The sequence below is a fragment of the Enterobacter sp. BNK-14 genome, assembly GCF_047456095.1.
GTDB classification, from domain to species: domain Bacteria; phylum Pseudomonadota; class Gammaproteobacteria; order Enterobacterales; family Enterobacteriaceae; genus Enterobacter; species Enterobacter kobei.
In genome coordinates this window covers 747,746-805,416 of sequence record NZ_CP179897.1, presented here as the reverse complement: position 1 = coordinate 805,416, position 57,671 = coordinate 747,746, and the positions used below count along the sequence as shown (strand labels likewise).

Annotated in this window: 51 protein-coding genes and 6 pseudogenes (2 of these 57 running past the window's edge); 45 read left to right on the top strand and 12 right to left on the bottom strand. The window is 55.3% G+C overall.

Annotation, left to right across the window (positions count from 1 at the left end; translation table 11 throughout):
- From ACMGGM_RS03890 to ACMGGM_RS03775, 24 genes and pseudogenes are all read left to right on the top strand, one after another.
- On the top strand, positions 1-600 hold the 3' portion of the coding sequence (locus ACMGGM_RS03890; RefSeq protein ID WP_045134163.1) for a type VI secretion system accessory protein TagJ. It extends 213 nt beyond the left edge of the window; only the last 600 of its 813 coding nucleotides appear in the window; its start codon lies beyond the left edge, outside the window; its stop codon occupies positions 598-600.
- Positions 593-1,156, top strand: a complete 564-nt coding sequence (tssE, locus tag ACMGGM_RS03885; protein ID WP_014884223.1) for a type VI secretion system baseplate subunit TssE — start codon at positions 593-595, stop codon at positions 1,154-1,156. Before ACMGGM_RS03890 ends, tssE begins: the two co-directional genes overlap by 8 nt.
- Positions 1,157-1,158: 2 nt before the next feature.
- Positions 1,159-3,030 carry a type VI secretion system baseplate subunit TssF gene (gene tssF, locus ACMGGM_RS03880; RefSeq protein ID WP_032636246.1) on the top strand — a complete coding sequence of 624 codons (1,872 nt, stop codon included), beginning with the start codon at positions 1,159-1,161 and terminating at the stop codon, positions 3,028-3,030.
- Positions 3,027-4,070 (top strand): type VI secretion system baseplate subunit TssG, encoded by a 1,044-nt coding sequence (tssG, locus tag ACMGGM_RS03875; protein WP_023330605.1) that lies wholly within the window; start codon positions 3,027-3,029, stop codon positions 4,068-4,070. Before tssF ends, tssG begins: the two co-directional genes overlap by 4 nt.
- 38 nt (positions 4,071-4,108) lie before the next feature.
- A complete protein-coding gene (gene tssH, locus ACMGGM_RS03870) occupies positions 4,109-6,724 on the top strand; it encodes a type VI secretion system ATPase TssH (RefSeq protein ID WP_045134162.1) in 2,616 nt (871 codons plus the stop codon).
- 24 nt (positions 6,725-6,748) lie between these two features.
- Positions 6,749-8,158 carry a serine/threonine protein kinase gene (locus ACMGGM_RS03865; RefSeq protein ID WP_045134161.1) on the top strand — a complete coding sequence of 470 codons (1,410 nt, stop codon included), beginning with the start codon at positions 6,749-6,751 and terminating at the stop codon, positions 8,156-8,158.
- A gap of 32 nt (positions 8,159-8,190) precedes the next feature.
- The gene (locus ACMGGM_RS03860) at positions 8,191-9,609 is read left to right on the top strand and encodes a phospholipase A(1) (protein WP_045134160.1); all 1,419 of its coding nucleotides are present in this window, start codon (positions 8,191-8,193) and stop codon (positions 9,607-9,609) included.
- Between the two features lie 35 nt (positions 9,610-9,644).
- The gene (locus ACMGGM_RS03855) at positions 9,645-10,370 is read left to right on the top strand and encodes an ankyrin repeat domain-containing protein (RefSeq protein ID WP_206695581.1); all 726 of its coding nucleotides are present in this window, start codon (positions 9,645-9,647) and stop codon (positions 10,368-10,370) included.
- A 31-nt stretch (positions 10,371-10,401) separates the two neighbouring features.
- A complete protein-coding gene (locus tag ACMGGM_RS03850) occupies positions 10,402-10,845 on the top strand; it encodes a hypothetical protein (protein WP_045134158.1) in 444 nt (147 codons plus the stop codon).
- Positions 10,846-10,889: 44 nt separating this feature from the next.
- Positions 10,890-11,237: an immunity protein Tsi6 family protein gene (locus tag ACMGGM_RS03845; protein WP_045134157.1), complete on the top strand. Its 348-nt coding sequence runs from the start codon at positions 10,890-10,892 to the stop codon at positions 11,235-11,237.
- 97 nt (positions 11,238-11,334) lie between these two features.
- Positions 11,335-13,257, top strand: coding sequence for a type VI secretion system Vgr family protein (locus tag ACMGGM_RS03840; protein WP_045134156.1), 1,923 nt, complete (start codon positions 11,335-11,337; stop codon positions 13,255-13,257).
- Positions 13,258-13,287: 30 nt separating this feature from the next.
- Positions 13,288-13,635 carry a hypothetical protein gene (locus ACMGGM_RS03835; RefSeq protein WP_080335822.1) on the top strand — a complete coding sequence of 116 codons (348 nt, stop codon included), beginning with the start codon at positions 13,288-13,290 and terminating at the stop codon, positions 13,633-13,635.
- 76 nt (positions 13,636-13,711) lie between these two features.
- Complete coding sequence (locus ACMGGM_RS03830) at positions 13,712-14,266, top strand: hypothetical protein (protein ID WP_074165033.1); 555 nt, start codon at positions 13,712-13,714, stop codon at positions 14,264-14,266.
- A gap of 3 nt (positions 14,267-14,269) precedes the next feature.
- Positions 14,270-15,334, top strand: a complete 1,065-nt coding sequence (locus ACMGGM_RS03825) for a hypothetical protein (RefSeq protein ID WP_045134153.1) — start codon at positions 14,270-14,272, stop codon at positions 15,332-15,334.
- 88 nt (positions 15,335-15,422) lie between these two features.
- Entirely contained in the window at positions 15,423-15,863 is a 441-nt protein-coding gene (locus tag ACMGGM_RS03820) for a DcrB-related protein (RefSeq protein WP_063943245.1), read from the top strand.
- 3 nt (positions 15,864-15,866) lie between these two features.
- On the top strand, positions 15,867-20,276 hold the full coding sequence (locus tag ACMGGM_RS03815) for an RHS repeat-associated core domain-containing protein (RefSeq protein WP_237766985.1): 4,410 nt from the start codon (positions 15,867-15,869) through the stop codon (positions 20,274-20,276).
- Positions 20,273-20,704, top strand: coding sequence for an immunity 26/phosphotriesterase HocA family protein (locus ACMGGM_RS03810; protein ID WP_047344645.1), 432 nt, complete (start codon positions 20,273-20,275; stop codon positions 20,702-20,704). Before ACMGGM_RS03815 ends, ACMGGM_RS03810 begins: the two co-directional genes overlap by 4 nt.
- 250 nt (positions 20,705-20,954) lie before the next feature.
- A pseudogene (locus ACMGGM_RS03805) lies at positions 20,955-21,103 on the top strand (RHS repeat-associated core domain-containing protein); the annotation flags it as partial.
- Between the two features lie 60 nt (positions 21,104-21,163).
- Complete coding sequence (locus tag ACMGGM_RS03800) at positions 21,164-21,589, top strand: hypothetical protein (RefSeq protein ID WP_047344644.1); 426 nt, start codon at positions 21,164-21,166, stop codon at positions 21,587-21,589.
- Positions 21,589-21,834: a hypothetical protein gene (locus ACMGGM_RS03795; protein ID WP_023337401.1), complete on the top strand. Its 246-nt coding sequence runs from the start codon at positions 21,589-21,591 to the stop codon at positions 21,832-21,834. The genes ACMGGM_RS03800 and ACMGGM_RS03795 overlap by 1 nt, the downstream gene beginning before the upstream one ends.
- Before the next feature lie 224 nt (positions 21,835-22,058).
- Complete coding sequence (locus ACMGGM_RS03790; protein ID WP_014884209.1) at positions 22,059-22,541, top strand: hypothetical protein; 483 nt, start codon at positions 22,059-22,061, stop codon at positions 22,539-22,541.
- Between the two features lie 586 nt (positions 22,542-23,127).
- On the top strand, positions 23,128-23,508 hold the full coding sequence (locus ACMGGM_RS03785; protein WP_014884207.1) for a hypothetical protein: 381 nt from the start codon (positions 23,128-23,130) through the stop codon (positions 23,506-23,508).
- 16 nt (positions 23,509-23,524) lie between these two features.
- Complete coding sequence (locus ACMGGM_RS03780) at positions 23,525-23,890, top strand: hypothetical protein (RefSeq protein ID WP_014884206.1); 366 nt, start codon at positions 23,525-23,527, stop codon at positions 23,888-23,890.
- 99 nt (positions 23,891-23,989) lie between these two features.
- Positions 23,990-24,268: a YciI family protein gene (locus tag ACMGGM_RS03775; protein WP_063943243.1), complete on the top strand. Its 279-nt coding sequence runs from the start codon at positions 23,990-23,992 to the stop codon at positions 24,266-24,268.
- Between the two features lie 65 nt (positions 24,269-24,333).
- On the opposite strand, the pseudogene ACMGGM_RS03770 reads toward ACMGGM_RS03775, so the two are convergent.
- Positions 24,334-24,435, bottom strand: a pseudogene (locus ACMGGM_RS03770) (DUF933 domain-containing protein); the annotation flags it as partial.
- Positions 24,436-24,437: 2 nt separating this feature from the next.
- Here ACMGGM_RS03770 and ACMGGM_RS03765 point away from each other — a divergent pair.
- The 5 genes and pseudogenes from ACMGGM_RS03765 to ACMGGM_RS03745 form a co-directional block, all read left to right on the top strand.
- Positions 24,438-25,913, top strand: a pseudogene (locus ACMGGM_RS03765) (RHS repeat domain-containing protein); the annotation flags it as partial.
- On the top strand, positions 25,910-26,392 hold the full coding sequence (locus tag ACMGGM_RS03760; protein WP_023330597.1) for a hypothetical protein: 483 nt from the start codon (positions 25,910-25,912) through the stop codon (positions 26,390-26,392). The pseudogene ACMGGM_RS03765 and the gene ACMGGM_RS03760, both read left to right, overlap by 4 nt.
- Positions 26,393-26,945: 553 nt before the next feature.
- Positions 26,946-27,425, top strand: a pseudogene (locus ACMGGM_RS03755) (RHS repeat-associated core domain-containing protein); the annotation flags it as partial.
- Between the two features lie 176 nt (positions 27,426-27,601).
- A complete protein-coding gene (locus ACMGGM_RS03750) occupies positions 27,602-27,838 on the top strand; it encodes an HNH/ENDO VII family nuclease (protein ID WP_072044382.1) in 237 nt (78 codons plus the stop codon).
- A 13-nt stretch (positions 27,839-27,851) separates the two neighbouring features.
- Positions 27,852-28,298, top strand: coding sequence for an SMI1/KNR4 family protein (locus ACMGGM_RS03745; RefSeq protein ID WP_023330592.1), 447 nt, complete (start codon positions 27,852-27,854; stop codon positions 28,296-28,298).
- A gap of 302 nt (positions 28,299-28,600) precedes the next feature.
- Here the strand turns inward: ACMGGM_RS03745 and ychF are convergent, their stop codons facing one another.
- Together ychF and pth are read right to left on the bottom strand one after the other, a co-directional pair.
- A complete protein-coding gene (gene ychF, locus ACMGGM_RS03740) occupies positions 28,601-29,695 on the bottom strand; it encodes a redox-regulated ATPase YchF (protein ID WP_010432886.1) in 1,095 nt (364 codons plus the stop codon).
- 126 nt (positions 29,696-29,821) lie between these two features.
- Complete coding sequence (gene pth, locus ACMGGM_RS03735) at positions 29,822-30,406, bottom strand: aminoacyl-tRNA hydrolase (protein ID WP_014884200.1); 585 nt, start codon at positions 30,404-30,406, stop codon at positions 29,822-29,824.
- A 274-nt stretch (positions 30,407-30,680) separates the two neighbouring features.
- Between pth and ychH the strand changes: the two genes are divergently transcribed.
- Complete coding sequence (gene ychH / locus ACMGGM_RS03730; RefSeq protein WP_008499505.1) at positions 30,681-30,956, top strand: stress-induced protein YchH; 276 nt, start codon at positions 30,681-30,683, stop codon at positions 30,954-30,956.
- Positions 30,957-31,075: 119 nt separating this feature from the next.
- Entirely contained in the window at positions 31,076-32,134 is a 1,059-nt protein-coding gene (locus ACMGGM_RS03725; protein WP_063433955.1) for a MerR family transcriptional regulator, read from the top strand.
- Here ACMGGM_RS03725 and dauA read toward each other — a convergent pair.
- The 4 genes from dauA to lolB all read right to left on the bottom strand — a co-directional run bounded on the left by dauA (position 32,120) and on the right by lolB (position 36,474).
- Complete coding sequence (dauA, locus tag ACMGGM_RS03720) at positions 32,120-33,799, bottom strand: C4-dicarboxylic acid transporter DauA (protein ID WP_063433954.1); 1,680 nt, start codon at positions 33,797-33,799, stop codon at positions 32,120-32,122. The two genes, ACMGGM_RS03725 and dauA, sit on opposite strands and share 15 nt — an antisense overlap.
- 124 nt (positions 33,800-33,923) lie before the next feature.
- The gene (gene prs / locus ACMGGM_RS03715) at positions 33,924-34,871 is read right to left on the bottom strand and encodes a ribose-phosphate diphosphokinase (RefSeq protein ID WP_003856663.1); all 948 of its coding nucleotides are present in this window, start codon (positions 34,869-34,871) and stop codon (positions 33,924-33,926) included.
- A gap of 125 nt (positions 34,872-34,996) precedes the next feature.
- Positions 34,997-35,866 carry a 4-(cytidine 5'-diphospho)-2-C-methyl-D-erythritol kinase gene (ispE, locus tag ACMGGM_RS03710; RefSeq protein WP_045134150.1) on the bottom strand — a complete coding sequence of 290 codons (870 nt, stop codon included), beginning with the start codon at positions 35,864-35,866 and terminating at the stop codon, positions 34,997-34,999.
- Positions 35,863-36,474 (bottom strand): lipoprotein insertase outer membrane protein LolB, encoded by a 612-nt coding sequence (gene lolB, locus ACMGGM_RS03705; protein ID WP_014884196.1) that lies wholly within the window; start codon positions 36,472-36,474, stop codon positions 35,863-35,865. The genes ispE and lolB overlap by 4 nt, the downstream gene beginning before the upstream one ends.
- Before the next feature lie 201 nt (positions 36,475-36,675).
- On the opposite strand from lolB, the gene hemA reads away from it, so the two are divergent.
- The 6 genes and pseudogenes from hemA (at position 36,676) to kdsA (ending at position 41,720) form a co-directional block, all read left to right on the top strand.
- Complete coding sequence (gene hemA, locus ACMGGM_RS03700; protein WP_008499512.1) at positions 36,676-37,932, top strand: glutamyl-tRNA reductase; 1,257 nt, start codon at positions 36,676-36,678, stop codon at positions 37,930-37,932.
- A gap of 41 nt (positions 37,933-37,973) precedes the next feature.
- Positions 37,974-39,056 carry a peptide chain release factor 1 gene (prfA, locus tag ACMGGM_RS03695; RefSeq protein WP_014884195.1) on the top strand — a complete coding sequence of 361 codons (1,083 nt, stop codon included), beginning with the start codon at positions 37,974-37,976 and terminating at the stop codon, positions 39,054-39,056.
- On the top strand, positions 39,056-39,886 hold the full coding sequence (gene prmC, locus ACMGGM_RS03690) for a peptide chain release factor N(5)-glutamine methyltransferase (protein WP_014884194.1): 831 nt from the start codon (positions 39,056-39,058) through the stop codon (positions 39,884-39,886). The genes prfA and prmC overlap by 1 nt, the downstream gene beginning before the upstream one ends.
- 8 nt (positions 39,887-39,894) lie before the next feature.
- A pseudogene (locus tag ACMGGM_RS03685) lies at positions 39,895-39,984 on the top strand (siroheme synthase); the annotation flags it as partial.
- A 35-nt stretch (positions 39,985-40,019) separates the two neighbouring features.
- Positions 40,020-40,829, top strand: coding sequence for an invasion regulator SirB1 (gene sirB1 / locus ACMGGM_RS03680; RefSeq protein WP_008499515.1), 810 nt, complete (start codon positions 40,020-40,022; stop codon positions 40,827-40,829).
- A 36-nt stretch (positions 40,830-40,865) separates the two neighbouring features.
- Positions 40,866-41,720 carry a 3-deoxy-8-phosphooctulonate synthase gene (kdsA, locus tag ACMGGM_RS03675; RefSeq protein WP_014884193.1) on the top strand — a complete coding sequence of 285 codons (855 nt, stop codon included), beginning with the start codon at positions 40,866-40,868 and terminating at the stop codon, positions 41,718-41,720.
- A gap of 115 nt (positions 41,721-41,835) precedes the next feature.
- Here kdsA and chaA read toward each other — a convergent pair whose 3' ends face one another.
- Positions 41,836-42,936 carry a sodium-potassium/proton antiporter ChaA gene (chaA, locus tag ACMGGM_RS03670; RefSeq protein ID WP_063943239.1) on the bottom strand — a complete coding sequence of 367 codons (1,101 nt, stop codon included), beginning with the start codon at positions 42,934-42,936 and terminating at the stop codon, positions 41,836-41,838.
- Positions 42,937-43,205: 269 nt separating this feature from the next.
- Between chaA and chaB the strand changes: the two genes are divergently transcribed.
- Positions 43,206-43,436, top strand: a complete 231-nt coding sequence (gene chaB / locus ACMGGM_RS03665; RefSeq protein ID WP_014884191.1) for a putative cation transport regulator ChaB — start codon at positions 43,206-43,208, stop codon at positions 43,434-43,436.
- Positions 43,437-43,614: 178 nt separating this feature from the next.
- The gene (locus ACMGGM_RS03660) at positions 43,615-44,310 is read left to right on the top strand and encodes a gamma-glutamylcyclotransferase (RefSeq protein WP_063943237.1); all 696 of its coding nucleotides are present in this window, start codon (positions 43,615-43,617) and stop codon (positions 44,308-44,310) included.
- A 30-nt stretch (positions 44,311-44,340) separates the two neighbouring features.
- Here the strand turns inward: ACMGGM_RS03660 and ACMGGM_RS03655 are convergent, their stop codons facing one another.
- The 3 genes from ACMGGM_RS03655 to ACMGGM_RS03645 all read right to left on the bottom strand — a co-directional run bounded on the left by ACMGGM_RS03655 (position 44,341) and on the right by ACMGGM_RS03645 (position 47,036).
- Positions 44,341-44,580, bottom strand: coding sequence for a DUF1883 domain-containing protein (locus tag ACMGGM_RS03655; RefSeq protein ID WP_010432930.1), 240 nt, complete (start codon positions 44,578-44,580; stop codon positions 44,341-44,343).
- A gap of 211 nt (positions 44,581-44,791) precedes the next feature.
- Positions 44,792-46,576 (bottom strand): methyl-accepting chemotaxis protein, encoded by a 1,785-nt coding sequence (locus ACMGGM_RS03650; RefSeq protein ID WP_063943235.1) that lies wholly within the window; start codon positions 46,574-46,576, stop codon positions 44,792-44,794.
- A 106-nt stretch (positions 46,577-46,682) separates the two neighbouring features.
- On the bottom strand, positions 46,683-47,036 hold the full coding sequence (locus ACMGGM_RS03645) for a DsrE/DsrF/TusD sulfur relay family protein (RefSeq protein ID WP_014884187.1): 354 nt from the start codon (positions 47,034-47,036) through the stop codon (positions 46,683-46,685).
- 72 nt (positions 47,037-47,108) lie between these two features.
- On the opposite strand from ACMGGM_RS03645, the gene nasR reads away from it, so the two are divergent.
- The gene (nasR, locus tag ACMGGM_RS03640; RefSeq protein ID WP_014884186.1) at positions 47,109-48,293 is read left to right on the top strand and encodes a nitrate regulatory protein NasR; all 1,185 of its coding nucleotides are present in this window, start codon (positions 47,109-47,111) and stop codon (positions 48,291-48,293) included.
- A gap of 106 nt (positions 48,294-48,399) precedes the next feature.
- Here the strand turns inward: nasR and ACMGGM_RS03635 are convergent, their stop codons facing one another.
- Positions 48,400-48,522 carry a hypothetical protein gene (locus tag ACMGGM_RS03635; protein ID WP_255343926.1) on the bottom strand — a complete coding sequence of 41 codons (123 nt, stop codon included), beginning with the start codon at positions 48,520-48,522 and terminating at the stop codon, positions 48,400-48,402.
- Here ACMGGM_RS03635 and ACMGGM_RS03630 point away from each other — a divergent pair.
- The 5 genes and pseudogenes from ACMGGM_RS03630 to ACMGGM_RS03610 form a co-directional block, all read left to right on the top strand.
- A complete protein-coding gene (locus ACMGGM_RS03630; protein ID WP_023330586.1) occupies positions 48,521-49,768 on the top strand; it encodes a CmpA/NrtA family ABC transporter substrate-binding protein in 1,248 nt (415 codons plus the stop codon). The genes ACMGGM_RS03635 and ACMGGM_RS03630 overlap by 2 nt on opposite strands.
- Before the next feature lie 2 nt (positions 49,769-49,770).
- Complete coding sequence (gene ntrB, locus ACMGGM_RS03625) at positions 49,771-50,649, top strand: nitrate ABC transporter permease (protein WP_014884183.1); 879 nt, start codon at positions 49,771-49,773, stop codon at positions 50,647-50,649.
- A 9-nt stretch (positions 50,650-50,658) separates the two neighbouring features.
- Positions 50,659-51,447: an ABC transporter ATP-binding protein gene (locus ACMGGM_RS03620; RefSeq protein ID WP_063943233.1), complete on the top strand. Its 789-nt coding sequence runs from the start codon at positions 50,659-50,661 to the stop codon at positions 51,445-51,447.
- A 13-nt stretch (positions 51,448-51,460) separates the two neighbouring features.
- Positions 51,461-55,447, top strand: coding sequence for a nitrite reductase large subunit NirB (nirB, locus tag ACMGGM_RS03615; protein WP_074171529.1), 3,987 nt, complete (start codon positions 51,461-51,463; stop codon positions 55,445-55,447).
- Positions 55,444-57,671 (top strand): annotated as a pseudogene (locus ACMGGM_RS03610) (molybdopterin-dependent oxidoreductase) (it continues 249 nt past the right edge of the window). The gene nirB and the pseudogene ACMGGM_RS03610 overlap by 4 nt, the downstream one beginning before the upstream one ends.

The window sequence follows — 57,671 nt, the reverse complement described above, 5'->3', positions numbered from 1 at the left end:
GAGCAGGCCATTCAGGGTGAGCTGCAGCGTGCGCAGGTGATGGCGGGCCAGGCCCGTCCGGCCATGCCTGAAACTCAGTGGCCGTGGCTGACCACGCTTGCCGCCGCGCTTAACGAAGAGGGCGAGCGTGCCCAGGCGTTGCGTCTGGAAGCCCTTGAACAGGCGCAGGCAACGGCGGGACACATCATCCTTGAAAACGAGGAGACGCAGGCGTTTGACTGGCTGATGGACGGTGATGCCCGTCTTGGTCCGGTGTGCGAAACCCTTGTTAACGGACGCTATTTCTGGCTGCCGTTTAACGCTATTGCGGAGATCCGTTTCCAGGCGCCCGCCAGCGTGACCGATCTGGTCTGGCGTCATGCGCTGGTCCGTCTTACCGACGGTACCGAGCAGGTGTGCCAGATCCCGGCGCGCTATCCTTTTGCGGCTGATGCCCCGGATGTGGTCAAACTGGGGCGCACTACCGAGTGGCATCCGCTTGATGAGAGCGGCACGCTGTATGAAGGGCTGGGTCAAAAAGCCTGGCTGAGCGAGCAAAGCGAAAGCCCGCTGCTGTCGTTAAGCCTCGTGACGTTTGCGACGGACGGAGCCGATGAGTAATCCCGCTGGCGAAGGCGATCTGCTGCGCAGTGGCTGGCAGGCCCGCAGCAAGCAGGATAAGGTGGGGGCGCGCGACAAAATGCAGCCCTCGCTGCTGGATCGCCTTACGGATAACGACCCGGAAAAAAAGCGTGAGCCAGCCAACAGTAATCTGATCACCCACGCTGCGCTGCGTCGCAATGTCCTGCGGGATTTGCAGTGGCTGTTTAATACCATCAACCATGATGCCTCCGGCGATCTGAGCGCCTTGCCGCAGGTGAGCCGCTCGGTGATCAACTTCGGCGTCGCGCCGCTCGCAGGTAAGCGAATGTCAGATATCGAATGGCACGATATTCAGCGCAAGCTCACCGAGGCCATCATCAATTTTGAACCGCGCATTTTGCCGCAGGGATTGCAGGTGCGCTGCGTGTCGGATACCTCCTCGCTGGATCTGCACAACGTGCTCTCCATTGAGATAAAAGGGCGTTTATGGTGTGTGCCGTACCCGCTGGAGTTTCTGTTTCGCACCGATGTCGATCTGGAAAACGGCCATTTTGAACTGAAAGATGCGGGGTAATCATGGAAAGTAAACTGCTCGAATACTACAACCGTGAGCTGGCCTACCTGCGTGAAATGGGGGCCGAGTTTGCCGAGCGCTACCCAAAAGTCGCCGGACGACTGGGCATGCGCGGCATTGAAGTGGCGGACCCGTACACGGAACGCCTGATGGAAGGTTTCGCTTTTCTGACCTCCCGCGTGCAGATGAAAATGGATGCCGAGTTTCCGCGTTTCTCCCAGCGTCTGCTGGAGATGATCGCCCCGAATTACCTCGCGCCAACCCCATCAATGGCGATTGCGCAAATCGAGCCCGACAGCAGCCGGGGCGACCTGAGCAATGGCTTTATTGTGCCGCGCGGCACCATGATGGACAGCCTGGCGCTGAAAAAGACCGGCGTAACCTGCAGCTATACTACGGCGCACGAGGTTAATCTGCTGCCGCTGAAAATTGACAATGTGGAGCTGGGCGGCGTGCCTGCTGACCTGCCGCTGGCACAACTGGGGTTAAGCCAGCGGGGAATCAACAGCGCGTTGCGGATCCGCATTGCCTGCGACGGCCCGCAAAACCTCGGCCATCTGAATTTCGACCAGCTGACGTTTTTCCTCAGCGGCCCGGACATTGAAGCGCTGAAGCTGCTGGAGCTGGTGATGGAACATCACGCCGGGATCGTCTGCCAGACGGTCAGCCCGCAACCTCAGCGACAGCTGCTGGCGTCGGATGCCCTGTGTCAGGAGGGCTTTGCCGCGGATCAGGCACTGCTCCCGGACGATCTGCGCAACTTTGACGGTTATCGTCTGCTGCAGGAGTATTTCGCGTTTCCAGCCCGTTTCCGCTTTATCAGCCTGAGCGGCCTGAGCACGCTGATCCAGCGCTGTGAAGGCGAAAAAGCCTTCGATATCTTCATCCTGCTGGATAAATCTGATGAACAGCTGGAGCGCGTGGTGGATGCCAGCCATCTGGCGCTGCACTGCACGCCGGTCATCAACCTGTTCCCGAAGGTGGCGGCACGTCAAAAGCTGAATGAAGGCCAGCACGAATACCATCTGGTGGTCGATAACATCCGCCCGCTGGATTATGAAATTTACGCGGTGAATAAAATCTTCGGCAGCGCGGACGGTCAGCGTGACGACCAGACGTTTCGTCCTTTCTGGAGCACCTGGAGCGGGGACGCGGGCAACTACGGGGCCTATTTTTCCCTGCGCCGGGAACAGCGCGTGCTCTCTGAGCATGCCCAGCGCTACGGCACCCGTACCGGCTATATCGGTTCAGAGGTGTTTGTTTCGCTGGTGGATGAACAGCACGCCCCGTGGCAGGAAAACCTGCGCTACATCTCTGCCGAGGTGCTCTGCACCAGCCGCGACCTGCCGCTGATGCTACAGCAGGAGCTTGGGCAGTTCATCATGGCCGACTCCATGCCGGTGAAATCGTTGACCCTGCGTAAAGGCCCGACGCCACCGCGTCCGGCGCTGGCAGAAGGGTTCAGCACCTGGCGGCTTATCAGCCAGCTGCAGATGAACTACCTCAGCCTGATGGACAGCGAGAATGAAGAGGGGGCTGCCGCGCTTCGTCAGCTGTTAGGGCTGTATGCCAACCTGGCCGAAACGGCCGTGGCGCGTCAGGTGGAGGGGGTTCGCCACTGCGTGCTGGAGCCGGTTCACCGCCGCGTGCCTGAACCCGGTCCGGTCGTTTTCGCCCGCGGAATCGGCATTACCCTGACCGTAGACGAGCGGGCGTTTTCCGGTGCCAGCCCGTGGCTTTTCGGCAGCGTGCTGGAACGCCTGTTTGCCCGGCTGGTATCCATCAACAGTTTTACTGAGTTCACCCTGAAGAGTCAGCAGCGCGGCGAGATCGGCTACTGGGCACCGAGAATGGGTAAAAGGGCGCTGGTATGAGTGACGCTGCCACTGCACCGCTGCGCGTGCATCGCCTGACGAAGCTGCCGGAGACGTTCTGGCACGGGGTCCGTCAAACGCCCTGGCGCTACGATCTGTTTCAGCTGTTAAGGCGTATTGATGCTCAGGGCGGCGAGCGCTACCCGCTGGGACGCGCGCCGCTACCGAAATTTGAGCCGCTGCGCATCGGCCAGCAGCCGTCGATGAGCTTTGCGCCGTCGACGCTGGCCGAGGTCAGCCTGCGGGAAGAGAGCGGGCTGCATGAGGTGTCTATCCTCAGCTTCGGGCTGTTTGGTCCGAACGGCCCGCTGCCGGTTCACATGACCGAATATGCCCGCGAGCGTATTCATCATCATCAGGACACCAGCCTGAGCGCGTTTGTCGATCTGTTTCATCATCGTCTGACGCTGCTGTTTTACCGCGCCTGGGCGGATGCGCAGCCTGCCGTCTCCCTTGATCGCGCTGACAACAAACGCTTTGAGGGCTACCTGGCCTCGCTGATTGGCATGGGACAGCCGGGCCAGATGAATAAAGGCAGCCTGAGCGCCCATGCCCGCTTTACCCACGCCGGGCATCTGACCCGTCACAGTCGGGATCCGGAGGGGCTGGAGAAGATCCTGCGCAACTATTTTAACGCCCCGGTCAGGCTGGTAAGCAACGTGCCGCAGTGGATGCCGCTCTCCACGCGTGAGCAGGCACAGCTGGGGGAAGGTCGCCGTATGCCGCGCATGGGGGAGTCCGCCTTTCTTGGCGTCGCCGTCCGCGACGTACAGCATAAGTTTCGTATTGAAATCGGCCCGCTGAGCGCTGAAGAGTACAACCGGTTTTTACCTGGCGAAGCGTGGGTCACCGAACTGCGCGACTGGGTGCGCCAGTACATTGGGGTGGAGTTTGAATGGGAAACGCGGGTGATCCTGCATGAAGACGCGGTGCAGGGTACTTCGCTCGGCAGCAATGGGCAATTAGGCTACAACACCTGGCTGGGCCTTCAGCCGCAGCCTGTCCCGCGTGGCGATCTGGTCTATCGCGCAGAGCGGTAATCCTTCCGTATACCGAATCATTGTTAATGGAAACTAACATGTCAGAAATTAGCCGTGCCGTGCTCTTCGGCAAACTGGATACGCTGTTATTTACCTCGCTGGAAAGCGCGACTGCCTTCTGCAAGCTGCGCGGTAACCCCTATGTTGAGCTGGTGCACTGGCTGCATCAACTGATGCAACAGCAGGATGGCGATTTGCAGCAGGTCATCCGCCACTTTGCCCTCGACGAACAGCAACTGACGCGCGATATCGTGGCCGCGCTGGATGCGCTGCCGCGCGGCGCGAGTTCCGTTTCCGATCTCTCCGAACATATCGACAGCGCCGTAGAGCGCGCCTGGGTCTATGGCTCGCTGAAGTTTGGCGTCAGCCGCATACGTGGCGGCCATTTGTTGATCGGCCTGCTCAAAACCTGGAACCTGGCAAACGTGCTGAAAAGCATTTCGGCGCAGTTCACCCGTCTTAACGTCGAGGTGCTGATCGAGCAGTTCGATACGGTTTGCGCCAACAGCAAAGAGACGCAGCAGGCTGCGGCCACCGTCGAGGCGCCAGCGGGTGCGGTACCGGCAGCGCAGGGTACGCTGGCTCAGTACGGCCAGGATCTCACCGCCCGCGCCCGCGAAGGGAAGATTGACCCGGTAGTCGGGCGTGATGAAGAGATCCGCCAGATGGTCGATATCCTGATGCGTCGCCGCCAGAACAACCCGCTGCTGACCGGTGAGGCCGGGGTCGGGAAAACGGCGGTGGTGGAAGGGCTGGCGCTGCGTATCGCCGATGGCGACGTGCCGGAGCCGCTGCAAAATATTCAGCTGTGGCTGCTGGATATCGGCATGCTGCAGGCTGGCGCAGGCATGAAGGGCGAGTTTGAAGCCCGTCTGCAGGCGTTGATCAACGAGGTTCAGTCCAGCGCCACGCCGATTATTCTGTTTATTGATGAGATCCACACCCTGATTGGCGCTGGCGGCCAGCAGGGGACCGGCGATGCGGCGAACCTGTTGAAGCCCGCTCTGGCGCGCGGACAGCTGCGTACCATCGGCGCCACCACCTGGGCGGAATACAAAAAGTACATCGAGAAAGATCCGGCGCTGACCCGTCGTTTCCAGACGGTGCAGGTTCACGAGCCGGACGAAACGAAAGCCATTCTGATGCTGCGCAGTACCGTATCTCCGCTGGAGACTCACCACCAGGTGCTGCTGCTCGACGAAGCGGTCAGCGCGGCGGTGAAGCTGTCGCATCGCTATATCCCGGCGCGTCAGCTGCCGGATAAAGCCGTTGCGCTGCTCGACACCGCCTGTGCCCGCGTGGCGGTCAGCCAGAGCGCGCCACCGGCGCAACTGGAAGATTGCCTGCGCCATCTTGCCGCGCTGGACGTGGAGATTGAGATAGCCGAACGCGAAGCGCGCGTTGGTGCAGGCGTTTATGAGCGCGTAACGGCGTTAATCACAGAACGTGATGCGTATGAAACCAAACGTGAAGCCCTGACCCAGCGCTGGGAAGAGGAGCGCAGTCTGGTGCAGGAAATTATCCGCCTGCGCGCCGCGCTGTTTGCCTCGGGCGAGGAGGAGTCCGCCGGGCTGCACAGCCAGCTGGCGGAACAGCAGCAGGCGCTGAAAACGTTGCAGGGCGATGAGCCGCTGCTGTTTGCGGCGGTAGATGAAAACGTGGTTGCCGCAGTGGTTTCCGACTGGACCGGGATCCCGCTGGGGCGGATGGTGAAAAACGAGATCGACGCGGTGCTGAATCTCGCCGACACGCTTAACCAGCGTGTTATCGGCCAGCGTCACGGTCTGGATCTCATTGCCCGTCGCGTGAAAACCTCGCGGGCAAAACTCGACGATCCCAACAAACCGGTGGGCGTCTTTATGCTTTGCGGCCCGTCCGGCGTCGGTAAAACGGAAACCGCGCTGGCGCTTGCGGAATCGCTGTACGGCGGCGAGCAGAACGTTATCACCATCAACATGAGTGAGTTCCAGGAAGCGCACACCGTTTCCACCTTAAAAGGTGCGCCGCCGGGCTACGTCGGGTATGGTGAAGGCGGTGTGTTAACCGAGGCCGTGCGCCGCCGTCCGTATAGCGTAGTGCTGCTGGATGAAATTGAAAAAGCGCACCCGGACGTCCACGAAATCTTCTTCCAGGTCTTTGACAAAGGCTGGATGGAGGACGGTGAGGGACGCCACATCGATTTCCGCAACACCATTATTATTCTGACGTCCAACGTTGGCACTGACCTGATCAGCGCTATGTGTGCCGATCCGGAACTGATGCCGGAACCGGACGCCTTAAGCGGCGCGCTGCGCCAGCCTCTGCTGGAGGTGTTTCCGCCTGCGCTGCTGGGCCGCCTGCTGGTGGTGCCGTATTACCCGCTCAGCGACGCGATGCTGGGGCAGATTGTTCGCCTGCAGCTCAAGCGCATTCAGCGTCGTCTGGAAGAGAATCACAATATCATTTCTGAGTTTGACGACAGCGTGGTGGAACAGATTGTTCAGCGCTGTACCGAGGTGGAGTCTGGTGGCCGCATGGTAGATGCTATTTTGACCAACACCCTGCTGCCTCAGATGAGCCAGATCTTACTTACCGCCAGCCGCAGCGACGAGCAGTACCGACGTCTGCATGTCACCTGCGAGCAGGGCGAGTTTCACTGTCAGTTTGCCGCGTAATAATCATCAAGAGAACTGTAAAAGATGACGGATAATGATAACAATCGGACTGTCCCAAACGCGCTCCCGGTCGGGTACCGCTTCAACGAGTTTGAAATCAAAGAGGTGATCGGCGGCGGCGGTTTTGGCATCGTTTATCGCGCGTGGGATCACCAGCTCGAACGCACTATCGCTATCAAAGAATTTATGCCTTCCTCGCTCGCCGTGCGCGGCGACGACATGACCCTGGTGCTGCGCAGCGAGCGCTTTGGCAAAGCGTTTTCCGCAGGCCTGAACAGCTTCATTCAGGAAGCCCGTCTGCTGGCGCGCTTTAACCACCCGAACCTGCTGCATGTCCTGCGTTTCTGGGTGCAAAACGACACGGCCTACATGGGAACGCTGTTTTACAGCGGCACCACGCTTTCGCGCCTGCGCGAAGAAAAACCGGAGCTGATCAACGAGGCCTGGATCCGCCGCACGCTGCCGATGCTGTTTGGCGCCATCAAGACCATCCACGACGAAGGCTATCTGCACCGTGATATCTCGCTGGATAACATCCAGATCCAGGATAACGGCCTGCCGGTACTGCTTGATTTCGGCTCCGCGCGCCGCACCATCGGTAACCTTTCTGACGAAACGGAAACCATGCTGCGACCGGGTTTTGCACCGATCGAGCAGTACACCGACGACAACGAAAGCGAGCAGGGCCCGTGGACGGATATTTACGCCCTTGGCGCCGTGCTGCGCACCCTGATCGTGGGTTCTCCGCCGCCGGTGAGCGTGGTGCGTTCTATTCAGGATACCTGCAAGCCACTGGTGGAAATTATGCCGCAGGGCTATTCCATCCCGCTGCTGCAGGCCATCGACCGCGCGCTGGCGCTGCACATGGAAGACCGTCCTCAGTCTATCGACGAATTCGCCGCGCTGATCGAGATGCCGGTTGCGGGCATAAACGATGTGCTGACGGCGAAAAAACCGGGCACCATGCTGGTACCGGTGGAAGAGGAAAAGCCGGCTTCAGCACTCGACTGGCGTCGTTACAAAATCCCGGGCATGGTTGCCGCAGGCGTGCTGGTGGGTGTGGTCGCCGGAGCGATGTTGTTCAGCGGTGGCAAGGATGCGCCAGAGCAGGCACCCGCAGAGACGCGTCCAACGGAAACCGCCGCGAACGCGCCAGATGTTAAGCCAGAAACGGAGAAGGTGAGCGAGCAGGCGACCGCACAACAAACGCCACCGCCTGTCGAGAGCCCTGTTGCGCTGGTCTATATCCGTATTCAGGACGGCGAAACGCTGAAAGTGAACGGCGAGACAAAAGCGCTGCGTCCGGCGACCAACGGCTATGCATCGCTCAAGCTGCCCGCCGGTGAGGCGAAGATTGAACTGCAGGGCAACGGGAGAACGCGCAGCCAGACGCTGGATATTGCCAAGCCGGGCACCTGGCTGGTGAATCCGTAAGTCAGTCAGGAACAGGGAACAGGACGGAGCGAATGTATAACATTAAGTTTGTCTATCTTTTCAGCGAGAACGTCTCGCCGGCGCTTTTTGCGAAAATTATCCGCCCGTCCGTCGCCGGGCAGTGGATTATGTCGGTGCCCGACAATTCGCTGCGCTCGCTGTTCACGCGCTACGATTTGCTGCGAACCATCACCGGTGCGAATCCCTATCAGTCCGGGCGCGATACGCGCAAGCTGATCGCGCAGGATCTTGATATGGGCAGAATCGTTGCGATTGACGAAAGTTTTCGCAGCTGGTCATCGGTAACGGAAATTTTTTACATCAATGCCAAAGGGCGGCTTCAGGCCGCCTCGCTCACCGGGCTGGGCTGGTACCCGGTAAGCACTATCGTCGATCGTTACGAAACGATGGTTCGCACCTATGGTTCCCGCCCTGCGCCAACGGAGCTGCCAACTCAGGTGGTGAAATCCAAAGCGGCGCAGGTGCCTGACCAGCCAACGCCTGGTAAAGACGGTAAAACCTATGCGGCGCAGCTGCAGAATATGACCAAAGCCGAACGCTGGCAGGCTCGTAAGGACCTGATTGCGAAGGGCAGCAACAGTCTCTACCCGGATGCGCAGATCGCGGCTAAGCGGTTAGCGGCGAATAACATTGCCGTGGAGAAAGCGAAGCTTGCGGAAAATGTTTATAAGACCGTAAACCCGCTGGAAACGACGCCGGGCGTGCCGGAGGGGTGGACGGATATTAGTAATGATGCCGCCGCGCTCAAGAAGCTTGGGCTAAACCGCAAAGTACTATTCGACAATACCGCCTCGCCTGATTTTCTGGCCCGCGTATATCAACCCGATCCCGAGGTTTTTGGTCGCGATATGAATCCAACGCTCGTGTTCAGAGGATCGCGGCAGCCCGAGTTCTTCCCCATGAAAAACATGGCTGACTGGAAAAATAACGGTGCCCAGGGGCTCGGCATGGCGTCAGATTATTACAAAAGAGCGGTGGGGCTCGGCGAACAGCTCTCTAAATCCGGTCAACAAGTGGACATTGCGGGTCACTCTCTGGGGGGCGGATTAGCCTCTGCTACCGCGATGGCCAGCGGTATGCCGGGATGGACCTTCAACGCGGCCGGTCTGCATCCGGGTACCGTGGAGAAATACGGCGGCAGCCTGCTGGGCAGTACGGAAAATATTCAGGCCTACCGTGTTGAAGGTGAACTGCTGACAAAAATTCAGGAAGTTAACCTTTGGGAAGATTTCAAAACGGTAAAAGGACACATACCGGCACTGATAGCCAAAGAAGAACTTTCTGCCGTCATGCCGAACGCTGCTGGAATTGCACACGACCTCCCGGGTGGAACGGGAGGTGCTCTGGATCGCCATGGTATCGATCAGGCGATTAAGTGTATTGAGCAACAGAAGGATGAAGACATCGCAATCATCGGGAGCCGCGCGTGAAATCATTGATTACAGGCTGGATAGCGCTTTGTTTAATGTTTATGGTTCAGGGGTGCAAGCAAAATATGGATTTAAAACCAGACAACTACTTCAGCGGACAGCAGCTCACCTTAGCGCGTGCCATTGAAGCCGGTGAAGTGAATGAGGTGACTCAGTTAGCTTCGCAAACGGACCTTAATACACCCGGTAAAGAGGACATGACGCTGCTGTTTTGGGCGGTGATGAACTCAATTAACGATAAGAAAACACCCGAGCAGTTAAAAATTATTACCGCGCTGGTCAAAGCGGGGGCAGATCCGCTGCAGCCAAGGCCTAAGGGAGAGAGCAGTCCGGCCGAATATGTGCTGAAAGCGGACAGTGGAGTCTGGATAAAGGCGATGCTGGAGGGCGGATTATCGCCGGATGCCAGGGATAAAACGTTTGGAGAGCCAATTCTCTTCGAAACCCTCGAAGCAAAAAACACCGATACCCTGCAGGCGATGCTTGATGAAGGCGCGGATATCAATATTACCAATTCACTGGGTAATACGTTGCTGATCGCTGCGCTCGATTTTCACTCTTACGATCATGTCATGCTTCTGCTGGAGCGTGGTGCCAACGCAGAGATCAAGGCGGATAATGGCTGGACAATGGCTAATCAGCTGCAGCGGTATCTGAACCGGGCGAAAGAGGGCAGCGACGAATATCAAAAACTCACTGAAATTAAAGACGCGCTTATTCAGCATGGCGGTAAATGGCCTCCTGCGCCGGTGAATAAGTGATGACGTTAAACAGTGCGTTTCCTGAGCAATAATGAGTATTAAAAAGCGGCTTTTCATTTTCTGGGGAACAATGGATGCGCTGGCTGTTGCACTTTACTGCGCGCAGTCCGTGCGTCATGGCAGAGTGCCCTTTGTATCCGATATCTCCTCCTTCGGTTTGACAGGAAACGGGCTGTCTGGTGATGGGCATAGCGTTCTGCTGCTGTTCTTTATTTTCGATCTTCTGTTGCTGGTGTCGCTTTTTGCCTCGGCATGGTGCTTTCTGACAGGTAAGCCTGTCGCGAGCAAACTGGCGCTCTGCCAGGAAGTTTTCCGCCCGATCTCCTTCCGGTGTTCGGTAACCCTTTTTCCGCTGTTGTTGAATCTCGCGGGTGTCTCGAACGTCTGTCTAAATAGTATTTTATTTATATTCTCAGAGTTTCTTAAGATCTACTCCCTGTGGATATATCCATACGGAAAGGGGCGTAATACTTGACCTTCAAAGGATAACTTCCTTGAAATGGCAGTTAAAGGGGTGGCATGAATAAACAAAGCTGTACAGGGATGGACTATATTGAAAATGCCCTCGCCGCGATTCAGGAGCGACGGTCTATTCATCCTTCTTTTTCTGTATATAACGTTGCTGAAAATCAAGTGGCTTATGTCAGGGATCTCCTGGCAGGAAAGGAAAAAGATAAAAGTAAGCTTCATACTTTAAATTTAGGCGCTATGGCTGCAAAAGAGTTTGAAACGACTGATGAAGAGCTTGCCCGGCATCTGTCAAATGTAAACTACATCGCTTCGCAGATGGCTGATGGGTTAAAGGTGATCCTTCCACATGAACAAGATAATGAATATCTGAAAAGGCAAAAGCGGTATCGAAATTAAGCTGACGGTGATTTGCGCATCTCCTAAAACTTCTGGTCATAAATCTCCTCTTTGTTAACACTTTTTATTTAGCATAAACCATTACGGAATACAGATTATGCTCAACCGAATTACAGTCCAGCTCCCGGTCGAGGGGCTGCTCTTCTGGAAACTTTCCGGCCGCGAGGCGATGTCCGAGTCGTTCGCCCTGACGCTGACCCTGCTCGGCACGGATGCACGCATTGACCGCAGCAAATTGCTCGGCCAGCCGGTCACGGTGACCATTCCGACGCAGAACCTGCTCTCCTCCCGCTACATCAACGGCAAAGTCACGCGCGTGGCGGTCAGCGCCGTTGAGCTGACGGGCACTCGCTATGCGGTGTACCAGCTGACGGTGGAGCCGGACCTGTGGCCGATGAAGCGCGACCGTAACCTGCGTATTTTCCAGGGCCAGACGGTGCCGCAGATTGTGAAAACCCTGCTGGCTGAACATCAGGTCAACGTGGAGGATAAACTCACCGGCAGTTACCGGGTGTGGGACTACTGCGTGCAGTATCAGGAGTCGAGCCTGGACTTCATCAGCCGCCTGATGGAGCTGGAAGGGATTGCTTATCACTTCAGCCACGAGGCCGACAAGCACACCCTGGTGCTCACCGACGCCGCCACCCAGCATCAGCCGTTCAGCGGCTATGAGGTCATTCCTTACCACCAGACGCCGTCCGGCGGCAGTACGGACGAAGAGGGCATCAGCCAGTGGGCGCTTGAGGACAGCGTGACGCCGGGGATTTACAGCCTCGACGACTATGACTTCCGCAAGCCGAACGCGTGGCTGTTCCAGGCCCAGCAGAACCCGGCGTCGCCGAAGCCGGGCAGCATTGACGTCTACGACTGGCCGGGACGCTTTGTGGAGACCGGGCATGCGGAGTTTTACGCCCGCATTCGCCAGGAGCGCTGGCAGGTTGAGCACCAGCAGATTCAGGCCACCGCCACGGCGGCGGGGATTGCGCCGGGCCACACCTTCACCCTGACCAACGCGCCGTTCTTCAGCGATAACGGCGAGTATCTGGTGACGGCGGCGGGGTATCACTTTGAGGAGAACCGTTACGCCAGCGGCGAAGGTGAAACTGTTCACAGGACCGATTTCACGGTCATCCCGGCGTCGGTCTCTTATCGCCCGGCGCAGAGCACGGCGTGGCCGCGCACCTACGGCCCGCAGACGGCGAAGGTGGTGGGCCCGAACGGCGAGAGTATCTGGACCGACAAATACGGCCGGGTGAAGGTGAAGTTCCACTGGGACCGTCTGGCGAAGGGGGATGACACCAGCTCCTGCTGGGTGCGCGTGTCGAGCGCGTGGGCGGGCCAGGGGTACGGTGGGGTGCAAATCCCGCGCGTCGGCGACGAGGTGGTGGTGGATTTTATCAACGGCGACCCGGACCGGCCGATTATTACCGGTCGCGTGTACAACGACGCGAGCATGCCGCCGTGGGCGCTGCCGGCGGCGGCGACGCAGATGGGGTTTATGAGCCGCACGAAAGACGGCTCCGTGGACAACGCCAACGCCCTGCGCTTTGAGGACAAGGCGGGTGCAGAGCAGGTATGGATCCAGGCCGAGCGCAACATGGACACCAGCGTTAAAAACGATGAAACGCACAGCGTCGGCGGCGAGCGCAGCCATTACGTTAAGAAAAATGAACTGCATCGTGTGGAAGCGAACCAGACCCAGGCTGTCAAAGGTGGGACTGAGATCCTGACCGGCAAAGGCAAGCTGGATGCGGCGGTGGAGCAGTACGTCATTGCTTCCGGGACGAAGCTGCGGCTGGTCTCAGGGGAAAGCGCCATTGAGCTGAATGCTAACGGCAAGATTAACCTGATCGGTAAAGAGTTTAACTTCTTTGTGGAAGGGGATGGTTATATCACCACGGGCGGTAAGCTGCACCTGAATACCTCGGGAACCAAGCCGGGCACTACGGCACCGGGATCGGGGCATAAAGGGGATATTGATGCGGCTGTGCAGGCGAAGTTTACGCCAAAAGATGAGTAAGGCCGGTGCGGTGCTTATCGCATTGCGCCGTTGTCATTTAAGATCACTAAACAAAATGAATATATCAATTTCTACAATGCTGACGATTTCAAACTGGATGATGGAACGAGCATTACCGAAATTGGTTTACGTTTAAGCAAAGATAACGGCGACATGGCGCCTTTACTGAATTTTTCACCGTCAGGTCAATGCATAACGCTTGATACCGTTAAAATGCACTTTCCGCAACTGGTGCTCACTGACTATCCGCAAGGCCGCTCTGAGAATGAAGTGACCAGTTATACCGCGCCAAAAGACATTAATGGACAAAAGGTGAGCTTCAGTTTCACCGTGAAAAAACCTGACTGTCTGGATTCTGTCGTCATAAGCGCCGAATAAGAAACACAGCTCCCATGTCCTGGCGGTGTTTCCAGCGGTGAGAAGCGCAATAAATATTCATTGAATGACAATTAATATGAAAAAACACACTCCGACATTTCTTTTTTCAGCCTTGATGTTTACCTGTCTGAGCAGCAATGTGGTTTTGGCTCAGGTGATGCCTTCCGTTCTGACAAAACGGGATTTTTCTGTGCAGATTAAAGACCAGCCTGTCGCATTGGGCGACAGATGGACTCCTGATATTGCCCGTAAAATTGACGTGCCGCTTGAAGGCCATTTTGTCGGTGAAGTTCCTTTTGACGGAACAAACTATAAATTCTACCAGCATCAAAAGGCTGGGTTAGAAATATTCAGTTCCAACCTCTGGTGGGATAAAGCAGAAAGAAGCGTTGACGATTATATCGTGTCCCAGATTACGCTGACTGCCTCAGATATTTTAACGCCGCGTGGCATTCATGTGGGTTCAACAATCAGAGATCTGAACAATGCCTACGGCGATGGTCAGTTCGAAAATGATTCCGGGGAGAAGTGGATTTCCTATGAATTGGGTAAGAAATTGCTCTCTTTTAAGGTTATAGACAGTCAGGTTGTGAAAATAACCATGAATTACGAAAATGGTACTTCAGAGTGATTTATGACCAAAAAATATTTGGCAGTCGCATTGTTGACCGCTTTATTGACAGGCGTCGTTGAAACGTCATCGGCGCTTGAATTAACGCAATACAATAAGCTCGAAACGGTTAGCCGCATCGTTAACGACAGCGAAGTGACAGACAGTCTCAGGAAGACGCTGGGAAATCATTACCAGACCTTTATTGATAACTTTGATGTCTTTGGTGAACCGCATACCACCACAGGTGGCGGATTGTTTGTTGAAGGCTGGCTAAAGGATCTCTACCTGGAGAATGCGTCAGCGCTGGTCATCAATCCTGACGGCAAAATCTTTGCGGCCTGGGTGGTTCCGGAGTCGGACGTTATTCAATATCGGTCATCTGATAATAGCCAGGTGATTAATACCGATATTCAGCAATGGGCCTCCAGATTCAATACGCTGCAGTTTGCATCGAACAGCCAATCAGGACTCGCCTTTGACGGGGTATGGGCAGGCGAGTTCGGGAGCGACTCGACGTTAACCCTGCAGTTAGCTCGGTCAGGCAACCGTATCACCGGCTCTTATTGCTATATCTCCCGGAGAGGAAACCGCATTGATTGCCCCGAGGATGATGAGCGTAATCTTAGCGGTACGATTGCTGGCAATCGTGCCACTGTTGAGTTCAATTCATCGCTTGGCGGTGTAGGTGGGCAGGCTGCTCTCCAAATAAAGGGAAATGAAATGGAATGGCGTTTAGTAACGCCTCCTCAACATGGCAATGATTATGCTCCGCTGCGTTATACATTACATAAAGCCGATTCGGATCATCACGCTGAATCCAGAAAACTGGAAACCGAAAAATTCGCTATTTCTTTGATAAACAAGTGTGGCCATTTCGAGAGCGAATGTGCCCAGATGGTTTATCTCGGCGTGCGCAAAAGCGATAACAGCACGATCTCCTTAAGGGGAAAAACGTTGCGCGACTCCGCAGGTAAAATAATCGGCTCAACGTACAAGAATGGCGAAATCGTTTATACCGTGACGTATGCACCCGCGAAACTGGTTGTCAGCAAAGGCAGCCAGGTTTTAGTCGAACAGTCAGGTTAATGGCGTAAATAATAAAACAGCCAGCCCAAAGGGCCAGCATGGATTGGCCTTCTTGTTTCTCACAATATTAACCATCCCGAGTTCACTTATGAAATACACCCTCCAGGAAGGTTCGTTTTCCCTTTATCCTGCTGCCTGGCAGGATAACAGTATGAATATTATTCGCGATGACGAAAGCGGATTATCCGTGGTGGTCAGCCGCGGCGTCATCCCGGACGGCAGCGACTACGAACAAGAGTTTCACCGCCAGTGGGATGTGCTGCGTCCTCAGATGGGCGAAATTGCCCAGAGCGAATTCCGGAATGTAAAAGCCGGCCCTGACGGAAAAATTAACGGGCTGGAAGTTGAGACCACCTTCGACCGTAACGGGCAGCGCCTGTGGCAAAAACAGCTGGCCGTACAGACGCCGGGCAAACCGGTATTGATGATTTTTACCCTCTCGGCACTCAGAGCATTCACCGAAGAGGACGAGGTGCGCTGGAGCGCGCTTAAGCAAAGTCTGACGCTAAACGACAACCGGAATGTGTAAGGCATGAGCGATAACAACGCGGCCCGTAAGGGCGACGAGATTATTCACTCCAGCATTTTTGCTGACATCACCAGCATTGTGGCGGAAGGTGCCGCCTATGCGGTGATCGGCGCGGCGGTAGGCGCTGCTGCAACCGTAGCGGCACCACTGCTGGGGGCGGGGGCCGCGGCAGCAGGCGTGGCGGCAATTGGATCCAGCTGTCTGTTAAGCGGGATTATCGGCGGCGTGCTGGCGAACGTGGCAGGGATCACTGACGATATCAGCAATGCCGCGGAAGGGTTGGGCAATGCGCTTTTCCCTCCGTCGCCTGCGGGCAAAATTACCACCGGTTCGAATAACGTTCTGACGAATGCGATCCCCGCCGCGCGCGCGGCCGGAACGCTGACGCCTGCGGATACCCCTTCCCCTGAACCACAGTCGCCGGGCAGTTTTGCCGACTACGCGGGCATGCTCCTTTCCGCCGCCGGACAATTTGGCAGCGAAATGTGGCAGCCGAGCGTGGCCTCTGCCGCGGCGGGGACCTCGCCGCTGGAAGAAGACAAGGTGGCGTGCGAAAAACACTCCGGGCCGCAGTATCTGGCGGAAGGCTCCAAAAGCGTCTTTATCAACGGACAGCCTGCGGTGCGCGCGAAAGATCGCACCACCTGTGAAGGCACGGTTTCCGACGACGTCTCACCGAACGTGATCATTGGCGGCGACACGCTCACGGTTCGCGATATCAAAAGCGGTAAAACGCCGGGACTGGCGCTGGGGATGATTGCGCTCTCCCTGCTGCGCGGGCGTCCGGGCAAGATTCTGAAAAATATGCCCTGCGCGCTGGCGGCGGCTGGCGGCGGGATGCTGGCCGATATGGCCGTGAATGCCGTGTTCGGCTCCTCGCACCCGGTTCACGCCGCCACCGGCGTAAAGGTACTGAATGACGACGATGAGCTCGATTTCTCGCTGCCAGGGCGTTTCCCGCTTCGCTGGCAGCGCAGCTATAACAGCCTGACTACCCGCGAAGGGCTGTTCGGGCTGGGCTGGGCAACCACCTTTGACAGCTATCTGACGCTGGAAGAAAACAACGCCACCTGGTTCGACGAAACCGGGCGTGAGCTGAGCTTCGAGCTGCCGCCTGTCGACCGCGCGTTTTACAGCATCAGCGAAGGCATTATTATCCGCCGCAATGAGAGCGGCGACGTCGCGATCGCCGATGATGACGGTGCGGTATGGCGTCTGTATAAACCGACCCGGGCGAATCCATCTATCCTGCGTCTCGCCTCCCTCAGCGACGAATACGGCAACGCGCTGCTGACGGAGTGGGACGAGCACGGCAGGCTGGTCGGCCTTCACGACGAGCCGCGGGCAATCGACGTCACCCTGCGCTACGAAGATGAACGTTTCCCGCAGCGCGTTACCGCAGCCAGCCATTTCGACGGCAACCGTTCCTGGCCGCTGATGCAGTGGCGCTACGATGCGTGCGCCCAGCTGGCGAGCGCGACGGATGCCTCCGGCGTGGTGACGCGTGAATACCGCTATAACGACCGTGGCCTGATGGTCTGGCACCGCCTGCCTGGTGGGCTGGAAAGTGAATACCGCTGGCAAAAATTCGACCACTGGCGGGTGGTGGAAAACCGCACCAGCACCGGCGACGGGTGCCGCTTTAGCTATGATTTAGCCGCCGGGCTGACGACCGTCGAGCACTACGATGGTCAGACGCGTAAGCACTACTGGAACGCGCAAAATCTGATTGTCCGCTACGTTGACGAGCGTGGTGAAACCTGGCGCTACGAGTGGGATGACAACGAACTTCTGACCCGTCGCGTCGATCCCCTCGGCAATGCTGTCACCTTCGTCTACGACGAAATGGGCAACCGGGTGCAGGAGATCGACGCCGACGGCAATACCCGTACCACCACCTGGCTGGAGCACCGCGCGCTTCCGGCGGCCATTATCGAAGCCGACGGCAGCGCGACCCGTTTCTGGTACGACGAACATCACGGCCTGAAGCGCGTGGTCGACCCGATGGGGCAGACCACGCTCCTGCACCGGGATGAGTTTGGTCAGGTTATTGAGGAGGTCGATGCCGCCGGAAACAGCCGCTACCAGGAGTATAACGACGCCGGGCAGATGGTACGTGCGACGGACTGTTCCGGGCGCATTACCCGCTACCGTTATCATCCGCTCGGCTGGCTGGTGGCCGAGACTGGCGCCGACGGCGAAGAGACGCGCTATCGCTACGACGCGGCAGGACGTCCGGTGCAGCTCGATCGTCCGGAAGGCTGGACGGAGTCACTTGCATGGAACGAGCGCGGCCTGCCGGTGAAGCATGCGGGCGCTGACGGGAAAGAAAGCGAGTTCAGATACGATGACGCAGGGCGCTTAACCGCCACCCGCAATACTCAGGGGGAAGAGGTGCGCCGCCGCTGGGACAGCCGCGGGCGTCTGGTTGCCCTGGAAAACGAAAACGGTGAAGCGTATCAGTTCCGCTGGGGCGCGGACTCGCTTCTTCTGGAAGAGACAGGGCTTGATGGCGTGGCCTCGCAGTATCGCTACGACGCCTGCGGGCGCACGATAGCGCGCACCTTTGCCGCCGGTCATCCTGAGGCGATCACCCACGCCTTCGCCTGGAGTGCAAGCGGCCAGCTGGTCGCCCGCACCACGCCGGAAGGCCAGACCCGCTATCATTACACACCATCCGGGCTATTAAGCCGGATCGGGCTGCATCCGGCGCTTTCAGCCGACGCATGGACCACCGAGGCCGAGCAGGAGCTTGCCTTTGACTATGACGCGCTCGGTCGCGTGACGCGCGAGGCGGGCGAACACGGCGAGCTGGCGTGGGAGTATGACGCGCTGGGCAACCGCACCTCCGTCACGCTGCCCGATGGCCGCGAGCTGAAACAGTTCTACTACGGCAGCGGGCATCTGCTCGGCATTGCCCTCGATAAGCTGTCGGTCTCTGATTTTACCCGCGACGAACTCCACCGGGAGACCAGCCGTACTCAGGGGCTGCTGACCACCCGCAGCGAGTACGACCGTCTCGGTCGACTGCATCGCCGGGATGTCTTCACTGGCAATGCCCAACGCCCGTCGCCGCGCCGCTGGTCTCGCCGCTGGGATTACGATTACCGCAATAACCTGGTGCGGGAAGAGCGGGACGATAATCCGTTCAGCTGGTACCGCTGGCAGTATGACAGCGCTGGGCGCCTGCTGGTTCAGGACGGCTCCCTGCCCGGACAGGAGCAGTGGCGCTGGGATGCCGCTGGCAACCCGCTGGAAGGCTCTGCTGAGAAGGTCACGCATAACCGCCTGACGCAGCTGAACGGCATTCGCTGGCGTTATGACATTCACGGCCGCACCGTGGAGAAGGATAACGGCCAGACCCGGTGGCACTACCGCTACGACGGCGAGCAGCGCCTGACGGAGGTCATCAGCCAGCCGCGGGATCGCAACAAACCGCAGACGCAGGTCAACTTCCGCTACGATCCGCTCGGACGACGGATCAGCAAAACGCGTCGCCAGATGCTGGGCGGGCAGCCAACCGGCAAGCCGGTCACTACCCGTTTTGTCTGGGAGGGGTTCCGCCTGCTGCAGGAAGTGCACGGGGATGTGCCGCTGACCTACGTCTACAGCGATCAGGACAGCTACGATCCGCTGGCGCGTATCGACGGCGTGGATGCCCCGGAAATCTTCTGGTTCCACTGTCAGCCCAACGGCACGCCGGAGCGGATGACGGATATCGAAGGGCAGGTGCGCTGGGAAGGAGTGAACAGCGCCTGGGGCAAGCTGCTGCGGGAAAGCGAAACGCAGGTATCAGGATATTCTCAGAACCTGCGTATGCAGGGGCAATACCTGGATCGTGAGACAGGGCTGCACTACAATCTGTTCCGGTATTACGACCCGGACTGCGGAAGGTTTACGCAGCAGGACCCAATAGGGTTAAATGGCGGGTTAAATCTTTACAGCTATGCTCCTAATCCTATAGTTTGGACAGATCCTTTAGGTCTTACACCTTGTAAGGGGTTACCATCCACTCGAAGGGCTGGAGGTACGGGCAAACATTATGATCCAGTAAATGGTCAAGGGTTGTATGTGCTACACGATGGAAAGAACATTATCTATGTAGGACGTGGGGATGCTCCAGCACGTTTGAATAGCCATGCGAATACACCGGGTAAATCACATTTGGAACAGTTGACCATATTTGATAATAATTTGACCAAAGCGGAAGCTAAGTTTTTGGAACAAAGGATTATGGATCTTAATGGTGGAGCTAAGTCAACAAATTCTTTCACAAATCTCCTCAATAAAATTAGATCCTATAGCCCTAATAACCCAAACGCTAGCAAATATGATATTGCAGGTCATAGTAGGGATTGGGGTGGGGAAGTATTGAAAGATGCGTTATCAATTCTGAAAGGGAATGGCTTATGAAAGTAAAATATAAAGAGGGTGACATCTTTGTCATTCCGATGAGTAATGGGAAGTATGCGCTTTGCCAGGTTGTTTTTGCTCCAAAGCAAAAGTTTAAGCAAGCAATAGGTTTCTGCATTTTATCAATACAGGAAACAGAGGAGTTTGAAGAGAACAGTTCACTAACACCTCTATCTTTTGAAAAATTTGGCAAAGAGATGAAGGTTATTTTCACTGGCAACCAAAATATTAGCAAAGGCATTTGGAAAATTATAGGGCATGCTAATCTCACAGAAGAAAAAAAACAATTAAAAATATTTAATTATGCTGGTGGTTTATATGATGGGGAAGAGGAAATCAGGCGTTTGTCTGTTGCTGAATATCCTAATTACACAACTATGGGGGTTTCAGGCTTTGAGCTTGTCGACAATGTTCTGATAAATATTTGATCATCAGGGGAAGAGTGCTTCCCCTGCTAGTTTACATACAACAGCAGCTCATTAACACCTTTAATAAATTCACAAGTTTTTATGATCGTCTTGCCAAATAGTATTACAACAATGCATGCTGGAGAAGAATAGCCACAAGTTTGTCGCAGCAGAGCTGGATATCAATACTCATACCTTCGCCCGGAGCGGGAGATGACAGTCGGTCGTCTGCACTACGGTGGGAGGGCTGACCCGCTACCACTACATCCCGTCAGGGCTGCACTACAATCTGTTCCGGTATTATGACCCGGACTGCGGAAAGTTTACGCAGCAGGACCCGATAGGGCTGGCGGGGGGATAAACCTTTACCAGTATGCGCCGAATGCGCTGGGGTGGGTGGATCCGTGGGGGTTGAGCCGTGAGTGTAGCGGTAAAACAAAACCTGATTTCTATGTCGGTCCAGCGGGACCAAGCGCTACAATGCCTTCAACTGCTTATCGTTATGTTCGATACTTGAATGACGATGGCAGTTTAGATAAATGGGCTCCTGGTCTTCTCGAAACAAAAAAAGCGCCCGTAACGTATTTTGGATTCGAAAAATTTGAAACGGGTAAAGCGGCTCGTGATGCGTTTCAGATAAAAGGTCCCGATAAAGTTGATCCGACGTTACCAGCGGATGTCTCTTGGAGTGATGCAAGGATTAGAGGAACGTTTGATACATTGCAACTTTACGAAAATGGTACTCCACAAGTGAGGCATCCAAGAATGTTTGGAGATGAAATTGGTGCACCATTACAACAATTTACGCATGCTTATCCGCAATACGGAAAGGGGGGCGTAGAACAAATGCATGCAGAAAAACGGACAATTATTTTCGATAAAATTGATATTCTTCCGGAGGAATAATGAATTACGATTCATATAATGAAGTGCTCGATTACCTCAAGGTTTTTTTCAACGAAAGAGTGGATTCATTAATTTATTTAGAAAAACTAATGACTCTGATTGAAGGTTCTCGCTCTGAAAAAACCGTGACTATAAGAGCCATTTATGAAACGTACATGCAGTATGTAAAAGAAAATAGGGATAACATTAAAGTTATCTCTGGAGAAAAAGAAATGTGGATTGATTTATTACACCATTGGCAATAAGGATTTATTGTCATGTAGATTAGATTGAAATGGTTATAACGGTGTGGCGTAATGCAATAATTGATGCAGGTGTATTTTAGTTGCGTAGTGGAAAATGCAGTGTGAGCCTTGCATATAACACGTGTAATCTGTACGCGGAAATGCTTCTTTATATGGATGCCATCATGTTGTAGTTGATTTAGTTACAATCTCGTGTTAGGCATTCAAAAGTAGAACAGGGCAACATGATTGAATTAAAATTTAAACCGATTACAGGTGAACTAAATTTTGATGGTTTGCCTTTGGAAATTGATACTAAAGAAGGCTTTTGTAAATGTGATTTATACTACGAATTAGTTAAGTACAAAGCTATAAAGAAAACCATGCCTAATCACTACCTTGTTGACTCAGTAGCGTTTTTCGACAAAGAATTTCAAGTTACTATACGCACAGTGTGCTATGGTTTTCCTTTTATGCTTCATCTTGTTGATAAAAACAGTCAATACTATAACGCATTAAATGATTGGAACGCTCGAACTAATATTCGCATGCTAAATGAATCAGTGAAAAGTTTGTCTGATTGGCTGAAAGAATCACTAAACCTGGACACGCCTGATACCACGGAAACAGACATCATTAGGTGGAACTTTGAGTGGGGGCGGGTTTCAGTCTCATATGAGACAAAGTCATTTAATCATGGGATATATATAGTTTGGAATATAACGTAGTCACTTCCAGGCAAGGTTGTTTAGATATGTTAGAAATGGAACTTGATGTTCATACTGGATTTGTAGCAATTAACAACTACCCAATCGAATTAAAAGATGTTGATACTTTTAAAAATTCCGCATTTTACAAGTTCTTCTCGCCATTGACAAAATAGGTTCTTTTTATTTCGCTATCGATAATGTTAAATGGAAAGGTCAAATTTTCATTTTGGAACTAAGGCCTTCAGCATTTTCTTTTACCCCATCATTATTCCTTACTAGTAAGGATGGAAGTTTTTATAAAACGCTAAATGATTGGGGTAAAAGGGCAAGTCAGAGTAATTTATCGGATGAGCAGCAGCGTTTGACATCATGGGTTGAGAGTGAAATAACCTCAAAGCCTAAGCTTAAAATTACCAATCCCCCATATGGATTTCAATGGGCGCATGAATGGGGAAGTATTGTTGTACAGTCTAATGAAAAAAGCTTCGATTGTGGTTTTTATATCAAATGGAATGTTTGACATAAATAATGTTATTAATTAATAAAATCCCGCATTTTCTTCTTGCCTTACTTTTTCTATTAATAACTTAAAGGCTCAATAAAAATGAAATTAACTAATCGACTGAAGAAGAAGATATTAGTGCTGGATGGTATTGATAATGACTTTATAGATTACGGCGCAAAAATAGCATGCCCTGAATGCGAGGGCGTAATAGTCTACTCTGTCGTAAACTCATATGAGTTTGACACGCTCTCTGAAGAGGTAAAATGCTTTTTGGTTAAGAAAATGAGAGGTGTAAAGCTTGTTAGTGAAAATAAGAAATATAGCTATGATGAAAGCCAATTAGATGTTTCGAAAAACTCATGTTCAAAGTGTTTAAAAGAGTTTTCCACTGTATTAACGTATAAAGAAGTGCAGCCAGCCCGATACCGGGTATATCTTGTGGGGCTTTTTGACGGTGATTTGAAACAGTTCAAACTTTAAAAGTAGAGATTTACTAATGATTGAAAATCTCATTTGTATTAAAGAAAATGACCGGCTTCAATGGATATGTGGCGAAAGTAACATACTGATTAGTATGCCATTTATAGACTATGCAATGGTCGACTCGACACGCCAGTTAGTCTTTGCGTTAAGCGACTCAAAGCCACTACCAACCGTTTTGACCATCTTCAATGCGCAGGGTGAAAAACTATTTTGGTCAGCACCTCCTGAAGGCGCAGCTTTCTATTACTTAACTTTCAACCTGTCAAAGCAAGTGGTTGTGGTCTGTAGCTATGCGGAAAAGCAAAACGGCTGGCATGATTGGTTTTATTCCTGGGATATGAAGCGTAACGCGCTGTCTATATCGGGCCCTGCGTATTAACATCAAAAGCACCAAAAAATGATAACAATAACCGGTGGCAAAAGAGGGCTGCATAAGCAGTTCCAACAAGCGGTTTAAAACAGAGCTAAGAGGCAAAGGATGAGCACGGTTTACATTGTCATTTTAACCTATATCAAACCACTCGAAGAGATTGACGCAGCGATACATGCTCATGTTGAGTGGCTAAAAAAGGGGTATTCAGAGGGGATTTTCCTGGCATCCGGTAGACGGATCCCAAGAAACGGTGGGGTCATTCTCGCTAAGTGTGAAAGTCTTGCCTCTCTTGAAGAGCGCTTGCGCGAGGATCCTTTTCAGGCGTTAAAGCTAGCGACTGTTGAAATCATTCCCTTTGAACCCAGCATGAAACAGAACTATTAGAAAATGTGTTTTAACCTCGCCAAAAAATCCACGCTAAAGCGTGGATTTTCTTCATTCAAAACAAATCAGACGTTAAACAGGAAGTTCATCACATCGCCATCTTTAACGATGTAATCTTTCTCTTTCTCACGCATCTTGCCTGATTCTTTCTTGCCTTGCTCACCTTGTTCTCAATAAGCTGTCGGTCTCCGACTTTGCCCGCGACGAACTCCACCGTGAAACCAGGCGCACCCAGGGGCTGCTGACCACCCGCAGCGAGTACGACCGCCTTGGACGACTGCATCGCCGGGACGTCTTTACCGGCAATGCTCACCGCCCGTCGCCGCGCCGCTGGTCCCGCCGCTGGGATTATGACGACCGCAATAATCTGGTGCGGGAAGAGCGGGACGATAATCCGTTCAGCTGGTACCGCTGGCAGTATGACAGCGCCGGGCGCCTGCTGGTTCAGGACGGCTCGCTGCCCGGACAGGAGCAGTGGCGCTGGGATGCCGCCGGTAACCCGCTGGAAGACTCTGCTGAGAAGGTCACGCATAACCGCCTGACGCATCTGAACGGCATTCGCTGGCGTTATGACATTCACGGCCGCACCGTGGAGAAGGATAACGGCCAGACCCGCTGGCACTACCGATACGACGGCGAGCACCGCCTGACGGAGGTCATCAGCCAGCCGCGGGATCGCAACAAACCGCAGACGCAGGTCAACTTTCGCTACGATCCGCTCGGACGACGGATCAGCAAAACGCGTCGCCAGATGCTGGGCGGGCAGCCAACCGGCAAGCCGGTCACTACCCGTTTTGTCTGGGAGGGGTTCCGCCTGCTGCAGGAAGTGCACGGGGATGTGCCGCTGACCTACGTCTACAGCGATCAGGACAGCTACGATCCGCTGGCGCGTATCGACGGCGTGGATGCCCCGGAAATCTTCTGGTTCCACTGTCAGCCCAACGGCACGCCGGAGCGGATGACGGATATCGAAGGGCAGGTGCGCTGGGAAGGAGTGAACAGCGCATGGGGCAAGCTGCTGCGGGAAAGCGAAACGCAGATATCAGGATATTCTCAGAACCTGCGTATGCAGGGGCAATACCTGGACCGTGAGACAGGGCTGCACTACAATCTGTTCCGGTATTATGACCCGGACTGCGGACGGTTTACGCAGCAGGACCCGATAGGGCTGGCGGGGGGGATAAACCTTTACCAGTATGCGCCGAATGCTCTGGGGGGGGTGGATCCGTGGGGGTTGAGTCGTAAATGTAAGGATCCTTCTAAAGAAGCGACTCAGTGGCAAGGACCTCTTAATAAAGATTATAAAGGTATTGATAGTTACTCGAACAGAACGCTTAAAAAAGGAACGATCCTCTATGCATTGCATCCAAATGGTGATCAGTTACCTGCATATACCGTAACTCATCCTACAGTTAGGCAATATAAAGGTGATTCATTAGGATATCATGAGGCGTTACAAGTGAAACTTAACCCAGATTTCCCTGTACGAACCAAAGTTAGGGCATATTATGTATCTGAGGATATATTTGTTGCTAGTGGTCGTGCAACGGCGAATCCTCAGTTCGGAAAGGGGGGGGGGATGCAGTTTTACATACCTGAAGAAGCAAGAGGTAAATTAATTCCTGGTAAGGTTATAGATATATGAAAAAGATGACATTTAATGTAAAAAATGGGAATGTTAAAATTGATGATTATCCTATTGAACTTAGTTCTTTTGAAATATTTACTTCATCTGAGTTTTACAAAACCCATCCGCAATTTACTAAGATAGGTAAATTTTATTTTTCGAAAAATGATATTGAATGGGAAGGGCAGAATTTTATCGTAGAGTTCAGACCAGCAATTTTCTCATTTAATCCATCTCTTTTTCTTACAAGTAAAGACGGAGATTTTTATCAATCACTCAAAGATTGGGATAAGAGGGCATCGTTAAAAAATCTAGAAGAGGAAGAAAGACGATTGACAGAATGGGTTCAAAATAAATTTTCCAGAAACAATATGGGAAAGATAAATAAGCCTCCATATGGAACAAAATGGACTTATGAATGGGGAGAGATAACAGTGCAATCAAATGAAAGATCCTTTGATTGTGGGATATATATTGAATGGAATCTTAATCTCTGATGGTAATAAATCGTACATTACATATATGAGTTATCCATCCATGGAACGGAAGCCATATTGTCCAGTAGTGATATTTAAATTTATTATAGATGACTGCCTTATTTAGTATGCGAGATAAAAAATCGGATTAATCCCTTTTTTCTAAATGAAATAATAATCTTCTTTGTACATCTTTTATAAGTGGGTCTAAAAAGGAGGGATGTATAATGAAAATGCATAAAGAATAGTTAGATAATAATTCTGAAAAGATTGCATTTATGGCGGAATGAATTACTCGCCTTCAGATTTCGCTATAAATACTTTAATTGAACTTTCAAGAGAAAATCAAGATATGGCGTGGGTTATTAGTAAATGCTATGAAGTAAAGAGAGTCTCAAGACACAACTGAAACTATTCAAACGTTATTCAGGAAGTTCAGTATGTCGCCATCTTTAACAGTGTAATTTTTTCCTTCTGCATGCAGAGGGCGCTGACCACCCGTAGGGAGTACGACTGTCTTGGTCGACTGCATCGCCGGGATGTATACACTGGCAATGCCCAGCGCCCGTCACCGCGACGCCAGATGTTGGGCGGACAGCCAACCGGCAAGCCGGTCACTACCCGGTTCGTCTGGGAGGGGTTCCGCCTGCTGCAGGAGGTGAACGGGGACGTGCCGCTGACCTACGTCTACAGCGATCAGGACAGTTACGATCCGCTGGCGCGTGTCGATGGCGTTGATGCCCCGGAGATCTTCTGGTTCCACTGCCAGCCCAACGGTACGCCGGAGCGGATGACGGATATCGAAGGGCAGGTGCGCTGGGAAGGGGTGAACAGCGCCTGGGGCAAGCTGCTGCGGGAAAGTGAGACGCAGGTATCAGGATATTCTCAGAACCTGCGCATGCAGGGGCAATACCTGGACCGTGAGACAGGGCTGCACTACAGTCTGTTCCGGTATTACGACCCGGACTGCGGGCGGTTTACGCAGCAGGACCCGATAGGGCTGGCGGGGGGGATAAACCTTTACCAGTATGCGCCGAATGCGCTGGGGTGGATCCGTGGGGGTTGAGTAGGTGTTCATCCTCAGGTAAATATAAGCCTGGAACCATTCTGGGACGTACAGTCTATAAAAATACTGTTGATATACATCCAGGTGTCCCTAAGTCGGTTCATCCGTCAGTTCATCCTTCAATCAAAGCGAAAGTTAAGGATGGTTGGACAAATGTTGATTTGATGAAGAATGGCTATGCTCCGATTGGCACGGATGGAAAACAAGTTAACCTCCATCATGTTCTTGGACAAGAGCCTGGACCGATGGTGGAAATTCTTTCATCAACGCATAAGCTGTATCATAAGCAATTGCATGGATTAATTGAGAATGGTGGGAGTTTTAGAAATACTCCTGAACTTGATAGGCAGTACAACAGATTTAGAAGCGCGTATTGGAAGTTGAGATCATTGGATTTTTAATAGGGTGTAAAAGATGACTATCAAAACTGCAATTGAGCATTTAGATAAGAATGCTACAGACGAGGTGTTTTGGTTAGGCCCGGTTGATCTAGAGCAGATTGACATACTTGAAAATAATCTGGGTATTAAACTCCCACTTGATTTTAAAGAGTTCTTACATTTGGTTGGCGGCGGCGGTGTAATTGGAGAGGAGATCTCAGGAGTAGTTGATAACAATGCACTCGAAGAATCCGGAGGTGCTGTTTTTTATGATACAAATTATTGCCGGACTGAGTTCTCCCTTCCTGAAAACTATGCAGTTATCTATTTCAAAGATGACGAAGTTTGTTGGTGTATAGACTGTGGCGGCAAAACTTTTGGTCGAGTTATTAATTATGATCTGTTTTCCAGAAAAGAAACAAACACTTTAAACGCTTCGTTTTCTGAGTTTTTTGATAATTATGTGAAATTACGGACCTGATTTTTTTTAAGTAAATTTTGATCTTTTCAATCAAGAGCTAACATTATAAGGTCTATGATGGAACTTGGGCCTTATAATGTAAATGGATCCCAAGAAACGGTGGCGTCATTCTTGCTAAATCTGAGAGTCTTGCCTCTCTTGAGGAGCGCTTGCGCGAGGATCCTTTTCAGGCGTTAAAGCTTGCGACTGTTAAGATCATTCCATTTGAACCCAGCATGAAAACATGACTCCTGGAAAATGTGTTTTAACCCTCGAATAAAAAAATCCACGCCAAAGCGTGGATTTTCTTCATTCAAAACAAATCAAACGTTAAACAGGAAGTTCATCACATCGCCATCTTTAACGATGTAATCTTTCCCTTCCGCACGCATCTTGCCTGCTTCTTTCGCGCCTTGCTCACCCTTGTAGGTGATGAAGTCTTCAAACGCGATAGTCTGCGCACGAATAAAGCCTTTCTCGAAGTCGGTGTGGATCTTCCCGGCCGCCTGAGGCGCAGTTGCACCAACAGGAATCGTCCACGCACGCACTTCTTTCACGCCAGCGGTGAAGTAGGTCTGCAGGTTCAGCAGCTCATAGCCTGCGCGAATTACGCGGTTCAGACCCGGCTCTTCCAGACCCAGCTCGGCCATGAACTCTTCACGGTCAGCGTCGTCCAGCTCGGCGATGTCAGATTCAACGGCAGCGCATACCGCCACAACGACAGAACCTTCCGCCGCGGCGATCTCACGCACTTTGTCCAGGTACGGGTTGTTCTCGAAGCCGTCTTCGTTAACGTTGGCGATGTACATGGTTGGCTTCAGGGTCAGGAAGCTCAGGTATTTGATCGCCGCCTTGTCTTCTTCCGTCAGGTTTTTCAGCGCGCGCAGCATGCCCGCGTTTTCCAGCTGTGGCAGACATTTTTCCAGCGCAGCCAGTTCCGCTTTCGCGTCTTTATCGCCGCCTTTCGCTTTCTTCTGTACGCGGTGAATCGCGCGTTCGCAGGTGTCGAGGTCAGAGAGCGCCAGCTCGGTGTTGATGACGTCGATGTCGTCAGCCGGATCCACTTTGTTGTTGACGTGGATGATGTTGTCGTTCTCGAAGCAGCGCACAACGTGGCCGATCGCTTCGGTTTCACGAATGTTGGTCAGGAACTGGTTACCCAGACCTTCACCTTTGGAGGCGCCTTTTACCAGGCCCGCGATGTCAACGAACTCCATGGTGGTCGGCAGAATGCGCTGTGGCTTCACGATCTCCGCGAGCTGATCCAGACGCGGGTCGGGCATTGGCACAACCCCGGTGTTCGGTTCGATGGTACAGAACGGGAAGTTCGCCGCTTCGATACCCGCTTTGGTAAGCGCGTTAAACAGGGTGGATTTGCCCACGTTTGGCAGACCGACGATACCGCATTTGAATCCCATTTCTAAATCACCTTAATATCTTGATAATCAATCCGTTAACGATAACCGATTGATGAAAAGTAAATAACTCTGCCTATTATACACGTAACCCGCATCACGCGCGGTAAAAAAGCCGTATCGGGCGGATTATTGCGCTTTGAAAGCGTGCAGGCGGTTTGTCGCTTTGGTTAAGCCATCTTTCAGCCAGATTTCAGTGCATCGCACCGCTTCGTCTACCGCCTCGTCAATCAGTTTCTGCTCAGAAACCGGGGGCTTACCTAACACAAAACCAACAACTTTGTTTTTATCGCCCGGATGGCCGATTCCTACGCGCAAACGGTGGAAATTCGGGTTATTGCCCAGCTTGCTGATAATATCTTTCAGACCGTTATGGCCCCCGTGCCCGCCGCCCAGTTTGAATTTTGCCACGCCGGGTGGGAGGTCCAGCTCATCGTGAGCCACCAGAATTTCATCCGGATTGATGCGATAAAACGTTGCCATTGCCGCCACGGCTTTACCGCTCAGGTTCATAAAGGTGGTGGGTACCAGCAGGCGCACATCTGCGCCAGCAAGGTTGATACGTGAGGTATAGCCGAAGAATTTAGGTTCTTCGCGCAGGGGAGCACGCAACCGCTCGGCCAGCAGATCAACATACCATGCCCCGGCATTGTGGCGAGTGGCCGCATATTCTGCGCCCGGGTTGGCGAGGCCGACAATCAGTTTAATCGTCACGATTCAATTCCTAATGGGTTCCAGATCTGGCGCGTAGTTTACTGTCTGGCGCGCCGCTTGACAAAATTCTGCAATCGTCACGGCGAAAGTCGAATAATTACTCATCTGAACAATTAGAATTTTAAGCTGTTCAACGCCTTATTTGTAAACTTTTGTTTGGGAGTTATCCGTAAATGTGATCATTCACGCAACTCATAAAAGGGGCGTTGTCTATACTTTACACACAAGGATTAGGGGCTTTTCCCCTGACAACCCAAAGTTCCGGAGGTGACACATGAAACGCAAAAACGCTTCGTTACTCGGTAACGTGCTGATGGGGTTGGGGCTGTTCGTGATGGTTGTCGGCGTGGGTTATTCAATTTTAAACCAATTGCCGCAGCTTGATCTCCCGCAATACTTCGCGCATGGCGCGGTACTGAGCATTTTCCTCGGTGCAGTATTGTGGCTTGCCGGGGCGCGCGTGAGCGGACATGAGGAAGTCTGCGATAAATACTGGTGGGTGCGCCATTATGATAAACGTTGTCGCAGGGATCAGCACAAGCACAGCTAGCACCTGATAAAGAACACCGAACGACTCCCGAGGGAGTCGTTTTTTTTGCATGGAGTATTGACCCTCACGTAACGTAAGGCTCCAGAGTGGGTGCACTGGCAAAGTAAAAAGGAGCAATTATGTTGATTCAGGTGGGTGAGCTTGCGAAACGGGCCGGGATCACCGTGCGGACATTGCATCACTATGAGCAAACAGGGTTGTTGCTGCCTTCTGCCAGAAGTGCGGCAGGTTACCGGCTTTACAACCTGGCAGATGTCCAGCGTCTGCACATGATCCAGACGCTGGCAAAAGCGGGGCTGGAACTTGCTGAAATCAGGGATTTTCTGGAACAGGCGTCGCTGTCGTTAACCGAGTTACTCGATGCGCAAATCACGCTGTTGGATAAACAGCTTTGCAGCATACATACGCTGCGCGACCGGCTGGTGGAACTGCGCACCGGGCTTCGCGACGATGCGACGCCGGATCTGGAATCCTGGCTACAGACGCTGGAGTTAATGAATATGTACGATCGCTGGTTTAGCAAAGAAGAGTTACAGCAGCTGCCGTTTGCGGTGCAGAAGGAGGCACTGACGGCTATCTGGTCAGGGCTGGTTACAGAGGCCAACATACTTCTGGAGCAACATATCCCCGTTACGGATGCGCGAGCCATGGAGCTGGCGACGCGCTGGATGGAACGCCTGGAGCAGGACACGGCGGGCAAGCCGGAGTTTCTTACCCGGCTGAACGAAATGCACAGCGTTGAGCCGCAAATGCAGGCGCAGACTGGCATCACGCCGGAGATGACGGAGTACATTACCCGGGCGTTTGCTGAATCTAAGCTCAACATATGGGAGAAGTATCTCACCGCCGAAGAGATGGCCTTTACCAGGGCACACTACTTTGACCGCATGATGGAGTGGCCGCCGCTGGTGGCGAAACTGCATCAGGCGCAGCGGAAAAGTATCGATCCTGCCTGTGAGGAGGCGCAAAAGCTGGCTGAAAACTGGCTGGCGTTATTCCAGTCGTATGCGGGAACAAACCCGGAAACCCAGCAAAAGTTTCGCGCGGCCATGCAGCAGGAGCCGCAGCTGATGAAAGGAACATGGATGTCGCCTGCTGTGCTTGCATGGCTCCAGCAGGCCATCGGGATAATGATGCAGAGACGTTTCTCCGCATCAGGTGAATCACAGATCCGCTAACGCCGCTTCCCGGTTAGGGTAGAAAGAGAGTCGGCCAGGGATCGGCTGTACGCCCGCGCGCGCCATGGTGCGCAGCGGCTGGAATTCCAGGTTACTCACCCGCAGCTCGCAGCCTTCCGGCAGACGTTGTACGAAGCGCTGGAAGGCGTCCAGGCCCCCGGCATCCAGCACCGGTACGGCATCCCATTTCAATACCACAATCCGTTTGCCCGCGATACGAGTTTCCAGTTCGCTGAACAGGCCTTCCGCCGCGGCGAAGAACAGCGGGCCAATTACGCGCAGCACCAGCACATCATCAGGCACCTCTACGTTGACCGGCGAAAGGCGCGTCATCTGTGCAATGCGGCGCATAAACAGCAGGGAAGCCAGCACGATCCCGACGCTGATGGCGATAACCATATCGAACAGCACCGTCAGCGACATACAGATCAACATTACGATGATGTCGTCTTTTGGTGCACGACGCAGCAGGTTGACCACCTTATGCGCCTCACTCATGTTCCAGGCCACCATCAGCAGCAGCGCGGCCATAGCGGAAAGCGGCAGCCAGGAGAGCAGGGGGGCAAGGATCAGCAGAGCGAGGATCACCAGCACGGAGTGGATAACCGCCGAAACGGGGGAGGTTGCTCCCGCGCGCACGTTCGCCGCTGAACGGGCGATGGCTGCCGTTGCGGTAATACCGCCAAAGAACGGGGCGATGAGATTGCCTAACCCCTGACCGACCAGTTCGCTGTTGGCTTTATGTTTGGTGCCGGTCATGCCGTCGAGCACGACGGCGCAGAGCAGAGATTCAATGGCCCCCAGCATTGCCATAGAGAATGCGGCGGGAAGCAAGGCGCGCAGGGAATCCCAGCTTAAGGTAAAGCTGGAGCCAGGCATGTCCCACGGCAGTACCAGTTGCGGTAACAGTTGCGGAATGCCGCTACCCTGAGAACCGTCCGCCAGCACATAGTGGAACTGCGAGCCGATCGTCGCGACATGACCACCGAACATATTGACGATTGCCATTACTGCGCAACCCAGCAGCAGCGCGGGAAGGTGACCCGGCAGACGAATCCCTAAACGAGGCCAGACGATCAGCGTACCCAGCGTCACAATCCCGATGGCAGCGTCGCCCAGGTTGGCCGTAGGCAGTGCCATAAACAGCGCGCCTACTTTTTGCAGATAATGTTCCGGTACGTGAGGCATCTGCAGACCGAGAAAATCTTTGATCTGCATGGTTCCGATGGTGATCCCGATCCCTGAGGTGAACCCGAGCGTGACGGAAACGGGAATGTACTCAATCAGGCGGCCAAAGCGGGCCAGGCCAAAGAGAATCAAAAACAGGCCTGACATCAGGGTGGCAACCAGCAGGCCTGCAAGACCAAACTGTTGCGAAACCGGGTAGAGGATCACCACAAAAGCGGCGGTCGGGCCAGAGACGCTGAAGCGTGAACCACCGGTCAGGGCGATGACAATCCCGGCAACGGCCGAGGTGTAGAGGCCGTACTGTGGTGCAACGCCGCTACCAATCGCCAGCGCCATCGCCAGCGGTATGGCGATAATGCCGACGGTGATCCCGGCAATCAGGTCACGGACAAAACGTGACGAGGTGTACTTCTCTTTCCAGCAAGCGTCGATGAGGGCGCGAAAGGGCAGAACATGTGAGGAGGCTACGTTTTTCACAATTATCTATCATCCGAGTGCGCATCATCTGTCATATGAATGGCAGGTGAAGGAGGCATTAATCATACAAATAAAACCTAAAGACAAAAAAACCCGCCGCAGCGGGTTTTTCGGCCGTGTTCGATTAGTGTTCGAACATTGCAGAGATGGATTCTTCGTTGCTGATACGACGAATCGCTTCGGCCAGCATCCCGGACAGGGTCAAGGTACGCACGTTTGGCAGTGCCTTGATCTCGTCGCTCAGTGGGATGGTATCGCATACCACAACTTCGTCAATGACGGAGTTACGCAGGTTGTTTACCGCATTACCGGAGAAGATTGGGTGAGTTGCGTAAGCAAATACGCGTTTCGCACCACGTTCTTTCAGCGCTTCAGCGGCTTTACACAGCGTGCCACCGGTATCGATCATATCGTCAACCAGCACGCAGTCGCGGCCAGCAACGTCACCGATGATGTGCATCACCTGAGAAACGTTAGCGCGTGGACGACGTTTGTCGATGATCGCCATGTCGGTATCGTTCAGCAGCTTAGCGATAGCACGGGCACGTACCACGCCGCCGATGTCCGGAGAAACCACGATCGGGTTGTCCAGGTTCAGCTGCAGCATGTCTTCCAGCAGGATTGGGCTGCCGAATACGTTATCAACCGGGACGTCGAAGAAGCCCTGGATCTGCTCTGCGTGCAGGTCAACGGTCAGTACGCGGTCAACGCCGACGCTGGAGAGGAAATCAGCAACGACTTTAGCGGTAATTGGCACACGTGCGGAACGGACGCGACGGTCCTGACGGGCATAGCCGAAGTAAGGGATTACAGCAGTGATACGGCCTGCGGAAGCGCGACGCAGGGCGTCGACCATAACAACCAGTTCCATCAGGTTGTCATTCGTTGGAGCACAGGTGGACTGGATGATGAAAATATCACCACCGCGTACATTTTCGTTAATTTGTACGCTGACTTCGCCGTCGCTAAAGCGACCTACAGCGGCGTCGCCGAGGGAAGTGTACAGGCGGTTGGCAATACGTTGTGCTAGTTCCGGGGTGGCGTTACCAGCAAAAAGCTTCATATCAGGCACGAGAAGAACCTCAGGCATGCGTCCAGTGGTGGATAGCGTTCGCCGCAAACTGTGCGGGCCAGGCGAAGGCTATCCAGGCGGTGTATTAAAGAGCGCGATGCAACGTCTGGAACAGGGTGACGTTGTCACCGAAACTCAGTCTGCGCCAGAATGGCCTGCTGTAGGGGGGAGATGTTCATCCCACGCGCTACAAAACCATGCAGCCAATCCGGCGCTTGCTCAAGCACCTGACGAGCGGCGGATTCGGTGTCAAATTCAGCAAAGACACAGGCCCCTGTACCAGTCAGGCGCGACGGCGCGTATTCTAACAGCCAGGAAAGCACCGCATCAACCTCGCGAAAACGTTTTCTTGCGATATCCTCGCAATCGTTGCTGAATTCACAATTTAATAACGTTTCTATTGACCGAATCGGGGTATTTCTTTTCAGGTCAGGATCTTTAAAGATGACCGGGGTCGGAATGCTCACGCCGGGGTGAGCAACCAGATACCATTTTTCAGGCGGGTTGACCGGGGAGAGGATTTCCCCCACGCCCTCGGCAAAGGCCGCATGACCGCGAACAAACACCGGAACATCCGCGCCCAGTGTCAAGCCCAGGGCGGCCAGTTCGTCCTGCGACAGCCCGCTGCCCCAGAGGTGATTCAGGGCAACCAGCACCGTGGCGGCGTTAGATGAGCCGCCGCCCAGACCGCCGCCCATCGGCAGGCGCTTCTCTATACTGATGTCCGCACCGCTTCCCGCGGGCAGCCGCCCCGACTCCGCCGCCGCTTTCATCAGCAGGCGCGCGGCACGCACAATCAGGTTGTCTTCATGCGCCACGCCTTCGACCGGTGTCAGGAGACAAATCTGCCCGTCCTGACGCGGCTCAATGGCGATCGTGTCACCATAGTCAATAAACTGAAACAGCGTTTGCAGGGTATGGTAGCCGTCAGCACGCTGACCGGTGATATATAAAAACAGGTTCAGTTTTGCCGGAGAAGGCCAGTGGGTCATCATTTAACGATCCAGTTATCCATTTTGAGCTTGATGCGCTGGCTGCCCTGTGTCAGCTCCATATTTGATGGCAGCGATGGTTTACTCTTGCTGTCATAGTCGTTGTATACCACTTTCCAGGTTTTGCCATTCTGGGTGTAGTTGACCTGGCTCAGACGGTATTGATCGTCCAGGGTGTAGTCGGTGGCGTCACCCGGCAGGCCGAGGATCCACTGGCGCAGGCTGTTCAGCGGGATCGGCATCCCGGTCAGCTTGCCAATCATCTCTTCGGCATCGGTCGCGGTGTAGTGCTGGCCTTTATTGTCGGTGATCTGCGCTTCGCCCGGTTTGGCGATAAGCTCCAGTTCGGTGCTGCCGAGCGGGTTCAGCAGCAGCAGGCGATAGTTGTCCTGCCCGGTTTGCTGCCAGAAGAAACGCGCATACACTTTTTGTTCATCAGAGAGATAGGCGAAGGCGCCGCGGGTCTGATACTGGCTCAAATTGCGGACGTCCTGCTGGTGCTGACGCCACTGCGGTGAATCAGGGCTTTTGCCCGGGCCTTTTGGTTGGGTGACAGTACATGCGGTCAGAACCAGTGCCGCCAGAGGCAGCAGGCGAATCAGTCGGGTCATAATGAGGGCAAATCCTTGAGATACGTTGCAGTTATAACTGTTAATGCTAGCGTCCCGCAGTCCCACCGTCTACGTTCAAATTATCTCAAAGCAATGCGTAAGCTATTACTCCGAAAGGAGGCGGTCTCTTTTATTGATCTCGCGCATCCTGTATGATGCGTCCTGCTAACCTTATTAACGCTGGTACTACTCCCGCTCAACATGACCCTATTAGCACTCGGTATTAACCACAAAACGGCCCCGGTTTCGCTGCGAGAACGCGTTACGTTTTCGCCGGATACGCTTGACCTGGCGCTGGACAGCCTGCTTGCCCAACCGATGGTGCAAGGGGGCGTGGTGCTCTCGACGTGCAACCGTACCGAGCTGTATTTAAGCGTGGAAGAGCAGGATAACCTGCATGAAGCGCTGATCCGCTGGTTATGTGACTACCACAATCTCAACGAAGACGAGCTGCGTAATAGCCTGTACTGGCATCAGGATAATGATGCGGTAAGCCATCTGATGCGCGTCGCCAGCGGTCTGGATTCACTGGTGCTGGGCGAGCCGCAGATTCTCGGTCAGGTGAAAAAAGCCTTTGCGGATTCGCAAAAAGGGCATTTGAAGGCCAGTGAACTGGAGCGTATGTTCCAGAAGTCGTTCTCCGTGGCGAAGCGTGTGCGAACCGAAACCGACATTGGTGCCAGTGCGGTTTCTGTTGCTTTCGCAGCCTGCACCCTTGCACGTCAAATCTTTGAGTCCCTTTCCACCGTCACCGTGATGCTGGTGGGCGCGGGCGAAACCATCGAACTTGTGGCGCGCCATCTGCGCGAGCATAAAGTGAAAAAGATGATTATCGCGAACCGCACCCGCGAACGTGCGCAGGTTTTGGCGGATGAGGTGGGCGCAGAAGTGGTTGCGCTGAGCGACATCGATGAACGTCTGAAAGAGGCGGACATTATTATCAGTTCTACCGCCAGCCCCCTGCCAATCATCGGTAAAGGGATGGTGGAGCGCGCGCTGAAGTCGCGTCGAAATCAGCCGATGCTGTTGGTGGATATCGCCGTCCCGCGTGATGTTGAACCGGAAGTCGGTAAACTGGCGAACGCCTATCTTTACAGCGTTGACGACCTGCAAAGCATCATTTCGCACAACCTCGCTCAGCGTAAAGCGGCGGCGGTACAGGCGGAAACCATTGTTGAGCAGGAAACCAGCGAGTTTATGGCCTGGCTGCGCGCGCAAAGCGTCAGCGAGACCATCCGCGAGTATCGCGGGCAGGCGGAGCAGGTGCGTGATGACCTGACTGCCAAAGCGTTAGCGGCCCTTGAACAGGGCGGCGACGCACAGGCTATTATGCAGGATCTGGCGTGGAAACTGACCAACCGCCTGATCCATGCACCAACCAAATCTCTTCAACAGGCTGCCCGTGACGGGGATGATGAACGCCTGACTATTCTGCGCAACAGCCTCGGGCTGGAATAGCGCCCTATACCCATTTTCTAAGACAAGGTGCACTTACGCCTATGAAGCCTTCTATCGTCGCTAAACTGGAAGCTCTGCACGAGCGCCATGAAGAAGTCCAGGCGCTGCTCGGGGATGCCGGGACCATTGCGGACCAGGAACGTTTTCGCGCACTCTCGCGTGAGTACGCGCAGTTAAGTGATGTTTCTAAATGCTTTACCGACTGGCGACAGGTTCAGGAAGACATCGAAACCGCGCAGATGATGCTCGACGATCCTGAAATGCGCGAGATGGCGCAGGAAGAGTTACAGGATGCGAAAGCGCGTTCTGAAGAGATGGAGCAACAGCTTCAGGTGCTGCTGCTGCCAAAAGATCCGGACGACGAGCGTAACGCGTTTGTGGAAGTCCGCGCCGGTACCGGCGGTGATGAAGCGGCGCTGTTTGCCGGGGATCTGTTCCGCATGTACAGCCGCTACGCTGAATCGCGTCGCTGGCGCGTGGAAATCATGAGCGCTAACGACGGCGAGCATGGTGGCTATAAAGAGGTTATCGCCAAGATCAGCGGCGACGGCGTGTATGGTCGTCTGAAGTTTGAATCTGGCGGTCATCGCGTGCAGCGCGTGCCTGCTACGGAATCTCAGGGGCGTATTCATACCTCTGCCTGTACAGTGGCGGTGATGCCAGAGCTGCCGGAAGCGGAACTGCCGGACATCAACCCGGCGGACCTGCGCATCGACACTTTCCGCTCCTCTGGTGCGGGCGGCCAGCACGTTAACACCACCGATTCCGCTATCCGTATTACTCACCTGCCAACCGGTATTGTGGTGGAGTGTCAGGACGAGCGTTCGCAGCATAAAAACAAAGCCAAAGCCTTGTCCGTGCTGGGTGCGCGTATCCACGCGGCCGAAATGGCGAAACGCCAGCAGGCGGAAGCATCGACGCGTCGTAACCTGCTGGGCAGCGGCGATCGCAGCGACCGTAACCGTACCTACAACTTCCCGCAGGGCCGCGTGACCGACCACCGCATTAACCTGACGCTTTACCGTCTGGACGAGGTGATGGAAGGGAAGCTGGATATGCTGATTGAGCCTATCGTGCAGGAATACCAGGCCGACCAGCTGGCGGCGCTGTCCGAGCAGGAATAATGGATTTTCAGCGCTGGTTACGTGAGGCCGCCGGTGAGCTTTCCGCAAGCGAAAGCCCAAAACGCGACGCCGAAATTTTGCTGGAGCATGTAACGGGTAAAGCCCGTACGTATCTGCTGGCATTCGGTGAGACGCCACTGACCGCTGAGCAGCAAGCGCAGCTCGCTACGCTGCTTGCCCGCCGTAAAAACGGTGAGCCGGTGGCGCATCTTGTCGGTGAACGTGAGTTCTGGTCGCTCCCGCTTTATGTCTCAGCGGCAACGCTGATTCCGCGCCCGGATACCGAATGTCTGGTGGAGCAGGCGCTGGCGCGTTTGCCGGCTGCGGCCAGCCGCATTCTCGATCTCGGAACAGGAACGGGTGCTATTGCGCTGGCGCTTGCCAGCGAGCGTCCGGATTGCGATGTGACGGCAGTGGATGTGATGCCTGACGCGGTGACCCTGGCGCAGCGTAACGTGGCGCGTCTCGGGCTGACTAACGTGACCGTGCTGCAAAGCAGCTGGTTTAGCGCGCTGGAGACTCGCTCGTTCGAGATGATCGTCAGTAACCCGCCGTATATTGACGAACACGACCCGCACCTTGCGCAGGGCGATGTTCGTTTCGAGCCATTGACGGCGCTGGTTGCGGCTAACGCAGGGTTAGCCGATCTTGATCACATAGTGACAACGTCACGGCAACATTTACTTCCCGGCGGCTGGCTGCTGGTGGAACATGGCTGGACGCAGGGGGAAGCCGTACGTGCGCTGTTTACGCAAGCGGGTTATACCGCAGTGGAAACCTGCCGCGACTACGGCGGTAATGAACGGTTGACGCTAGGCCAGTGGGCGTGAAGCAAGGCTATCTGCCATTTACTGATAAAGGCGTAAGGCTGACTGAAAGGCGGTTTGGCGTTATCATCTACATTGTTTTGAGTTTTATCGCGCCCGGGGGTAGCTGTACGTTCGGGCGTTACTGGGGTAAGTCATGAAGTCCTTAGCCGATTTCGAATTTAATAAAGTGCCGCTTTGCGATGGCATGATCCTGATTTCGGAGATGATACGCGACGATTTTACGTCGCAGTACGTTTACGATGAACTGGAGAATCTGGTCAGCCTGGCGCGTGAAGAGATCAATCAGGCGCGCCCGCAGGACTGGCAATTAGAGAAGCTGCTTGAGCTTTTCTACGGCGAATGGGGTTTCTGCGACACGCGTGGCGTGTATCGCCTGTCTGACGCATTATGGCTGGACCAGGTCTTAAAAAATCGTCAGGGCAGCGCCGTTGCGCTGGGTTCTATTTTGCTGTGGGTCGCGCACCGTCTGGATATTCCACTGGTGCCGGTCATTTTCCCGACGCAGATGATCCTGCGGGCGGAGTGGCTGGACGGCGAGATGTGGCTCATTAATCCGTTTAACGGCGATACGCTGGATGAGCATACGCTGGACGTCTGGCTGAAAGGCAACATCAGCCCGGTCGCCGAGCTCTTTAACGAAGATCTCGACGAGGCCGATAACGCCGAAGTGATCCGCAAGCTGCTGGATACGCTGAAATCAGCGCTGATGGAAGAGCGTCAGATGGAGCTTGCCTTGCGTGCCAGCGAAGTGCTGCTGCAGTTTAATCCGGAAGATCCCTACGAAATTCGCGACCGCGGGCTTATCTATGCCCAGCTCGACTGCGAACACGTTGCGCTGAACGATCTGAGCTATTTCGTTGAGCAGTGCCCGGAAGATCCGATTAGCGAAATGATTCGCGCGCAGATCAACGCGATCTCGCACAAACAAATTACACTGCATTAATCTTAATTCCGATTCACACCTGAATAAGGCGATCCTATGAAACAAAAAGTGGTTAGCATTGGTGATATCAAGGTAGCAAACGACCTGCCGTTCGTGCTGTTTGGCGGTATGAACGTGCTGGAATCCCGCGATCTCGCCATGCGTATCTGCGAGCACTACGTGACCGTGACCCAGAAGCTGGGCATCCCGTACGTGTTTAAGGCCTCTTTTGACAAAGCCAACCGCTCCTCTATTCACTCTTACCGTGGCCCTGGCCTGGAAGAGGGCATGAAGATTTTCCAGGAGCTGAAACAGACGTTTGGCGTGAAAGTGATCACCGACGTGCATGAGTCCTGGCAGGCACAGCCTGTAGCGGACGTGGTAGACGTGATCCAGCTTCCGGCATTCCTGGCCCGTCAGACGGACCTGGTGGAAGCGATGGCGAAAACCGGCGCGGTCATCAACGTGAAAAAACCACAGTTCGTGAGCCCTGGCCAGATGGGGAACATTGTCGACAAGTTTATCGAAGGCGGCAATGACAAGGTTATCCTGTGCGACCGTGGTGCAAACTTCGGTTATGACAACCTGGTCGTGGATATGCTGGGCTTCAGCGTGATGAAGAACGTCTCTAACCAGTCTCCGGTGATCTTCGACGTGACTCACGCCCTGCAGTGCCGTGACCCATTTGGTGCCGCGTCTGGCGGTCGTCGTGCGCAGGTAACCGAGCTGGCGCGCGCCGGTATGGCAACGGGTCTGGCGGGTCTGTTCATTGAAGCGCACCCGGATCCGGCTAACGCGAAATGCGATGGTCCTTCCGCACTGCCGCTGGATAAGCTGGAGCCGTTCCTGAAGCAGATCAAAGCGATTGACGATCTGGTGAAGAACTTCGACGAGCTGGATACCAGCAACTAATAAAAAAACCCGCTTCGGCGGGTTTTTTTATAGGACATATTGCCGGGTGGCGCTGCGCTCACCCGGCCTACAAAACCTGTAGGCACTGCAAGCGAAGCGCCGCTGGGCAAAGAGGCTAGGCAAATATCGTCATCAGGTACGCCACAAACAGCGCCATATGTGCCGCGCCGTTCAGCACGTTGGTGCGTCCGGTGGAGAAGGAGATCTGGCACAGCAGCAGCGAGGCCACCATCACAATCATCTCCGGCGCGCCCAGCGCAAACTGCAGTTCGTTCCCCGTCATAAAGGCAATCAGGGTCACCACCGGTACGGTGAGTGATATGGTCGCCAACACGGAGCCGAAGAACAGGTTCATTGCACGCTGCACCTGATTGTTCAACACCGCTTTCAGCGCCCCCAGTCCTTCAGGGGACAGGATCAGCAGCGCCACCAGGAAACCGGTAAAGGCCACCGGGGCGTTCAGCTCGGTCAACAGCGTCTCCAGCGGGTTGGCATTCATTTTGGTGACCGCAATGACCGCAATCAGATGCACGATCAGCCAAACCGTGTGCCACACACTGCTGTGTGCTGACGGCTTACCGTGGTGCGGGTCATCGTCGTCGCCGTCATCTTCATGTTCGTATACAAACAGGCTCTGGTGCGTTTTGGTCTGAATCAGCAGGAACACGCCGTACATGGCTGCGGAAATCAGCGCGACCAGCAGCGCCTGACCGGTGGAGAAGTTTGCACCTGGCAGCGCCATCGGGAAGACCAGCACGATAATTGCCAGCGGGAAGAGGGCAATCAGGTACTGTTTAATACCAAACAGGTTCATGTACTGGGTCGCAAATTTACGCCCGCCCAGTAACAGCGAGAAGCCCACCAGGCCGCCTGTCACAATCATAATGATGGAGTAGAGGGTATCGCGCATCAGCGTCGGGGCAGCATCGCCGGTCGCCATAAGCGCGGAAATCAGGCTGACTTCGAGAATAACAACGGAAAGACTGAGAATTAACGAACCGTACGGCTCGCCCAGACGGTGGGCTAATACGTCCGCATGGCGAACGACGCTAAATGCGCTGGTTAAAATACCGACCAGGGCAAGAATATTGATACCAACCACCATTGGCAGTGACTGACTGCTTCCCCAGAAGAGCAGCACAGCCAGTGCCAGAACCGGGAAAATGAGTGACGTCTCCTTGTGGCGGGTCTTTACCGCCTCGTGTGTTGCTGTCATGTGCTTCTCCATCAATGCAGGTGCTTGTAATTATAGATAGATTTTAAGGAGATTAAATTAACAGAAATCTGTTAAATACCTTATATTTTTTACTTAATTTTACCCTTTGTGATGTTTTTCTTCTTTGAAGTCTATAATGCCATATCTCTCATAAATAAACATTAAATAACAACGAATTATAATTTTAATTTACTCATTAATTATTGTTGGGTGGCACCATGGCATATCGTCGTCCACACTTATCTCTTTACCGAAAAGAGAGGTTAGTGATGCCCTACAAAACGAAACGCGAATTACCTGATAACGTGAAAAATGTCCTGCCTGAACACGCGCAGGATATCTACAAGGAAGCGTTTAACAGCGCCTGGGATCAGTACAAAGATAAAGACGATCGCCGGGATGATGCCAGCCGGGAAGAGACGGCGCATAAGGTCGCCTGGGCCGCAGTTAAACATGACTACGAGAAAGGAGACGATGATAAATGGCATAAAAAGAAATAGCCGTGAAATAATTCGCTGCCTTCATTTTGACTTTTCAGGCGGTTGAACTTCCGTTGTATTGCAACTGGTCCGCTAATTGCTTATCGTTATTTCACTGCTGGCAAAATGACCAGAGAAAAAATGCCGGGAAGGCGCATTACAGATGTCGCAAGGAAGCATGCAGTGGCGGAGGTGTAAAGTGTTAACGCGTGATTTCTTAATTAAGGCAGATTGTAAGACGGCATTTGGTGCTATTGAGGAATCGCTTCTCTGGTCAGCTGAACAACGTGCGGCGTCGCTTGCTGCCACGCTTGCCTGCCGCCCGGATGATGGCCCGGTATGGATTTTTGGCTACGGTTCGCTGATGTGGAACCCGGCTCTGGAATTTGTCGAATCGGCAACGGGAACGCTGCCTGGCTGGCACCGCGCATTTTGTCTGCGCCTGACGGCCGGACGCGGCAGTGCGTGTCAGCCTGGTCGCATGCTTGCACTGAAAGAGGGCGGACGCACCACGGGCGTGGCGTATCGCCTCCCGGATGCCACGCTCGAAGAGGAGCTGACGCTGCTCTGGAAGCGCGAGATGATCACCGGCTGCTATATGCCGAGCTGGTGCAAGCTGGAGCTTGACGATGGACGTACCGTCAATGCGCTGGTGTTTATTATGGATCCACGCCATCCGCTGTATGAAGCGGATACCCGCACGCAGGTCATCGCCCCGTTAATTGCCGCCGCCAGCGGGCCGCTGGGCACCAACGCGCAGTATCTCTTCTCCCTCGATCAGGAGCTGACCCGCCTCGGCATGAAGGACGATTGTCTGAATGAGCTGGTGGTAAAGGTGAGGGCGCTGCTGGAAGGGAACCCTGTCAACAGCACGCTGCGACCGGGTTTTGCCTGATAATACGCCCGGCTGGCCGGGCGTTTACTCTTATGCTGCCACGTAGCTGACGGAATGCTCCAGCGACTGACTGTGGCTGTCGATCAGCACATCCCATGTGCCGGTATACGGCACGGTAAGCCACGCTTTATCATCCTGCACGGTCAGAATATCCGCCTGGGATTGCTTTTGCGCTTTTGAACTCATGAGATGTATGCGGCAGCGTTCTGAGCAACGCACCACTACCGTATCCCCGCCGAACAGTTTCAAACTTGTTTTTACCAGTGCCATTTTTTACCCCGTAGTCTTAAACAACGCTCTCCCTGCAGCCATATCCGAGCGTGATGTTGTTCACAATTCACTCGTTGCATAACACCAAAGGGGGAGAGTCGGGATGCTGATTTTGATCAAAAAATGGCATAACGATTAAACAAAAATGACAAAATTCCTCAAAAGTTAGGCTGGCGCGCGTTTTACCCGCGAAACGCGCGCCGGAGGAACATTAAATGCGGAAATGGCCGGCCGTTTCAGCAAGGTCGCCCGCCTGGCTCTGCAGGGCTCCTGCGGCGGCGGCGGACTGCACCACCAGCTCGGCGTTCTGCTGCACCATTCTGTCGAGATGGGTCACCGCATGGTTAATCTCATGGATGCCTTTCATCTGTTCGCTGGTGGCGATGGAGATTTCGCGCATGATGCCGGAGACGCTGCCGATGCTGGAGCGGATCTCATCCATGCTTTCACCGGCCAGATGCACATAGCGCGAACCAGTCGCCACGCTATCGGTGGTGGAATCAATCAGGGATTTGATCTCTTTCGCCGCCTGGGCGCTACGACTGGCGAGGTTACGCACTTCCCCGGCTACCACGGCAAATCCGCGGCCCTGCTCACCGGCACGCGCCGCCTCGACGGAGGCGTTCAGCGCCAGAATGTTGGTCTGGAAGGCGATACCGTCGATGACGCTGGTGATATCACCAATTTTTGCGGACGCCACTTCGATGGACTGCATCGTGCTGATGGCCTGAGAAACCACTTCACCACCGCGCGCGGCAGCCGCAGACGCTTTGCTTGCCTGATCGTTCGCTTCCGCTGCCGATTCATTCGATTGCGTGACGGAGGCGGTGATCTGCTCCACCGCGCTGGCGGTCTCGCGAAGGCTGGACGCCGCCTGCTCGGTACGCCCGGAAAGATCCTGGTTGCCAGCCGCAATTTCCTGCGCGGCATTTTTCACCGACGCGCTGGCGTCACGGAGTTGTACCATCACGACGGAAAGCTTGTCGCTGAAGGCATTAAAGGCCTGCGCAATTTGCGCCACTTCATCATTGCCGCTGTCCGGCAAACGCTGGGACAGATCGTTGGTCCCGTTGGCAATGTTATGCATCGCATCACGAATGTCAGACAAGCGTTTCAGCAGACGGGCAATCAGGACGTGAACAATGGCGCCGCTCAGGAGTGCCAGGATCACCAGCGAAATCGCCGACGATTTCAGCAGGGAACGCATGCCGGAGGTGGCATCGCTGTTGTCGAGCGCGACGACCAGCAGCCAGTTTGTGCCCGGCACGGCTGAGGCAATGAAGGTTTTGTCTACATCATTCAGGGTTCCGTCGACCGGATTACCGCGCTTCAGCGCCGCAAAGTCGATCCCTTTGATCGTCTCGGCAAACGGCTTCAGGGTCAAAGCCGGATCGTTGGCGGCAATCACGGTACCGTCACTGTTCAGGAGCAGCCCGCTGCTGGCGGGTGTTGGGTGGATGCCGCGCACGTTTGCCACGACGCTATCCATGGCGACATCGCCCGCCACCACCGCTTTCAGGACGCCATTTTCTTTCACCGGTACAGCAAACGTCACCACCAGCTTTCCGGTACCGGCATCAACATAGGGTGCGGTCACTACCGGGCCGTCCGTGCTCACCACCTGCTGATACCAGGGACGAATGGTCGGATCATAATCCGCCGGGACACCCGCAGGTTCAGAAAACTTCGCCGTCTTGCTCGCATAACCCACATAGACGTTAGTGAATCCCCCCGCCTGCGCCAGTTGTTTAAACACCGGAACCGGGTCGTCAGCCAGCGCGACGCTTTGTGCGGAGGTAATCACCGTCATTTTGCTTTTGGCCCAGTCGGCAATCGCCATGTTGTGGCTGGCGCTGGTACTGGTCAATATATCGCGCTGTGACTGCTGGTTATCCTGGCGCGTGACCTGGAAGTTAATAACGGTATTGAGAAGAAGGGCGACGACAAGGCAACCTGTCGTCGTGGCGATAATACGTGCGCGAATCGATCTGAACATAAGTGAAATACCTGCTGTGTTGTTTCCATGCCTATCGGCAACCCCGCAGGTAAACTTGATGCTGAAACCGCGTCCATAAGAAAATAATATTTTTACGGGATTATTATTAAAAAGTTAATACTTTATCTGCGGTCAGCGTCCATTCGGCCAGCTCAACCAGCGTCCCGATTTCTACGCCCTCTATCAGCGGCAGAGTGGTAATCCCGCGTCCGTCGGTACAGGTCTTGCACAGTTTCACCGGCACATTTTGCGCGGTCAGGATCTCCAGCATCTGCTGAATGTTATAGCCTTCTGCCGGCTTTTGGCCCTTCAGCCCGGCGGTGACGGCATCCGACATTAAAAAAATCTGTAATGCCAGGTCGCTCTCTTTTTCACGTAGCGCAATGGCCAGACGCAGGCTGTTAAAAAGAGATTCGCTGCCGTAGGCCGCCCCGTTGGCGACGATCACAATCTTCTGCATGTTGACTCCTGTTCTTATAAAGGCACGAATATTGCTTAGTTCTCCGGAGTTTCGCTGTCCGGGAGAGTAAGCATGACATTAATGGCTGGCATTTCGCCAGGTGCAACCGAATGGCTTCAGCGCGCGAGGCTGATGCGCCGGGAGCAGCTCAGCAAGCTGGCAGAGCTGAACGTGCTGGTGCACGGCATTAGCCAACTGGTCCATATGCTACAGTGCGAGCGCGGGGCATCCAACGTCTGGCTCTGTTCACAGGGTAAGCTCTACGCGCCTGAATGCAAAGCCAGCCGGGCGCTGGTAGACGAAAATCTTGCTGCGCTGAATACGATACTTGGCAAGCAGTCCCTCCTCCCGGGGAGCGCCGTCTGCGAACGTATCGGTAATGCACTGCATACGCTGGACACACTTCCCGCGCTGCGTGACGGGGTGAGTCAACAAACCCTGACGGCCCCGCAGGCCATGGAACATTACTCCCGCATGCTTCGCCATCTGCTCAGTATCGTGCCGCAACTCAATGACAGCATTGACGATCCGCAAATCGCGGGCCGGTTTGTCGCCCTTTACAGCCTGATGCAGGGCAAAGAGCTGGCGGGACAAGAGCGGGCCCTGGGGGCGATAGGCTTCACGCAGGGTTTTTTTGATGACGTTACCCGCCAGAGACTGGTAGATCGCATTGACGGGCAGCAAGCCTGCTTTGAGATCTTCCTCTCCCACAGTCAGGCTGACGTTCAGGCCACTTTCTCCCTCAACTGCCAGCCCGACCGTGAGACGGAGCAACTCCGGCGCGTGGCCTGTACCCGCCAGCCTGCCGCGGATAATGGCCATACCGCGCTGGCGTGGTTTGCGCTGCAGACGGCGCGGCTGGAGCATCTGCGCGCGCTGGAGGAGACAATCATCGCCGATCTGATGGTCGCGGTGGATGAGCGGATTCAGCGTGACGAGGTCTATCTGCATCCTGCAGATGAACTGGAGGACCCGCTGGCGCATTACCCGGATAAACCCCTGCTGCCTCTGGTTCGCCAGCAGGCGCGCGAGATTGAGCAGCTCTCCCGTCAGCTTGCGTCGCTGCGCGATACGCTTGAGGAGCGAAAAACCATTGATAAAGCAAAAAGCGTGCTGATGACCCACCAGAATATGAGTGAGGAGCAGGCCTGGACAACGCTGCGCAAAATGGCGATGGACAAGAATCAGCGCATGGTGGATATCGCCCGGGCGCTGCTTACGGTGAAAAGCGTGTGGCAGATAACCCCAAAGGAGTAGCTGCACAATCAGTGGGCATGTTGTGCCTGATTGGGGTGCGTAATGGCGAGCAAAACCCGGCTTTCGGCCCTGAAACAGGGTGTTCAAACCTGGCATTGACTTTGCATTATTGAATTAACCATTTTTGACGGTGCGCCAACGGCGGTGCATCAGTCTTCGGGATAAAGGCGTCCAGCGGTGCTTCGGCACTGTGGGCGCTTTTTTTTGGCTTTTTTTCAGGAGTGGTCATGGCGGATTTGTCGAGACGGCGGTTTTTGCAGGCCAGCATGCTGGCGAGTGGCGCAGTGTTATTACCGGGTGTCATGCAGGCTGCCTGGGCGGCAGGCTCGGATAAACCGGAGCAGGAGACGGTACGTATCGGGTTTATCCCGCTGACCGACTGTGCGCCGGTGGTTATCGCAGCCCTGAAAGGCTTTGATAAAAAATACGGTATCACCATCGTCCCCACCAAAGAGGCGAGCTGGGCAGCGGTACGCGACAAGCTGGTGGCGGGGGAGCTGGACGCCGCGCACATTCTTTACGGTCTGCTGTACGGGCTTGAACTGGGTATTGCAGGCAAGCCGCAGCAGATGGCAAACCTGATGACGCTTAACCAGAACGGTCAGGCCATTACGCTGTCCAGCGATCTGGCGGAGAAGGGGGTTCGCGATCTTGACGGGCTGAAAACGCTGGTCGGGCAGCAGGCGCCTGGCACTTACACTTTCGCGCACACCTTCCCGACCGGAACGCACGCCATGTGGCTTTACTACTGGCTGGCGAGCGCAGGCATTAACCCCTTCGATGACGTGCGCACGGTGGTGGTGCCGCCGCCGCAGATGGTGATGAACATGCGCATTGGCAACATGGTGGGCTTTTGCGTCGGTGAGCCGTGGAACGCGAGGGCGATTAACGACCGCATTGGCTTCACCGCTGCCACGTCGCAGTCCATCTGGGCAGATCATCCTGAAAAAATTCTCGGCACGCGTCGCGACTGGGTGGAGAAAAATCCGCACACCGCCCGGGCGCTGGTGAGCGCCGTGATGGAAGCCGCGCGCTGGATTGAGGCGTCCCCGGAAAACAAACGTGAAACCGCGCAGATCCTCTCGCGACGGGCGTGGCTCAACTGCAAAGAACAGTATCTCACCGGGCGAATGCTCGGGGAATACGACAACGGCCTGGGGCAGCGCTGGCAGGACGCGCACCCGATCCGTTTCTTCAACGAGGGTGCCGTCAGTTATCCGTACCTCTCCGACGGCATGTGGTTCTTAACCCAGTTCCGCCGCTGGGGCTTGCTTAAAGCCGCGCCGGATTACGTGGGTATTGCGCAGCGCATTAACCAGACCGCGGTCTGGCAGGATGCTGCCACCGCCGTCGGCGGACTCTCGACACCCTCATCACCGTATCGCAGCAGCACGCTGATGGACGGTACCGTCTGGAACGGAACCGATCCGGAAGGGTACGCCAACCGTTTTGCCATTCACCGTAAAGGGGCCTGATTATGCCGCATCTGCAAAACACAAAACCACAAGAGAAGCCTGAGAGCGGGGAGGTGATTGTCCTGCCACCGTTACAGGTTCGTCGTCGTACGCCTGCGTTGGCGCGTCGAATGAATGATGTTTTACAGCGCGTCATTCCGGCGTTTCTGGGGCTGGGGCTGCTGGTGGTGCTCTGGCAACTGGCGGCGATAAACAGCAAAGGCTTCCCGACGCCGCTCAGCACGCTCGACTCGGCCATAACCCTGTTCGCCGATCCGTTTTATCGCGACGGGCCAAACGATATGGGCATAGGCTGGAACGTGCTTGCGTCACTGCAGCGCGTCGCCATCGGCTTTGGTCTGGCAGCGCTGGCGGGGATTCCGCTGGGCTTTCTGATTGGCCGCTTCACCTTTTTCTCGCGCATGTTCAACCCGCTAATTGCCCTCCTGCGGCCGGTTAGCCCGCTGGCCTGGCTGCCCATCGGCCTGCTGCTGTTCCAGAAAGCGGAGCCAGCATCAAGCTGGACCATTTTTATCTGCTCCATCTGGCCGATGGTCATCAACACCGCGGAAGGGGTGCGCCGTATTCCACAGGACTACCTCAACGTCGCCCGGGTACTGCAACTCTCTGAGTGGACCATCATGCGCCGCATTCTCTTTCCTGCCGTGCTGCCTGCGGTGCTGACCGGGGTACGCCTCTCCATCGGTATTGCCTGGCTGGTGATTGTCGCCGCCGAGATGCTCACCGGAGGCTTAGGCATCGGCTTCTGGATCTGGAACGAGTGGAACAACCTCAACGTCGAAAACATTCTCATCGCCATCGTCATTATTGGCGTGGTCGGGTTGCTGCTGGAGCAGGGGCTGATGCTGATTGCCCGTCGCTTTAGCTGGCAGGAAAAATAAGGAGCGAAGATGAAACCATTAATTCAGGTCCAGGGCGTGAGCCAGCGCTTTTCTACTGCCTGCGGCGAGTTTCTGGCGCTGCAAAACGTTTCGTTTGATATTCACGAGGGCGAAACCGTCAGTTTGATCGGCCACTCCGGCTGCGGCAAATCGACGCTGCTGAACCTTATTGCCGGCATTACGCTGCCGACGGAAGGTGGGCTTATCTGCGACAACCGCGAAATTGCCGGGCCGGGCCCCGAGCGCGCGGTGGTGTTTCAGAACCATTCCCTGCTGCCATGGCTCACCTGCTTTGACAACGTCGCCCTGGCGGTGGATCAGGTGTTCCGTCACACCATGAGCAAGGCTGAGCGTAAAGCGTGGATCGAGCACAACCTCGACCGCGTGCAGATGGGGCATGCCTTGCATAAGCGCCCGGGGGAGATCTCCGGCGGCATGAAGCAGCGCGTGGGCATCGCCCGCGCGCTGGCGATGAAGCCAAAAGTGCTGCTGATGGATGAACCGTTCGGCGCGCTGGATGCGCTGACGCGAGCCCATCTGCAGGACTCGGTGATGCAGATCCAGCAGGCATTGAACACCACTATCGTGCTGATCACCCACGACGTAGATGAGGCAGTACTGCTTTCCGATCGCGTGCTGATGATGACCAACGGTCCGGCGGCGACCGTCGGAGAGATCCTGCGCGTTGATCTGCCGCGTCCGCGCAACCGGGTTCAGCTGGCGGACGACAGCCGCTACCACCACATGCGTCAGCAGATCCTCCATTTCCTCTACGAAAAACAGCCGAAAGCGGCGTAACGAGGGGGCTTTGATGCGACTGGTCATTATCGGGAATGGAATGGCGGCCACCCGGCTGATTGACGGGCTAACCGGGCGGGCCTCGGGTCGTTTTGCTATCACCGTCGTCGGTGATGAGCCTGAGCATGCCTATAACCGCATTCAGCTTTCGCCGGTGCTGGGGGGCGAGAAAGCGGCAGCGGATATCTGTCTTCAGGATGAGGACTGGTACCGGGTACGTGGCGTTACGGTGCTGCGGGGCGAAAGGGCGCTTGCCGTGGACGTGGTCTCACGGGAAGTGCGAACCGCCACCCGCACGCTAGGCTGGGATGCCCTGGTATTTGCCACCGGTTCAACGCCTTTTGTTCCGCCGATCCCCGGCGGTGATGCGCCTCAGGTGTTCACGTTCCGCACCCTGGAGGATACCTGCGCCATTCAGGCAGTTTCCGGTCCGGCGGTGGTGCTGGGGGGCGGCGTGCTTGGGGTTGAGACTGCGGCAGCACTGGCACGCTCAGGTGACAACGTCACGCTCGTTCATCGCGGTCCGTGGCTGATGGAACAACAGCTGGATCAACAGGCTGGCGCGCTGCTGGAGGAGGCGCTGGCGGAACGGGGCGTGCGCTGTGAGCTTGCCTCCGGCATCTCGGCGATTAACGACAATACCGTGACGTTGCTCAATGGACGCAGTCTTGCTGCGACGCGCGTGGTGCTGGCGACCGGCGTGCAGCCCAACATTGGCCTGGCAAAGGCCAGCGGCCTTCATTGCGCGCGCGGGATTGTGGTGAATCACCAGATGCAGACCTCCGCGCCGGACATCTATGCCATTGGCGAGTGCTGCGAAATTGATGGCCAGACGTTTGGCCTGGTCGCCCCCTGTCTGGCGCAGGCCGATATCCTCACCGCACGGCTGGCGGGCGACACCACTGCGCCGTTTACCCTCACCGACAACGGTGTGCGCCTCAAGGTGACCGGCGTGGAGCTGTTCAGCCTGGGTCGCGCGGCGGAGCAGGAGGGCGACGTGGTCTGGCGTTCATGGGATCCGCTGACGCGTCACTATCGTCGCTTACTGATCCATCAGGGGACGCTGGCTGGCGTGCTGCTGATGGGAGATTGCCGCCACGCGGCGACATTTACCGATTTACTGGCAACGGCTGCGCCCGCACACGCGGACTGGCTGTTCGATCGATTCACTACGCAACCGCAGGTTGCAGGACAGAACGCTATGACAAAACCTACTCTGGTGGTGGTTGGGCACGGTATGGTCGGCCATCATTTTCTCGAAGATTGCGTTAACCGCAACTTACATCAGCAGTATCAGATCGTGGTCTTTGGTGAAGAGCGCTATGCCGCCTATGACCGGGTGCATCTGTCCGAGTATTTTGGCGGCCGCAGTGCGGATTCGCTCTCGCTGGTGGCAGGGGACTTTTTTGCTGATAACGACATTGAGCTGCGCCTGTCGCAGCAGATTGTCGCCATTGACCGCGACGCGCGCGTGGTGCGTACCGCCAGTGGGCATGAAACGCACTGGGATAAACTGGTGCTGGCGACCGGCTCATACCCGTTTGTCCCGCCGGTACCGGGTAACGATCTGCCGGGCTGTTTTGTCTACCGCACGCTCGACGATCTCGACAACATTGCGGCCCATGCGGCGGGTGCGCGTCGCGGGGTCGTCATCGGCGGCGGGCTGCTGGGGCTGGAGGCAGCAAACGCCCTGAAACAACTCGGGCTCGATACTCACGTGGTGGAGTTTGCGCCCAATCTGATGGCGGTTCAGCTCGATAACGACGGCGCGTCGATGCTGCGCAAGAAAATCGAGGCGCTGGGCGTGGGCGTTCACACCGCTAAAGCCACCACGGAAATTGCGTCGACGGATGACGGGCTGGTGCTGCGCTTTGCCGATGGCGAAGCGCTGGAAACGGACCTGGTGGTCTTTTCTGCCGGTATCCGTCCGCAGGACGCGCTGGCGCGCAGCAGCGGGCTGGCTATCGGCGAGCGCGGCGGGATCTGCATTGACGATGGCTGCCAGACTTCCGACCATGACGTGTTTGCCATTGGCGAATGCGCGTTGTGGGAAGGGAAAATCTTTGGACTGGTTGCCCCGGGCTACCAGATGGCACGCGTGGCCGCCGCCGCGCTGGCAGGGGAGGATAAAACCTTCACCGGCGCGGATATGAGCACCAAACTCAAGCTGCTGGGCGTGGATGTGGCGTCGTTTGGCGACGCTCACGGGCGCACGCCGGGGGCGCTGAGCTACCAGTGGACGCACGGCCCGCAGCAAATCTACAAGAAAATCGTGGTCAGCCACGACAGCAAAACGCTGCTCGGCGGCGTGCTGGTGGGGGACGCCAGCGAATACGCCACGCTGGTGCAGATGATGCTCAATGGAATCAGCCTGCCGAAAGCGCCGGAAACCCTGATATTACCCGCATCCTCAGGCAGCGCGCCAAAAGCGCTGGGCGTGGCGGCGCTGCCGGAAAGTGCGCAGATCTGTTCGTGTCATAACGTCAGCAAGGGCGATATTTGCCAGGCCGTGAGCGCGGGCGCAACGGATATCGGTGCCATCAAACAGTGCACTAAAGCGGCGACCGGTTGCGGGGGCTGTAGTGCGCTGGTGAAGCAGGTGATGGAGTTTCAGCTTGCTGAACAGGGCGTGGAGGTGAAAAAGGATATCTGTGAACACTTCCCCTGGTCACGCCAGGAAATTTACCACCTGGTGCGCGTCAACCATATCCGCACCTTTGACCAGCTCATCAGCCGCTACGGTCAGGGACACGGGTGCGAAATCTGTAAGCCGCTGGTCGGGTCCGTGCTGGCTTCCTGCTGGAACGAGTATCTGCTTAAACCGACGCATCTGCCGCTGCAGGACACCAACGACCGTTACTTTGCCAATATTCAGAAGGACGGAACCTATTCCATCGTGCCGCGTATGCCCGCCGGGGAAGTGACCGCCGACGGGCTGATCGCCATCGGCCAGATTGCAAAGCGCTATAGCCTTTACAGCAAAATCACTGGCGGGCAGCGTATTGACCTCTTTGGCGCCACTCTGGAACAGCTACCGGAGATCTGGCAGGCGCTGGTGGAAGCCGGATTTGAGACCGGCCACGCTTACGGGAAATCTCTGCGCACGGTGAAATCCTGCGTTGGGTCGACCTGGTGCCGCTATGGCGTGCAGGACTCCACCGGCCTCGCGGTCAAACTGGAGCACCGTTACAAAGGCCTGCGCGCGCCGCACAAAATCAAAATGGCGGTTTCCGGCTGTACCCGCGAGTGTGCCGAGGCGCAGAGCAAAGACGTGGGCGTCATTGCCACCGATAAAGGCTGGAACCTCTACCTGTGCGGCAACGGCGGCATGAAGCCGCGCCATGCGGATCTTTTCGCCAGCGATCTGGACGATGAAACGCTGATCCGTACCGTTGACCGGTTCCTGATGTTCTACATCCGCACGGCGGATCGCCTGCAGCGCACCAGCACCTGGATGGACAACCTGGAAGGCGGCCTCGACTATCTGCGCGAGGTGATCCTCGAGGACAGTCTGGGTATTGCCGACGAACTGGAGCAGGAGATGGCCCGGGTGGTAGAAACCTACCAGTGCGAATGGCAGACCACGCTCAACGATCCCAACCGTCTGGCGCTGTTCCGCACCGCTGTGAACGACACTGCCGCAGAGCAAGGCAAACGCTGGCAGGAAATCTGCGGTATCGAGGATATCCCCGAACAGGCGGGCATTGGCGCGCGTCTTGGTCACAATGCGATTGCGCTGTTCCGCTTTGGCAAAACCGTTTATGCCCTCGACGACCTGGAGCCAGGAAGCCGTGCGAACGTGCTTTCTCGCGGCATTCTTGGCGATGCGGCGGGGGAGCCGGTGGTGATCTCTCCGCTTTATAAACAGCGCATTCGTCTGCGCGATGGCTGTCAGGTTGAAAATGGTGAGCCTGCGGTACGCGCCTGGCCGGTGAAAATTGAAAACGGCAAAGTGTGGGTCGGTAACGATGCCCTGGTCATGCGTGCGGAGGCTTCATGACAGAAACCCGGACAACATGCCCCTACTGCGGGGTGGGCTGCGGCGTGGTCGCCCGCGTGGAAGGCGGCGTGGTCAGCGTTCGGGGAGATGAAACCCATCCGGCGAATTTTGGTCGCCTGTGCGTGAAAGGGGCCGCCCTGGGGGAGACAACCGATTTACAGGGGCGGCTTTTGCGCCCGGTCCTTGACGGTAATGAGGTGGACTGGACGCAGGCACTGGAGGCGGCAGGTGAACGGCTCCAGCTCATTATCGACACATGGGGGCCGCAGGCGGTGGCGTTCTACGCGTCCGGCCAGCTGTTAACCGAGGATTACTACGCCGCTAACAAGCTGATGAAGGGGTTTATCGGGGCGGCGAACATTGATACCAACTCCCGGCTCTGCATGTCGTCAGCGGTGGTGGGTTATAAACGTGCCTTCGGTGAGGACGTGGTGCCGTGCAGTTACGAGGACGTGGAGAACAGCGATCTGGTGGTACTGGTGGGCTCGAATGCCGCCTGGACGCACCCTGTTCTGTACCAGCGGCTGGTGCAGGCAAAGCAAACCAATCCGCAGATGAAGGTGGTGGTGATTGACCCGCGTGAAACGGCTACCTGTGATATCGCTGACCTGCATCTGGCGCTAAAACCCGGCAGCGATGCGGGGCTGTTTGTGGGGTTGCTCAATGTGATCCAGGGAACCGACGCGTGGCCGATGGCCCGCGTGGCGGCGTTTTGCGACCTTCCTGTGCAGGATATTGGTGTGTTTTATGACTGGTTTGTCACCGCGCCACGCGCGATCACGCTCTACACCATGGGGATCAATCAGTCATCGAGCGGTAGCGACAAGTGTAACGCCATCATCAACGTCCATCTTGCCAGCGGAAAATTCAACCGCCCGGGCTGCGGTCCGTTTTCGCTGACCGGACAGCCAAACGCCATGGGCGGACGAGAAGTGGGCGGGCTGGCAAATCAGCTGGCGGCGCACATGAGCTTTGAGCCGGACGACCTTTCGCGGGTGGCGCGTTTCTGGGGAACGGAAAGGCTGGCGCAGACGCCAGGCCTGATGGCGGTTGAACTGTTCGATGCCATTGCCCGTGGCGAAGTGAAGGCGGTGTGGATCATGGGCACCAACCCAGCGGTCTCGCTGCCGGACAGTCACGCCGTATGTCAGGCGCTGGCAGGCTGCCCGCTGGTGATTGTTTCTGAGGTCATGAACGATACCGACACCAGCCGGTTCGCCCATATCCGTTTTCCGGCGCTGGCCTGGGGGGAGAAGGACGGCACTGTGACCAATTCCGAGCGGCGTATTTCGCGCCAGCGCGCCTTTCTGCCTGCCCCGGGAGAGGCAAAACCGGACTGGTGGATCGTCGCGCAGATTGCAAAACGGCTGGGGCACGGCGATGCCTTTGCCTGGCAACATCCGCACGAGATTTTTTGCGAGCACGCGGCGCTGACGGCCTTTGAAAATGACGGCACGCGGGCATTGAACCTGCATGACCTGGCTGAACTTACCCGCGAAGCGTGGGAGCGGCTGGAGCCGTATCAGTGGTCAACGGGGGATTTTCCGCGTCGAAACCTGGTGCCGGTCGATCCGGTCCAGCACGGTGCGGCGGTCAGCACGCTGTACCCGGTGATCCTCAATACCGGACGCATCCGCGATCAATGGCACACCATGACCCGGACGGGGTATATGTCCCGGCTGATGCAGCATATCGCGGAGCCGTTTGTTGAGGTCTGCGCCAGCGATGCCGTGCGGTTCTCGTTGTGTGATGGCCAGCTGGCGCGGATCAGTTCGCCGCGCGGCGTGATGGTCGCCAGAGTGCGAGTCAACCGCGGCATCCGGCAAGGCGAGGCGTTTGCCCCGATGCACTGGAACGCCGTGTTTGCCCGTCAGGGAAAGGTGAATGCGCTGGTGGAAGGGCGCTGCGATCCGGCGTCTGGCCAGCCGGAGAGCAAACAAACCGCCGTTCGGATCATGCCCTGGCTGCCCGTCTGGCAAGGGGTGCTCTATACCCACGAACAGCCGGCGTTACCATCCTGGGTTCACTGGTGGCGTAAAGCCTCGCATCTGACGGTATCAGGAGATAAACCGTTGCTGTCGTGGGTCATGAACTACGCCAGCAGCCGGGGCTGGCAGTTACAGGTTGCTCAAACCGGCGAACGCAGTAGCGTGCTGGCCTGGCATGAAGGTCAGCTGATGCTCGGCTTCTGGGAAGGCACCACGTTACCGGAGCTGGTACACCC

Coding starts and splice junctions, on each gene's coding strand:
- tssG (WP_023330605.1), top strand. CDS start 3,027: ATGAGTGACGCTGCCACTGCACCGCTGCGCGTGCATCGCCTGACGAAG.
- ACMGGM_RS03750 (WP_072044382.1), top strand. CDS start 27,602: ATGAAGAATGGCTATGCTCCGATTGGCACGGATGGAAAACAAGTTAAC.
- nirB (WP_074171529.1), top strand. CDS start 51,461: ATGCGACTGGTCATTATCGGGAATGGAATGGCGGCCACCCGGCTGATT.
- lolB (WP_014884196.1), bottom strand. CDS start 36,474: ATGACCCGACTGATTCGCCTGCTGCCTCTGGCGGCACTGGTTCTGACC.
- ACMGGM_RS03635 (WP_255343926.1), bottom strand. CDS start 48,522: ATGACCACTCCTGAAAAAAAGCCAAAAAAAAGCGCCCACAGTGCCGAA.
- tssE (WP_014884223.1), top strand. CDS start 593: ATGAGTAATCCCGCTGGCGAAGGCGATCTGCTGCGCAGTGGCTGGCAG.
- ACMGGM_RS03775 (WP_063943243.1), top strand. CDS start 23,990: ATGAGCACGGTTTACATTGTCATTTTAACCTATATCAAACCACTCGAA.
- ACMGGM_RS03820 (WP_063943245.1), top strand. CDS start 15,423: ATGAAATACACCCTCCAGGAAGGTTCGTTTTCCCTTTATCCTGCTGCC.
- ACMGGM_RS03650 (WP_063943235.1), bottom strand. CDS start 46,576: ATGTTCAGATCGATTCGCGCACGTATTATCGCCACGACGACAGGTTGC.
- prmC (WP_014884194.1), top strand. CDS start 39,056: ATGGATTTTCAGCGCTGGTTACGTGAGGCCGCCGGTGAGCTTTCCGCA.
- ACMGGM_RS03810 (WP_047344645.1), top strand. CDS start 20,273: ATGAAAGTAAAATATAAAGAGGGTGACATCTTTGTCATTCCGATGAGT.
- ACMGGM_RS03645 (WP_014884187.1), bottom strand. CDS start 47,036: ATGCAGAAGATTGTGATCGTCGCCAACGGGGCGGCCTACGGCAGCGAA.
- ACMGGM_RS03815 (WP_237766985.1), top strand. CDS start 15,867: ATGAGCGATAACAACGCGGCCCGTAAGGGCGACGAGATTATTCACTCC.
- tssH (WP_045134162.1), top strand. CDS start 4,109: ATGTCAGAAATTAGCCGTGCCGTGCTCTTCGGCAAACTGGATACGCTG.
- ACMGGM_RS03780 (WP_014884206.1), top strand. CDS start 23,525: ATGATTGAAAATCTCATTTGTATTAAAGAAAATGACCGGCTTCAATGG.
- kdsA (WP_014884193.1), top strand. CDS start 40,866: ATGAAACAAAAAGTGGTTAGCATTGGTGATATCAAGGTAGCAAACGAC.
- ACMGGM_RS03785 (WP_014884207.1), top strand. CDS start 23,128: ATGAAATTAACTAATCGACTGAAGAAGAAGATATTAGTGCTGGATGGT.
- ACMGGM_RS03795 (WP_023337401.1), top strand. CDS start 21,589: ATGAATTACGATTCATATAATGAAGTGCTCGATTACCTCAAGGTTTTT.
- ACMGGM_RS03860 (WP_045134160.1), top strand. CDS start 8,191: ATGTATAACATTAAGTTTGTCTATCTTTTCAGCGAGAACGTCTCGCCG.
- tssF (WP_032636246.1), top strand. CDS start 1,159: ATGGAAAGTAAACTGCTCGAATACTACAACCGTGAGCTGGCCTACCTG.
- ACMGGM_RS03850 (WP_045134158.1), top strand. CDS start 10,402: ATGAGTATTAAAAAGCGGCTTTTCATTTTCTGGGGAACAATGGATGCG.
- ntrB (WP_014884183.1), top strand. CDS start 49,771: ATGCCGCATCTGCAAAACACAAAACCACAAGAGAAGCCTGAGAGCGGG.
- ychH (WP_008499505.1), top strand. CDS start 30,681: ATGAAACGCAAAAACGCTTCGTTACTCGGTAACGTGCTGATGGGGTTG.
- sirB1 (WP_008499515.1), top strand. CDS start 40,020: ATGAAGTCCTTAGCCGATTTCGAATTTAATAAAGTGCCGCTTTGCGAT.
- ychF (WP_010432886.1), bottom strand. CDS start 29,695: ATGGGATTCAAATGCGGTATCGTCGGTCTGCCAAACGTGGGCAAATCC.
- ACMGGM_RS03620 (WP_063943233.1), top strand. CDS start 50,659: ATGAAACCATTAATTCAGGTCCAGGGCGTGAGCCAGCGCTTTTCTACT.
- chaB (WP_014884191.1), top strand. CDS start 43,206: ATGCCCTACAAAACGAAACGCGAATTACCTGATAACGTGAAAAATGTC.
- ispE (WP_045134150.1), bottom strand. CDS start 35,866: ATGATGACCCACTGGCCTTCTCCGGCAAAACTGAACCTGTTTTTATAT.
- prfA (WP_014884195.1), top strand. CDS start 37,974: ATGAAGCCTTCTATCGTCGCTAAACTGGAAGCTCTGCACGAGCGCCAT.
- ACMGGM_RS03845 (WP_045134157.1), top strand. CDS start 10,890: ATGAATAAACAAAGCTGTACAGGGATGGACTATATTGAAAATGCCCTC.
- ACMGGM_RS03760 (WP_023330597.1), top strand. CDS start 25,910: ATGAAAAAGATGACATTTAATGTAAAAAATGGGAATGTTAAAATTGAT.
- ACMGGM_RS03865 (WP_045134161.1), top strand. CDS start 6,749: ATGACGGATAATGATAACAATCGGACTGTCCCAAACGCGCTCCCGGTC.
- nasR (WP_014884186.1), top strand. CDS start 47,109: ATGACATTAATGGCTGGCATTTCGCCAGGTGCAACCGAATGGCTTCAG.
- ACMGGM_RS03725 (WP_063433955.1), top strand. CDS start 31,076: ATGTTGATTCAGGTGGGTGAGCTTGCGAAACGGGCCGGGATCACCGTG.
- ACMGGM_RS03630 (WP_023330586.1), top strand. CDS start 48,521: ATGGCGGATTTGTCGAGACGGCGGTTTTTGCAGGCCAGCATGCTGGCG.
- ACMGGM_RS03855 (WP_206695581.1), top strand. CDS start 9,645: ATGTTTATGGTTCAGGGGTGCAAGCAAAATATGGATTTAAAACCAGAC.
- ACMGGM_RS03790 (WP_014884209.1), top strand. CDS start 22,059: ATGATTGAATTAAAATTTAAACCGATTACAGGTGAACTAAATTTTGAT.
- ACMGGM_RS03830 (WP_074165033.1), top strand. CDS start 13,712: ATGAAAAAACACACTCCGACATTTCTTTTTTCAGCCTTGATGTTTACC.
- ACMGGM_RS03825 (WP_045134153.1), top strand. CDS start 14,270: ATGACCAAAAAATATTTGGCAGTCGCATTGTTGACCGCTTTATTGACA.
- ACMGGM_RS03840 (WP_045134156.1), top strand. CDS start 11,335: ATGCTCAACCGAATTACAGTCCAGCTCCCGGTCGAGGGGCTGCTCTTC.
- ACMGGM_RS03655 (WP_010432930.1), bottom strand. CDS start 44,580: ATGGCACTGGTAAAAACAAGTTTGAAACTGTTCGGCGGGGATACGGTA.
- chaA (WP_063943239.1), bottom strand. CDS start 42,936: ATGACAGCAACACACGAGGCGGTAAAGACCCGCCACAAGGAGACGTCA.
- ACMGGM_RS03800 (WP_047344644.1), top strand. CDS start 21,164: ATGCCTTCAACTGCTTATCGTTATGTTCGATACTTGAATGACGATGGC.
- hemA (WP_008499512.1), top strand. CDS start 36,676: ATGACCCTATTAGCACTCGGTATTAACCACAAAACGGCCCCGGTTTCG.
- ACMGGM_RS03745 (WP_023330592.1), top strand. CDS start 27,852: ATGACTATCAAAACTGCAATTGAGCATTTAGATAAGAATGCTACAGAC.